At 34.8% G+C, this 43706-nt stretch carries 48 protein-coding genes, 1 tRNA gene and 1 rRNA gene (1 of these 50 only partly in view); 25 read left to right on the top strand and 25 right to left on the bottom strand.

Annotation, left to right across the window (positions count from 1 at the left end):
• Positions 1-520 carry the 3' portion of an MBL fold metallo-hydrolase gene (locus FI695_03365; GenBank protein ID MQG50999.1) on the top strand. Its footprint begins 338 nt before the window's first position, so the window shows 520 of its 858 coding nt (coding positions 339-858); its start codon lies beyond the left edge, outside the window; it ends in the stop codon at positions 518-520.
• Here FI695_03365 and FI695_03370 read toward each other — a convergent pair.
• Positions 517-1500 carry a hypothetical protein gene (locus FI695_03370; protein MQG51000.1) on the bottom strand — a complete coding sequence of 328 codons (984 nt, stop codon included), beginning with the start codon at positions 1498-1500 and terminating at the stop codon, positions 517-519. The genes FI695_03365 and FI695_03370 overlap by 4 nt on opposite strands.
• The gene (gene lysA / locus FI695_03375; GenBank protein MQG51001.1) at positions 1497-2753 is read right to left on the bottom strand and encodes a diaminopimelate decarboxylase; all 1257 of its coding nucleotides are present in this window, start codon (positions 2751-2753) and stop codon (positions 1497-1499) included. Before lysA ends, FI695_03370 begins: the two co-directional genes overlap by 4 nt.
• A 200-nt stretch (positions 2754-2953) precedes the next feature.
• Here lysA and proB point away from each other — a divergent pair, with 200 nt between their 5' ends.
• Both proB and FI695_03385 read left to right on the top strand, forming a co-directional pair.
• Positions 2954-4108, top strand: a complete 1155-nt coding sequence (proB, locus tag FI695_03380; GenBank protein ID MQG51002.1) for a glutamate 5-kinase — start codon at positions 2954-2956, stop codon at positions 4106-4108.
• 12 nt (positions 4109-4120) lie between these two features.
• The gene (locus FI695_03385; GenBank protein ID MQG51003.1) at positions 4121-5392 is read left to right on the top strand and encodes a glutamate-5-semialdehyde dehydrogenase; all 1272 of its coding nucleotides are present in this window, start codon (positions 4121-4123) and stop codon (positions 5390-5392) included.
• Between the two features lie 7 nt (positions 5393-5399).
• Here the strand turns inward: FI695_03385 and FI695_03390 are convergent, their stop codons facing one another.
• Genes FI695_03390 through FI695_03400 form a run of 3 tightly spaced genes read right to left on the bottom strand, consistent with a single transcriptional unit; the run spans position 5400 to position 8942 of the window.
• Complete coding sequence (locus FI695_03390) at positions 5400-7070, bottom strand: thiamine pyrophosphate-binding protein (protein ID MQG51004.1); 1671 nt, start codon at positions 7068-7070, stop codon at positions 5400-5402.
• 24 nt (positions 7071-7094) lie between these two features.
• Entirely contained in the window at positions 7095-8030 is a 936-nt protein-coding gene (locus FI695_03395; protein MQG51005.1) for a transketolase family protein, read from the bottom strand.
• Positions 8031-8039: 9 nt separating this feature from the next.
• The gene (locus tag FI695_03400; GenBank protein ID MQG51006.1) at positions 8040-8942 is read right to left on the bottom strand and encodes a transketolase; all 903 of its coding nucleotides are present in this window, start codon (positions 8940-8942) and stop codon (positions 8040-8042) included.
• Positions 8943-9076: 134 nt separating this feature from the next.
• Between FI695_03400 and FI695_03405 the strand changes: the two genes are divergently transcribed.
• The 12 genes from FI695_03405 (at position 9077) to FI695_03460 (ending at position 20393) form a co-directional block, all read left to right on the top strand.
• Positions 9077-10315, top strand: a complete 1239-nt coding sequence (locus FI695_03405; protein ID MQG51007.1) for an MFS transporter — start codon at positions 9077-9079, stop codon at positions 10313-10315.
• Positions 10316-10317: 2 nt separating this feature from the next.
• On the top strand, positions 10318-11181 hold the full coding sequence (locus tag FI695_03410; protein ID MQG51008.1) for a hypothetical protein: 864 nt from the start codon (positions 10318-10320) through the stop codon (positions 11179-11181).
• Positions 11182-11331: 150 nt separating this feature from the next.
• The gene (locus tag FI695_03415) at positions 11332-11553 is read left to right on the top strand and encodes a hypothetical protein (protein MQG51009.1); all 222 of its coding nucleotides are present in this window, start codon (positions 11332-11334) and stop codon (positions 11551-11553) included.
• Between the two features lie 39 nt (positions 11554-11592).
• On the top strand, positions 11593-12486 hold the full coding sequence (locus FI695_03420; GenBank protein MQG51010.1) for a sortase: 894 nt from the start codon (positions 11593-11595) through the stop codon (positions 12484-12486).
• A gap of 321 nt (positions 12487-12807) precedes the next feature.
• Positions 12808-13812 (top strand): tryptophan--tRNA ligase, encoded by a 1005-nt coding sequence (gene trpS, locus FI695_03425; protein ID MQG51011.1) that lies wholly within the window; start codon positions 12808-12810, stop codon positions 13810-13812.
• Positions 13793-15256 (top strand): anthranilate synthase component I, encoded by a 1464-nt coding sequence (gene trpE / locus FI695_03430; GenBank protein MQG51012.1) that lies wholly within the window; start codon positions 13793-13795, stop codon positions 15254-15256. The genes trpS and trpE overlap by 20 nt, the downstream gene beginning before the upstream one ends.
• Before the next feature lie 25 nt (positions 15257-15281).
• The gene (locus FI695_03435) at positions 15282-15851 is read left to right on the top strand and encodes an aminodeoxychorismate/anthranilate synthase component II (GenBank protein MQG51013.1); all 570 of its coding nucleotides are present in this window, start codon (positions 15282-15284) and stop codon (positions 15849-15851) included.
• Between the two features lie 21 nt (positions 15852-15872).
• Positions 15873-16889 (top strand): anthranilate phosphoribosyltransferase, encoded by a 1017-nt coding sequence (gene trpD / locus FI695_03440; GenBank protein MQG51014.1) that lies wholly within the window; start codon positions 15873-15875, stop codon positions 16887-16889.
• 6 nt (positions 16890-16895) lie between these two features.
• The gene (gene trpC / locus FI695_03445; protein ID MQG51015.1) at positions 16896-17702 is read left to right on the top strand and encodes an indole-3-glycerol phosphate synthase TrpC; all 807 of its coding nucleotides are present in this window, start codon (positions 16896-16898) and stop codon (positions 17700-17702) included.
• Complete coding sequence (locus tag FI695_03450; GenBank protein MQG51016.1) at positions 17692-18333, top strand: phosphoribosylanthranilate isomerase; 642 nt, start codon at positions 17692-17694, stop codon at positions 18331-18333. The genes trpC and FI695_03450 overlap by 11 nt, the downstream gene beginning before the upstream one ends.
• Positions 18326-19519 (top strand): tryptophan synthase subunit beta, encoded by a 1194-nt coding sequence (gene trpB, locus FI695_03455; GenBank protein MQG51017.1) that lies wholly within the window; start codon positions 18326-18328, stop codon positions 19517-19519. Before FI695_03450 ends, trpB begins: the two co-directional genes overlap by 8 nt.
• Positions 19520-19703: 184 nt before the next feature.
• Positions 19704-20393: an MBL fold metallo-hydrolase gene (locus FI695_03460; GenBank protein ID MQG51018.1), complete on the top strand. Its 690-nt coding sequence runs from the start codon at positions 19704-19706 to the stop codon at positions 20391-20393.
• Between the two features lie 38 nt (positions 20394-20431).
• Here FI695_03460 and FI695_03465 read toward each other — a convergent pair whose 3' ends face one another.
• The 7 genes from FI695_03465 to FI695_03495 all read right to left on the bottom strand — a co-directional run bounded on the left by FI695_03465 (position 20432) and on the right by FI695_03495 (position 24582).
• Positions 20432-20866, bottom strand: a complete 435-nt coding sequence (locus FI695_03465) for a dehydratase (GenBank protein MQG51019.1) — start codon at positions 20864-20866, stop codon at positions 20432-20434.
• Positions 20867-20886: 20 nt separating this feature from the next.
• Complete coding sequence (locus tag FI695_03470) at positions 20887-21342, bottom strand: MaoC family dehydratase (protein ID MQG51020.1); 456 nt, start codon at positions 21340-21342, stop codon at positions 20887-20889.
• Positions 21343-21387: 45 nt separating this feature from the next.
• The gene (locus FI695_03475) at positions 21388-21978 is read right to left on the bottom strand and encodes a GNAT family N-acetyltransferase (protein MQG51021.1); all 591 of its coding nucleotides are present in this window, start codon (positions 21976-21978) and stop codon (positions 21388-21390) included.
• A complete protein-coding gene (locus FI695_03480; protein ID MQG51022.1) occupies positions 21978-22406 on the bottom strand; it encodes an NUDIX hydrolase in 429 nt (142 codons plus the stop codon). Before FI695_03480 ends, FI695_03475 begins: the two co-directional genes overlap by 1 nt.
• Before the next feature lie 24 nt (positions 22407-22430).
• Positions 22431-23327 (bottom strand): hypothetical protein, encoded by an 897-nt coding sequence (locus FI695_03485; GenBank protein ID MQG51023.1) that lies wholly within the window; start codon positions 23325-23327, stop codon positions 22431-22433.
• 130 nt (positions 23328-23457) lie between these two features.
• The gene (gene nth, locus FI695_03490) at positions 23458-24105 is read right to left on the bottom strand and encodes an endonuclease III (protein MQG51024.1); all 648 of its coding nucleotides are present in this window, start codon (positions 24103-24105) and stop codon (positions 23458-23460) included.
• 18 nt (positions 24106-24123) lie between these two features.
• The gene (locus FI695_03495; GenBank protein ID MQG51025.1) at positions 24124-24582 is read right to left on the bottom strand and encodes an EVE domain-containing protein; all 459 of its coding nucleotides are present in this window, start codon (positions 24580-24582) and stop codon (positions 24124-24126) included.
• Positions 24583-24700: 118 nt separating this feature from the next.
• Between FI695_03495 and FI695_03500 the strand changes: the two genes are divergently transcribed.
• Complete coding sequence (locus FI695_03500; protein ID MQG51026.1) at positions 24701-25747, top strand: N-acetyl-gamma-glutamyl-phosphate reductase; 1047 nt, start codon at positions 24701-24703, stop codon at positions 25745-25747.
• Positions 25748-25788: 41 nt separating this feature from the next.
• Positions 25789-25862 (top strand) — tRNA-Glu (locus FI695_03505).
• 1 nt (position 25863) lies between these two features.
• Here FI695_03505 and FI695_03510 read toward each other — a convergent pair.
• Positions 25864-26436 (bottom strand): metallophosphoesterase family protein, encoded by a 573-nt coding sequence (locus FI695_03510; protein ID MQG51027.1) that lies wholly within the window; start codon positions 26434-26436, stop codon positions 25864-25866.
• A gap of 392 nt (positions 26437-26828) precedes the next feature.
• Between FI695_03510 and ilvB the strand changes: the two genes are divergently transcribed.
• The 7 genes from ilvB to tgt are packed head-to-tail and all read left to right on the top strand — an operon-like array spanning position 26829 to position 34899.
• Positions 26829-28523 (top strand): biosynthetic-type acetolactate synthase large subunit, encoded by a 1695-nt coding sequence (ilvB, locus tag FI695_03515; protein MQG51028.1) that lies wholly within the window; start codon positions 26829-26831, stop codon positions 28521-28523.
• Complete coding sequence (gene ilvN, locus FI695_03520; GenBank protein ID MQG51029.1) at positions 28514-29080, top strand: acetolactate synthase small subunit; 567 nt, start codon at positions 28514-28516, stop codon at positions 29078-29080. The genes ilvB and ilvN overlap by 10 nt, the downstream gene beginning before the upstream one ends.
• Before the next feature lie 22 nt (positions 29081-29102).
• Entirely contained in the window at positions 29103-30104 is a 1002-nt protein-coding gene (gene ilvC, locus FI695_03525) for a ketol-acid reductoisomerase (GenBank protein ID MQG51030.1), read from the top strand.
• Positions 30105-30137: 33 nt separating this feature from the next.
• Positions 30138-31658 (top strand): 2-isopropylmalate synthase, encoded by a 1521-nt coding sequence (locus FI695_03530; protein MQG51031.1) that lies wholly within the window; start codon positions 30138-30140, stop codon positions 31656-31658.
• A gap of 41 nt (positions 31659-31699) precedes the next feature.
• Positions 31700-33106 (top strand): 3-isopropylmalate dehydratase large subunit, encoded by a 1407-nt coding sequence (leuC, locus tag FI695_03535; protein MQG51032.1) that lies wholly within the window; start codon positions 31700-31702, stop codon positions 33104-33106.
• A gap of 20 nt (positions 33107-33126) precedes the next feature.
• A complete protein-coding gene (gene leuD, locus FI695_03540) occupies positions 33127-33720 on the top strand; it encodes a 3-isopropylmalate dehydratase small subunit (GenBank protein MQG51033.1) in 594 nt (197 codons plus the stop codon).
• Between the two features lie 9 nt (positions 33721-33729).
• Positions 33730-34899 (top strand): tRNA guanosine(34) transglycosylase Tgt, encoded by a 1170-nt coding sequence (gene tgt / locus FI695_03545; protein ID MQG51034.1) that lies wholly within the window; start codon positions 33730-33732, stop codon positions 34897-34899.
• Here tgt and FI695_03550 read toward each other — a convergent pair.
• From FI695_03550 to mnmA, 11 genes are all read right to left on the bottom strand, one after another.
• The gene (locus FI695_03550; GenBank protein MQG51035.1) at positions 34886-36283 is read right to left on the bottom strand and encodes an amidase; all 1398 of its coding nucleotides are present in this window, start codon (positions 36281-36283) and stop codon (positions 34886-34888) included. The genes tgt and FI695_03550 overlap by 14 nt on opposite strands.
• A complete protein-coding gene (locus tag FI695_03555; GenBank protein ID MQG51036.1) occupies positions 36276-36479 on the bottom strand; it encodes a hypothetical protein in 204 nt (67 codons plus the stop codon). Before FI695_03555 ends, FI695_03550 begins: the two co-directional genes overlap by 8 nt.
• A 13-nt stretch (positions 36480-36492) precedes the next feature.
• Positions 36493-36771, bottom strand: coding sequence for a MoaD/ThiS family protein (locus FI695_03560; GenBank protein ID MQG51037.1), 279 nt, complete (start codon positions 36769-36771; stop codon positions 36493-36495).
• A 26-nt stretch (positions 36772-36797) separates the two neighbouring features.
• Positions 36798-37055: a FeS-binding protein gene (locus FI695_03565; GenBank protein ID MQG51038.1), complete on the bottom strand. Its 258-nt coding sequence runs from the start codon at positions 37053-37055 to the stop codon at positions 36798-36800.
• 258 nt (positions 37056-37313) lie between these two features.
• Positions 37314-38813 (bottom strand): 16S ribosomal RNA (locus FI695_03570).
• A gap of 337 nt (positions 38814-39150) precedes the next feature.
• Positions 39151-39783 (bottom strand): haloacid dehalogenase, encoded by a 633-nt coding sequence (locus FI695_03575; GenBank protein ID MQG51039.1) that lies wholly within the window; start codon positions 39781-39783, stop codon positions 39151-39153.
• A 24-nt stretch (positions 39784-39807) separates the two neighbouring features.
• Positions 39808-40470 carry a thiamine phosphate synthase gene (gene thiE, locus FI695_03580; GenBank protein MQG51040.1) on the bottom strand — a complete coding sequence of 221 codons (663 nt, stop codon included), beginning with the start codon at positions 40468-40470 and terminating at the stop codon, positions 39808-39810.
• Entirely contained in the window at positions 40467-40796 is a 330-nt protein-coding gene (locus FI695_03585) for a hypothetical protein (GenBank protein ID MQG51041.1), read from the bottom strand. The genes thiE and FI695_03585 overlap by 4 nt, the downstream gene beginning before the upstream one ends.
• 20 nt (positions 40797-40816) lie before the next feature.
• On the bottom strand, positions 40817-41140 hold the full coding sequence (locus tag FI695_03590) for a zinc ribbon domain-containing protein (GenBank protein ID MQG51042.1): 324 nt from the start codon (positions 41138-41140) through the stop codon (positions 40817-40819).
• Between the two features lie 38 nt (positions 41141-41178).
• On the bottom strand, positions 41179-41790 hold the full coding sequence (locus tag FI695_03595; protein ID MQG51043.1) for a ribonuclease HII: 612 nt from the start codon (positions 41788-41790) through the stop codon (positions 41179-41181).
• A gap of 5 nt (positions 41791-41795) precedes the next feature.
• Positions 41796-42938, bottom strand: a complete 1143-nt coding sequence (gene mnmA, locus FI695_03600) for a tRNA 2-thiouridine(34) synthase MnmA (protein MQG51044.1) — start codon at positions 42936-42938, stop codon at positions 41796-41798.
• A gap of 106 nt (positions 42939-43044) precedes the next feature.
• On the opposite strand from mnmA, the gene rsfS reads away from it, so the two are divergent.
• On the top strand, positions 43045-43413 hold the full coding sequence (rsfS, locus tag FI695_03605) for a ribosome silencing factor (GenBank protein ID MQG51045.1): 369 nt from the start codon (positions 43045-43047) through the stop codon (positions 43411-43413).
• Here the strand turns inward: rsfS and FI695_03610 are convergent.
• Positions 43400-43706: nucleoside-diphosphate kinase (locus FI695_03610; GenBank protein MQG51046.1), on the bottom strand; the 307-nt coding region annotated here is incomplete at its 5' end. The genes rsfS and FI695_03610 overlap by 14 nt on opposite strands.

Genomic DNA, 43706 nt, shown 5'->3' on the forward strand with positions numbered 1-43706 from the left:
ACACGCTCATCGTGACCATATTGGATGGGCTACCGTGGGTTCTGGTGATGATATTACCCCTATGTTTCCTAATGCAACCTATTGGTTAAATGAAAAGGATTGGCAAGCAACTTATGACAAAACCATATCAAATAGATTCCCCAATGCTTCGACTAAATTATGGCCTTTGAAAGATTTTGAACAATTAAACTTCTATGATGAAAAAACAGAGATAATCCCAGAGATAAAGCTGATTCCATCTCCAGGCCATTCTCCAGGTCATTATTGTATTCTAATTCAGTCCGAAGGGAAGGGCCTGTTAATACCTGGAGATCTACTTCACAATATTGCTCAGTTTGAGCATTTTGACTGGATTTCAAGAGCTGATATAGAACCTAATGCTACTATAAAATCACGAAAAACTATTTTTGAATTGATAGTGACTAATCAACTTATTGTAGCTGGGAGTCATTTTGCCACCGGGTTTGGTACTTTAGATTATATAGACGGTCTATATAGATGGAGGGTGATTAAACTTTAAGGGAGTCGCATTAGTAAGTTGTCTAATGTGATTCTCGTATTGCCATTATTGCGTAGATTATTAGAAGCTTTATCAATTATTTTTATAGACTCTATAATTTTTTTAAGTTCAAATTCGTTTTCTAATTCAGTTAATTCTTTTTCATAATCGATATTAACTATTAATTCATCAGAATTGGTTTTTAATAACATAACATCTCTTAGATAGCTTAACCACGTTTCTAGTGTGGTATATATGCTATCCTTACTTTTATTAATATTATTACTCAATTGCTGTGATAATAGAAAGCGGTCAGCCATATCGCCATTGATTATTTGGTTAAATAAAGAGATATCATGATTTCTTGTTTGTAAGAAATTTGTATCTGTATATGCTGTTATAGCCCATCCGAGACGACCTTTTGAAAGTTTTGAAATTAATTTAGTTTCCCTTGTGGCTTCATCATTTGAAATATCAAAATATTTAACTAAGTACTGATATATTTTTTCACTTGATAAAGGGTAGAGTTCTAGTTTTTGACACCTTGAAGGAATTGTAGTTAGTAAATATTTTTCATCGGTTGCACAGATTATAAATGTTACATTATTTGGGGGCTCTTCTAATATTTTGAGTAGTGCATTACTAGCTTCTATTGTAAGGTCTTCTCCTTTAAGAAGTATGAAAGTTTTGGAAGTAGAAAGAAACGGGCTTAAAGAAACTTGTTCTTGTATCTCTCGTATTTCTCCAATTGTGTTCCCAACTAATATGACATCTGGGTGAGTACTGTCTTTAATCCTTATGCATTGGTCACATGTTTGGCATGGTTTTTTTTCTTCTAGGCAGTGTAAAAACTTGGTTATTTCCAAAGACAATGTGGTTTTGCCGATATGTTCAGGCCCTAGTAATAGGTAGGCATGATTAATACGAGTCTTACTCATACTATTTTGAATTAGATTATATATGTGTTCTTGTCCAACAAAGTTCCACATGTGATTTATCAAAAAACTTCTAAAGATAATATATCATCATACGTTTCACGTTTTCTTATGATTTCTGATTTTCCATCTTGAACGAGGATTACTGCAGGTTTTAAATTCATATTGTAATTACTGGACATAGGAATACAGTATGCACCGCTTGCTGGTATACAAATTAAATCATTTTTCTCAATGTGTGGTAGATTAATATCTTTTATTAATATGTCTCCTGACTCACAATATTTGCCTGCTATAGTTACTATTTCTGTGTTTTCTTGATCAATTTTATTCAAAACTACGGCTTCATATTCTGATTCATATAAAGCAGGTCTGATATTATCCCCCATTCCTCCATCAACACTGACATATTTTCGTATATTGGGTATATCTTTTATTGAACCAACTCGATATATAGCAACTCCAGAAGGACCTGCGATAGCCCTACCTGGTTCGATTATTAATTTTGGTAATTCAATATTATTTGATGCACATGCATTTTTTAGTGCATTGGTAATAATTTCTGCGTATTCTTTCACGCTAGGTGGATTTTCATTTTGCGTGTATGCAATGGCAAAACCGCCGCCGATACTAATTTCTGATAATTTAAAATTATACCTATTTGCCATATTCACAGCGAAATTCACAGAAATATCCATCGCGTCGTTGTATGGTTCTATTTCAAAAATTTGAGAACCTATGTGGCAATGTATTCCTAGAAGATCTAAACCATCTATTTCGAGACATTTTTTTATAGCTTTTTCCGCATCTCCAGTTTCAATAGCGAAGCCAAATTTACTATCCAATATACCTGTCGATATATAACTATGAGTATGTGGGTCAACACCAGGTGATATTCTAATCAAAGCCTTAATTGAGCAATTCTTACTCTTAATGATATTAGAAAGGTTTTCAATTTCGTCAAAGTTATCAATAATTATCCGACCGATATTGTTACTGATTACATATTCTAATTCCTCAGGTGATTTATTATTGCCATGCAGATGGATTTTCCCAGGATCCATACCGCCTTGTTTCGCTGCTATAAATTCACCTAAAGAAACTACATCCATACCCATGCCTTCTTCTGAAAGAATTGAAGTTAATTTTTGATTAATAAATGCTTTGGAAGCATATGCCACATGTGTTTCTGGATATCTTGATCTAAATTCATGAATGAATGTTTTGCATCGTTCTCGAATTGTATTGTCATCAAAGACATATAAAGGAGTTCCATAAGTATTTGCTAATTCAATTAAACTACATCCGCCTATAGTCATATCTTTACTAGGAACTACTTTAGTTGTATTTGGGAATATTTTTTCAATTTCTTTTGTAAACATAGTATTGTGATCCTTATTACTGTTCAGGTGTTATTTATACATATATATTGTAACTGATTGAATATATCATGTTAATATCTGTAGTAAAAAAACTCTTTGAATTGTCGCAGATTGTATAGGAATGTGTTTTTGTTATAATGCATTCAATTAATTTTATATATAGAAAAAAGAATTTCTTAATAATGAAACGTTTAGTTGTAAAAGTTGGTACCAATCTTATCACTGATAAGTCAGGTAAATTAAATATAAAAGTTATGGAATCCATTGTTTCACAAATTTGCCATTTGCATAAACTTGGATATCAGATACTATTGGTGAGTTCAGGAGCAGTTGCAGCTGGGAAAGAAGCATTGGAAAATCCAATTCAAAGAAAAGATGTGCCTTTCAGGCAAATTCTTGCTTCTATAGGTCAAAGTCGTTTAATGAATATTTATCAACAACTATTTGCAGAATATAATGTGATTGTTTCTCAGGCTTTATTAACACGCAAAGATATAGACGATAGAATTGGATATTTAAATATTAGAGATACTTTATTGGGGTTAATTGATCATAATGTAGTTCCAATAATTAACGAAAATGATGTTGTTAATACAGAAGAATTGGGAGAAATAATTTTTGGCGATAATGATACTCTTTCAGCTTTGGTTTCAAATTTGATCGATGCAGATTCATTAATATTGCTTTCTGATATTGATGGACTATATACCGCGGATCCGATAAACAACAAAGACGCAAAATTAATTAAACATGTAGATTTTAACGACTTCCAAATAGATGAATATGTAAAAGATGAAACAATACATGAGATGAGTAGAGGTGGAATGGTTGCGAAGATAGAAGCTGCTAAATTAGCAACTACTTGGGGGTCAACTGTATATATAGATTCTGGGTATAAAAAAACAGTATTAGTAGATATTATAAACAATAAACAAGAAGGTACAGTATTTGTATCATCAGGAGATAAAATAGAATCCAGAAGGCGTTGGTTATTAAGCGGACTAACACATAATGGGAAAGTGGAAATAGACTCAGGAGCAGTTGTGGCTTTAAAGACAAAAAATGGCAGCTTACTTCCTGCTGGAATAATAAAAATAGAAGGTCAGTTTGAAAAAGGAGATATAGTATATATTATAGATTCTTTGGGGAATATTATTGGATGCGGGGTCTCAAATTATTCTTCGGTAGATGTCAATCAAATAAAAGGTATGAATTCAAAAGATATAAAAAATCAATTTAATGAATTTACACATGATGAAATAATTCATCGAAATAATTTAGTAATACTATAAAAAGGGATAAACATGAGTATAAATTTTAACGAAATTTGTATATCTGCAAAAAAAGCTGCAAGAGAATTTTCATTACTTGATGCTAAGCAAAGAAATCAAATATTGCTTCGTATCGCTTCAAGAATATTAGAATCCAAAAATGAAATACTAGATGCAAATAAAATTGATTATGATAATGCTAAAGAAAGTGGTGCAGATCATCATATCTTAGATCGATTATATTTAAATGAAGAAAGAATAGATGCAATAGTTGATGGGGTTTATCAGGTAGTTGAATTAGAGGATCCACTGGATATTGAATATGATAATTCTGTTAGACCAAATGGTTTAAACGTTAGTAAAATATCAGTACCTCTTGGTGTAATTGGAGCTATTTATGAAAGTAGACCAAATGTCACACTTGATATAGTGGCTTTGTGTGTGAAATCAGGAAATGTCAGTATACTAAAGGGGGGGTCTGATACACTTAGTAGCAATAATGCGATTGTATCTTCTATTCATAGAGCTTTTGGCGATTTGAAACTTAATCCAGATATTGTGCAATTTATAAATAGTTCCGATCGTAAATACGTAGATTTGATGCTGAATGCCGTTGGTTATATTGATTTGATTATTCCCAGAGGTGGATCTCAGTTAGTTAATATGGTTCGAGAGAAATCAAGAGTACCTGCTATTACGGGCGGTATAGGAGTTTGTCATGTCTATGTTGATGAAAGTGCAGATATAGATAAAGCTGTTGAAATAATTTACAATTCCAAGGTTCAAAGACCAAGCGTTTGTAATGCACTCGATACAGTAATTTTTAACCAAAATATAAATAAGGATATAATCCTCAATACTGTAAAAAAATTAGTTGAGTCAAAGGTCGAAATCCGCGCAGATGATCAAAGTTATGAAATTCTTTCCTCATTAAACAAAGATTATCCTAATAGTATTTATGTGGCAACTGATGAAGATTGGGGGCAAGAATTTTTATCACTCAAATTGTCAGTAAGAATGACTGACTCGTTAGAAAATGCAATTGAATATATAAATAATTATGGCGGGCATTCAGAGGCAATTATTTCTGAAAACCAAGATAATACGGCACGATTTTTAAAAGCTATTGATTCTTCAGCAGTTTTTGTGAATGCTAGTACTCGATTTAATGATGGTGGGGAGCTTGGTTTAGGAGCGGAAGTAGCTATTAGCACATCTAAAATTCATGCTAGGGGACCAATGGGAATAAAAGACCTCACTAGTTACAAGTGGATTATTATTGGTGAAGGACAAACCCGGAATTAAATTTGTTCTATAAACCTGTTGGTGCGGCTGGCGGAAAGTATTCTTGTACTGGAATCTCAATCACACTTGGCATTCCTGATTTTATAGCCTCATTTACTGCATCACTTATTTGATCAGGTTTTTCTATATAAAAACCTTTTGCTCCAAATACTTCTGCTAGTTTATCAAATCTTGGGTTCGTGAGATTTACTCCTACGTAATGCTCTTCATGAAGGTTTTTTTGCTGTGATTTTTCAGCACCCATACAATTATTATTTAATACAATACTTACTAAAGGGATATTATGTCGTACAGCTGTGTTAATTTCACCACAAGTGTATAAAAATCCCCCATCACCATGGATTGAAATTGCAGTTTTGTTGGGACGTCCTAATTTTGTACCAAGACCTACACTGTATCCCATTCCCAATGCACCTTGCCCAACATAATTGAACATAGTTCTAGGGTGTTCAAATTTGAGCCTGTCATAAGATAAACCAGGAGCTACGCCTGCATCTATAGTAATCATTGCGTCTTCAGGGAAAATTTTATTGAATTCTGGAAAAACTTGTTGGGGCATAATTGGGGTTTCTGATATATTTTCCTCTTCCTTTAGTCTGTTTAACCTAGATTGTGCCAAGTTTGTGAAAGTTTGCTTCCATTCCGGAAGACTATTTCCTTGAGGAGATATGGATGAGATGTGTTTAATAAGTTGCTGACCAATTGCAGCTGCATCTCCTACTATACCTACTGCTACTGGATAATTTCTTCCAATCTCAATAGGGTCTATATCAATTTGGATTATTTTAGTTGATGGGTTAATGATACTATAATCCCAAGCAGTAGATGCTTGATTTATTCTTGTTCCTAGGGCCAGAATAACATCTGCTTTATTCATTGCTTCATGAGCCTCTCCAGAACCTCTAGCTCCAGGAGGACCCACATAATTTGGATGGCTATTGGGGACTGCGTCGTGATGTCCATATGATGGTACAATCGCCATATCAAGTAACTCTGCTAATGCTACAGCTTCCTTAGACGCTTCAGAATCTAATACTCCACCACCCGCAAGCAATAGTGGGGATTTAGCATTTAACAACAATTGTGAAGCTAACTGGATTGATTGTTCATCTCCTTGAGTACGACTAATTGACCTATATGAATCTGGTTTTAAAAAATCATCTGAAATCATTTCTTTATCTAAAAGGTCTCTAGGTATATCAAGTAAAACAGGACCTTGTTTACCAGAAAGAGCTGTTCTGAATGAATCTCGAATGAGCGACGGTACCCTAGCTGTAGTATTAGCCTGTACTGCAATTTTTGTGAGAGGTTTTAATATATTTACTAAATCGAATGCTTGAGAGCCGTCTCTTCCAATATATTCCATAGCTGTATCACCAGATATTATTACTACAGGGGCTCGACCTTTATAAGCTAGAGATATTCCTCCAGCCAAATTAATTGTTCCAGCGCCAGAAGTTGTCATACACACAGATGGTTTTCCTGTAACTTTAGAAAAACCATATGCCATCAGAGCGGCACCTTCTTCATGTCTAGTGTCAATAAATTTAATATCTTCTCTACCATAAGTTTCAGTTACCATACTATTTGTGGTAAGGCCAGTTACACCAAATAAGTATTCAACTTGTTCAGCTCTTAATAACTCTATCACTGCTCGACCGGCCTTCATGTTTTCCATACTTAATTCTCCACTCTTTTTTAACTAAGATTTTCTTTGCAAAACTTTCTGTACAGCGTTTTCAATACTTGCTGCAGTTAAGTTGTATTTTTGTAAAAGTTCGGAGGATTCTCCTGATTCTCCATAGCTTGTTAGAGCAACAGGCTCGATTGGTATTGGATAGTTAGAAGTAATTAGTTGTGACACGAGGCTATTTAATCCTCCACGTATATAATGTTCTTCTGCGGTAACAAAAGCTCCTGTTTTGTGAGCTTGATTTAAAATAGTATTAGTATCAAGCGGGGACAAATTTGACAGATTAATTACAGAGCAGTCTATACCAGATCTCAGTAAATTATCTTTTGCTTCTAATGCAGCAGAAACCATTATGCCACATGCAAGTATTGTTGCATCCTTACCATCATGTAAAATTTCTGCTTTTCCTAATTCAAATTTGTAATTATCATCGTGGATTATCGGTGATGATGCTCTAGATGTACGAATATAAAAGGGGCCAGGAGTTTCTATAGCAGTTTTTATTGCCTGTGCTGCTTCAGGGCCGTCAGAGGGTATAATTACATTGAACCCAGGTAGAGTACACATTAAACCTATATCCTCGATAGATTGTGCAGAACTTCCATCTTCTCCCACAGTTAGACCCGCATGGCTACATACAATTTTTACATTTGCGTGTGGCTGGGCAATTTGCATTCTAATTTGATCAAATGGTCTGCCAGTGCCAAAAACTGCAAAAGTGGTAGCAACAGCTATTTTCCCACAGGAAGCAAGTCCTGCTGCAACACTCATAATGTTTTGTTCAGCGGGACCAAAATCAAAAAAACGGTCAGGAAATTCATGGCCAAATAGATGAGCAAATGTTGAAACATTTAAATCCCCTCCGACAACAACAATATCGTTATTTTTGTGGCCTAGTTCGAGTAATGCTTTACCAAATGCTTCTCTTGTTGCAATTGACTCCATAATATCCCCTTAATAATTTTCAGATAATTTTGATAGTAATGAGTCTGAAATATTCATTTGTTTACCAGCTTCTAAAACTGATTTTTTTGAAAATTTGAGTTCGTGTAGAGCATCTATTAATTGTTCAACAGATGGGGCTTTACCATGGAACCCAGGATTATTTTCCATAAAACTTACACCTTTACCTTTGACTGTGTCGGCGATTATTACAGTTGGCTTATTAGTGTCAGAAATAGCTTTTTTAAAACTCGATTCTAGTGATTTAGTACTATGTCCATTACATCTAATTACACTCCAGCCAAATGAACTCCATTTATTTCCGAGAGGTTCTAATGAAGAAACTTCATCTGTAAATCTATCATTTTGTATTTTATTTCTATCTACAATTGCTGTGAGTTTAGATAGGTTGTAATGTGATGCAGACATTGCTGCTTCCCAAATTTGCCCTTCTTCACATTCGCCGTCGCCTAATAATACATATGTGTTGTATTTTAGATTGTCAATTTTTTCGGCTAATGCTATCCCTACACCGAATGACAACCCTTGTCCAAGAGATCCGGCAGACATTTCGACTCCTGGTGTACCAATATGCGTATGGCCTTGTAAATGACTTCCTAATTTTCTAAAACCGCCCAAATCACTTCTAGGGAAAAAACCTTTGTTTGAGAGAACTGCATACATGCCAGGGCTTGCATGTCCTTTACTTAATATAAACCGATCTCTATTTTTATCATTTGGGTTTCTTGGATCAATATTAAGTATTGAATTATACAAGGTAATCAGGATTTCTAATTCTGAAAGAGAACCTCCTGCATGGCCGCTATTAACGTTGGTTATCATCATTAATATGTCGCGCCGCAAATTTGAGGATACTTTTTTTAAATCAACATTTTGGTTATTGTTATTTGTCATGGAATGTTGCTCCTTACATCAGCCCAGATATTATAACAATCATTTTTTTAATGTTCTACTAATTATGTTGTAAATTTAATGATTTATAGTTTACTATTAGCGCCAAAGTTTATACTTATTGAGATGAATGTGATTTGAATTTTCATAAAAATATCTTTTATGGTTGGTACGTTGCATTTGCAGCTTTTCTACTCGGAAGTCTTTCATATGGTTTTGGAGTTGTAAGTTTTGGCGTGTTTTTAGGCGCGATGACAACAAGTTTGGGATGGAGCTCTGGATTACTTTCTGGTATATATGTTGCTGGTAGGTTATTAGGTTTATTAGTTAATCCAATTGTTGGTTTTACTCTAGATAAACATGGCCCCAAAAAAATCATATTTTTAGGAGTTATTTTAGTATTTTTAGGTTCAATATTTGTATTTTATACTACGAACTTCTGGTTTTTTTTCATTATTTATTCATTATTTATTAGCGTGGGTTTTATTTGCTTGGGGCATACTGTTTCTGACAGTACTGTTTCTAAATGGTTTATAACAAAACGTAACAGAGCTATGGCTATTTCTACTATGGGTTTATCGTTTGGTGGAATCGTAATACCTATACCTGTTTCACTTGTTATAGAACAATATGGTTGGCAGTCTGGATGGTTAGTAGTTGGTGTTAGTGTTTTAATCTTAGGTTCTTTTGCAGGATTCATTATGTATAAGGACCCTGAATCTATTGGTCTTTTACCTGACGGTAAAAATGCTAATTCTTTAAAAAACACACAAGATAACACAGGTATCTCTGAAGAAATAAACTTTTCATTAACTGATTCAGCTAAACATCGTGCCTTTTGGTATATTGCAATCGGTACTACTTTAGCTGGAACTGCTATTAATGGAGTAAATATCCATTTAATCTCTTATTTATATCATTTTGGTTTAACATTAAGTCAGTCTGCGATATTACTCAGTTCATTATATTTTATATCAACTATAGCTAAGCCAATGTGGGCTGTAATAAATGAAAAACTACCTACTAGATATTGTTTATCATTATGTTATTTAGGTGGAGGTATTGGTCTTTTATTATTATTAATAGCTAATACAATTGCAGGTATAATTGTATTTGTTTTTGTTTATGGTTTAACTAGAGGTGCGCAATCATTTATGTCTGCTCTAATTTGGCCAGATTATTTTGGAAGAGAACATATAGGTTCAATTAGAGGGACTGTTACAAGTATGGGAATAATAGCATCGGCTGGAGGGCCTTTGTTGGCAGGAGTGTTATTTGATGTTTTCGGGTCTTATAATATTCCGTTTCTAATATTTGTTATATTTTTTTTCATCTCAAGTTTTTTTATATTAATAGCTAAAAAGCCAACTATTTAGGGATGATAATGAATTCTTCAATTATTGTAGATAGCCATACACATATTCTTCCATCATATGTTGATACCAAAAGAGAAAGATTTTTAGATACAGACAAGACTTTTAAGGAGTTGTTCAGTAATGGCGAAAAAATTGCCAAGGTCGAAGAATTAATAAATAGTATGGATCAAAATAATATTGATACCTCTATAGTGCTCGGTTTTGGATGGAATGACATTGAACTTGCTCGTCGTTGTAATGAATATATAATCGAATCATATATTAAATACCCTAAGAGAATTATACCATTTTGTTCTGTAAATCCTAATTGGGGAGACTATGCTATAGATCAAATATCTGAATATTTACCATATGGTTTAGCAGGTATTGGAGAATTGCATCCATCCTCACAAGAATTTAATTTGGATGATCCTAAATTAGCTCCTTTTTGGGATACATTAATCAAATATAAATTGCCATTAACATTGCATGCATCTGAACCTGTTGGCCATAGTTACACAGGTAAAGGAGACGTTTCTCTGTTGAAATTAACGGATTTTATCACAAATAATCCACAGTTAAAAATTATATGCGCTCATTGGGGAGGAGGGTTGTTATTTTATAATTTGATGCCAGAAATCCATTCAATTTTAACGAATACTTATTTCGATACTGCTACTTCAAATTATTTGTATGATGATTCTATTTTTTCTATAGGGCCACAATTAATAACACCAGATAAGATTATTTTTGGATCAGATTATCCTATTATTACCCAAAAGAAAGTTTTAAAAAGTTTGGTTTCGAAAATTAAAGATAAGACCATACAAGAGAATATATTAGGAAGAAATATAAAAAATATACTGAAAAACATAAATAAGATATAAGATATATCTATAAAAACCAATCAAAATTTCGATTAATGTTGGTAATGTTCTACTATTTTTAGTAAAATCGTTGACTTTTTGTAGACTATCAACTACTATTTGTTTAATGTAGATATTTGTCTGCAGCTAGATGAGTGTGGAGGAAAAATTATGTTAAACACAGAAGCACAACCTTTCCCTAAGTGTCCTCAATGTGATGGAGTATTAGTACCATTATCTGACTTTGGTAGCCAAGGGGCTTCAATACTGTATAAAGCATGGGTTTGTACATCAGTTCCAAATTGCAATATGAATATTAAGATTAGGAATGGCGATGTTATAATTAATGAGCCAATAATGGATGGTTCTGGATACGCCCCACGAGCTAGATAAAATTATCATATCTATTAATTAATACTGTATAATTACAGTATGAATTCTTTATTTAATTTTGCCAGCAGATATAAATCTCGTAGTATATTGTTATATACTTTGTTATTTATGGGTTTATTTTTGGTTTTTATTACAATTGTTTTTTTGATTTATCGTTCTCAAGCAAGTATTCAATTGTCCAAATTAAATTACGATACTACAATTTCTGAAAATAATTTATCAAATACAACTCCTTCTGAAGTAACAACTAAAAACCCGGTAACTACTTTGCCTATCGATCCTAATGGATTACCAGAATCTAATTCTCTTATTCAGTATAACTCTCCCTCGCAATATAGTATGTTTCCTTCAAAAGCTTCTCCAACCAATTGGGATTTATACTTGGGAAAAGAAGCATTATCTCTTCCGAAAGATAATATTGATTTGGAATATTATGATAAATGGACTTCATTTTATCTAGACAAAAAATTTCTTGTTGACGGGATATCGAAATTGAACAAAATTTATATTCCATCTATATCTGTTGATTCACCTCTTGAAGGGTTGGAAATAAAGGATGTTGGTAATTCTAAGGAGTATGAAACTCCAGATAAAATTGTTGGTTATATTCCTTCAACAATACAATCGGACAAAAAGAATATATGGTTTTTTGGTCATTTGGAAAGCCCTTTACATAGAGAAGGGTCTGTATTTAATAAACTTCCTGAAATACCAGATCTATTAAGAGCTGGTGAAGATGTATTTGTATATTTTGATGACGAATTCTTTATGTATAAATATAAAGTAATTTCTTCTTTAGTTATCCACGAAGATGAGTTGAATTTATATGACTCAGATAGATATTCGTTGACTTTAGTAACATGTGTTCCTAAATGGGTATATGACCATAGATTAGTTCTAACTGCAGAATTATATTCATATGCTGTAAAATGATATTTATTTTCTTAACTTGACACTCTATATATCTAAACCTATACTTCAGATAAAATTGAATAACTAAATGCAATGAAGAGGATTAGTACATTTTTGGCTAGGTACAGAGAGCTGGAGTTGCTGAGAACCAGCACCAAAAGCGAGGATGGAATGGACCTTGGAGCAGTACTTCAGAACATTACAGTATGAAGTATCGGTTAAGCACCGTTATAAGCTTGATTAATCTGATTGATCAATGAGTGGCTATATAAGCAATTAGGGTGGCAACGCGGTTTCCCGTCCCTTGTAAAGGGGATGGGATTTTTTTATGAAAGAGAGAATATGAAAAAGAGAATTTTAACTGGTATAAGACCAACAGGAAAGTTACATTTAGGACATTATGTGGGAGCCTTGGAAAATTGGATTCGCCTTCAAGAAGAGTACGATTGTTTTTTTCTCATCGCTGATTATCAAGCATTAGGTGACCATATTGATGAAATGGAGAACATAAAAATAGCAGTTCGCGACGTAGTTTTAGACTGGTTAAGTGTAGGTCTAGATCCAATCAAATCTACATTTGTTGTACAAAGTTATGTTCCGGAGCACGCTGAACTTGCTATGCTTCTTTCAATGCTGACCCCATTAGGAATGCTGGAACGAAACCCCACATTAAAATCAGAAAGAGAAAGAATATCAAATACAAGCTTATCAGTTGGGTTTTATACTTACCCAGTAAGTCAAGTTGCTGATATTCTTCTTCCTAAAGCTGATTTGGTCCCAGTTGGAGAAGATCAGTTGCCACATATTGAAATGACGAGAGAGATTGCTAGAAGGTTTAATAATAGATATGGAAATGTTTTTCCTGAGCCTGATAGTTTAGTTGGGCGAGTATCTCGTTTGTTGGGCACAGACGGACAATCTAAAATGAGTAAAAGTATAGGAAATGTTATTTATTTATCTGACGATCCTGATACTGTAAGTAAAAAAATTATGTCTATGTATACTGATCCTACTAGATTAAGAGCCACTGATCCAGGTCATGTTGAAGGGAATCCTGTCTTTCAATATCATGATGCTTTTAATACTGATACAGCAGAAGTTAATGATCTTAAGGATCGTTATTTACAAGGTAAAGTGGGAGATGTTGAAGTTAAACAAAAACTCATATTGGCGATTAACAAATTTCTAGATCCAATAAGAGAAAGACGCTCCAAGTATGAAAATGATATAAATTTTGTTGATGAATGTATCAATGAGGGTTCAGCAAAAGGTAAAATAACTGCTGCAAAAACTATGTCGGAAGTTCGAGAAAAAATGGGTTTAAATTATGTATCATCCAACAATTGAAAGTGTAAAAAATATAGCAAATCAAGGTTATAATTTGATTCCGATATATCGTGAAATCAATGCTGATCTTGATACTCCGGTTTCTGTATATTTAAAAATTGCAAGAGATAAATATTCCTTTTTATTAGAAAGTGTTGAAGGTGGGGAACGACAAGCTCGTTTTAGTTTTATTGGTTGTGACCCATACAAAGTTATTGAAACAGGGAAGGGAACAGATAATGGCGAAGTTGACCCTTTAAATTTGATTGAATCTGAATTAGGGCAATATAATGCCTATCCATCAGAAGATTTACCTCGATTTTTAGGCGGGGCAGTTGGTTACTTGTCTTATGATACTATACGTTATTTTGAACCAAGAATTAATTTGCCAGATTTCGATCCCATTGGTATACCTGAGTCAATATTGCTGTTAACAGATACTGTTATTGTTTTTGACCATATAAGACATGTTATTAAAGTTGTTTCACATGTTAGAACTGAAGGGGATATTCAAGAAAATTATAATGAAGCTGTAAACAAAATTGAAGTAATTATAAAAGATTTGTCTAAGTCGCTATCAGTTTATAATGATAATCATGATAAAAATCTTCAATTTGTCTCAGAAACAAAAGTTAATTTTGAATTACCAGAATATTCTAAAATTATTGAAAAATGTAGAGATTATATTATAGCTGGCGATGTGATTCAGGTTGTAGTTTCTAAAAGGACTTCCAAAACAACACAAGCTCATCCTTTCAATATTTATCGATCATTGCGAAAATTAAATCCTTCACCATATATGTATTATCTTAATTTCGGTGAATTCAATATAATTGGAGCCTCCCCAGAGGCTTTAGTTAGAGTAGAAGATAGATATATCTATAGTTACCCATTAGCTGGAACAAGCCCTCGAGGTGATACGAAGGAACAAGACAATGAATTAGAAAAGAAGCTATTAGCAGATCAAAAAGAGAGAGCTGAACATATTATGTTAGTAGATTTAGCTCGTAACGATGTTGGAAGAGTAGCCCAAACAGGTTCTGTAGAGGTAGTAGACTTGATGAGAATAGTTAAATATTCTCATGTTATGCATATTGAATCAGAAGTTAGAGGAATATTAAGAGACGATTGTACGATTTATGATGCTCTTCGGTCTTGTCTCCCTGCGGGAACACTATCTGGAGCCCCCAAAGTTAGGGCAATGGAAATTATATATGAAATGGAAAATGCAAAACGTGGCCCATATGGTGGGGCAATTGGATATTTTAGTTTTAATGGGAATATGGATACTGCAATACCAATTCGAACAATAGTATATAAGGATAATACTGCATATATCCAAGCTGGTGGTGGAATAGTTTTTGATAGTGAACCTGAATCAGAATATCAAGAAACTATCAATAAAGCCTCTGCCCCCTTAAGAGCAATTGAACACGCTGATGAATTTGATCAATATACAAATTAATTATCCATTGTTGGAGATATAAATCATGATAGCTTTAATTGATAACTATGATAGCTTTACATACAACTTATACCAATACATATTGGAGATAAGGCCTGATGTTCAAGTTTTCAGAAATGATAAAGTTTCTTTAGAAGATATAATTGAATTAGATCCTTCTCATCTCATCATATCTCCTGGCCCATGTACCCCGTTAGAAGCAGGTGTTTCTGTGGATATTATACAAGAATTATCACAACATATTCCTACCCTTGGTGTATGTTTAGGACATCAATGTATCGGTCATGTATTTGGGGCCAAGGTGTCTTATGCCGGAGAAATAAAACATGGTAAAACTTCTGCAATTCACCATGATGGAAATGGTCTTTTTAATGGCATTCCTTCACCTTTTCAAGGAATAAGATACCATTCACTTGCTGTGGAAAAAGATACAATACCAGAAGAATTAGTCGTTACTGCTTGGACAGAGAATGATTTAGTTATGGGGTTACGCCACAAAAAATATCCTATTGAAGGAGTGCAGTTTCATCCAGAATCAATAATGACTGAATATGGTAAACAGATCATAAATAATTTTTTTGAAAAATATAAATGATTTAGTTAATGGAGAATAAATATGTTGAATAATAGTATAGAAAAACTCATCCTAGGCAAAGATTTAAGTATTGAAGAATCTAAAACTAGCATGGATTTTATAATGGATGGGCAGGCTACTTCATCTCAAATCGCTGCTTTTTTAGTTTCTCTTAGAATCAAAGGGGAAACTGTAGAAGAAATAACAGGGATGGCTACATCTATGCGTAATAATTCTTTAACAGTTCCAAATTCATCTTATTTAGTTGACACCTGTGGAACTGGAGGTGATGGATTTGGTACAATTAATGCTTCAACTATTTCGGCGATAATAGCTGCATCTGGAGGGGTTAAAGTAGCGAAACATGGTAATAGAGCCGCTTCTAGTAAAAGTGGTAGCGCAGATGTTTTAGAAGGTCTCGGTGTAGTTATTGATTTGTCTCCTGATTTAGTAGCACGATCAATAGAAAAAACAAACTTTGGATTTATGTTTGCTCAAACTTTTCATCCTGCAATGAGACATGTTGGTCCAACTAGAAGAGAACTCGGTATAAGAACAGTGTTTAATTTTTTGGGGCCATTAACTAATCCTGCAAAAGCAAATGCTCAAGTCCTTGGGGTTTCTGATCCATCGATTGGAGTTAAAATGGCAAATGTACTCAAATCCTTTAATATTGAACACGCTTTAATAGTCCATGGTTTAGAGGGTTTAGATGAAATTTCTGTGTGTGGGCCTACTCAAATTTGGGAAGTTACAAAAGAAGGAATAAAAGATTATCAAGTTACTCCCGAAGAATTTGGAATGAAACGATACGACATTAAAGACCTTTTAGGGGGGGAAATTAATGACAATGTAAACATGTTTCGAGAAATAATTCAAGGCAATGGATCAGCTGTGGACTTTGTAGTTTTAAATGCTGCTTCAGTTTTATATGTTGGTAATAAAGTCGAATCTATTTCTGAAGGTGTTAACTTAGCCAGAGAGTTAATCGTAGACGGATTGGTAGTTTCAAAATTGGAAGAGATAATAGAAACAACTCAAAGTTTAAAATCTTTATAGGGATAGATGATGGAAAAACCTTCTATATTAGAGAATATTATATTAGCCAAGGAAAAATATTTAGATAATCAGAAGCAAATTACTCCCATTGAATTGCTAATTCGAGATATTGAGCAAAATAATATCCCCAAAAACTTTTCAGGTTCACTTATGGGTGATAGTGTTATGCTTATTGCAGAAATGAAGAAAGCTTCACCTTCAAAAGGGATTATTTCTGAAAAATATGATCCTAAAGAAATAGCATTAAAATATTCAGAAGCTAATGTGGCAGCTATATCCATTTTAACAGATATAGATTTTTTTCAAGGGGATATTTCTCATCTTTCTGATGTTAGCTCTCTGCTAAAAACAACTAGTATTCCAATATTCCGCAAAGATTTTATCATCGACGAATATCAGATTTACGAATCTAGAAAGCATGGTGCTGACTCTTTGTTACTAATGGTGTCTGTTTTGGACCCATTCAAGTTGAAGGAATTAATTGAATTATGCAATCAATTATGGATACAGCCTCTAGTGGAAATTCATAATAAAGAAGAATTACAAATAGCTTTAGACTCAGGTGCAGATATTATAGGTATAAATCATAGAAATCTACATGATTTTTCAATGGATATGAATTTAGTTGAAAAATTAATGCCAAAAATCCCTAACGGGAAAATTGTAATTGCGGAGAGTGGTATTGATTCTTATGAGGATATTAAAAGAATGAAAAGTTTAGGTGTAAATGCTGTTTTAGTAGGGGAATCTATTATGCGTGCTAAAAATATAAGTATGAAGATTAATGAAATGATGGGAATAAATGAAAGTTAAAATTTGCGGTGTAAGAGATGTAAAATCTGCTTTAGTTTGCGAAAGTTTCTCTGCTGATTTTATTGGCCTGAATTTTGTTCCTAATGTACATAGAGAAATTGATATTGCATCAGCAATTGAAATTTCAAATTCTATGACCTTCATAAATAAAGTGGGAGTATTTGCTGACCAACCTATAGAGTACGTTATATCCATAATTAATCAATGTGGTTTAGATTATGCTCAATTAAGTGGTAATGAAAGCCTAGAATATTGTATGCAGGTGGGGCTACCAATTATCAAATCACTTAAAATAGATACAAATTCAAATATTAAAACTATTAAGAGAAAGATTTTTCCAATAATAGATAGTTTAATAAACAACAATGTGATACCGCTTATAGAATCATCTGTTCCTGGTTTTTATGGGGGGACTGGTACACAAATATCTTTAGATATTGCTAAAGAAATTGCAGAAAACTTTGATATAATTCTTGCTGGTGGATTAACACCATTAAATGTCAAAAGTATGGTAGATTATATTAACCCTTGGGGTGTGGATGTTGCTAGTGGTGTCGAATCTGAGAAAAAGCAAACTCCAGATAAAATTATACAATTTATTTCAAATGCAAAGAATGGTGATAATGAATAAGGATTCTAAAATATTATGGCCAAATGATAAAGGTAGGTTTGGAGAGTTTGGAGGTAGATATGTACCTGAAACACTTATTCCAGCTCTTGATGAATTACTTGAATCATATGAAAAAATTAAAACAGATAAGGGTTTTATCAAAGAGTTTTCTACATTATTAGAATATTTTGTTGGTCGACCAACTCCTTTGTATTTTGCTGAAAATCTAACCAAATATTTTAAAGGACCAAAAATATATCTAAAAAGAGAAGATCTATCTCATACTGGCGCCCATAAAATCAACAATGCAATAGGTCAGGCACTTCTAGCAAAAAAAATGGGAAAAACTCGTATAATCGCTGAGACTGGGGCTGGTCAACACGGAGTCGCAACAGCTACTGTTTGTGCGAAATTAGGTTTAGAATGCCATGTTTACATGGGATCTATAGATATTGAAAGGCAAAATCCAAATGTTCGTAGAATGGAATTATTAGGGGCAAATATTATTTCAGTCAGTAGTGGAACCAAAACCCTCAAAGACGCTATAAATGAAGCAATACGAGATTGGGTTAGTAATGTAGATACCACACACTATTTAATTGGAAGTGCTATAGGCCCACATCCATATCCTGTTATCGTTCGTGATTTCCAGTCAGTAATTGGAGCAGAAGTCAGAGAGCAAAGTCTAAAACAATTAGGAACATTACCAAGTGCAGTTATAGCGTGTGTAGGAGGTGGCAGTAATGCAATTGGTATATTTTACCCTTTTATCAATGATTTAGATGTTAAATTAATTGGTGTTGAAGCTGGAGGTAAAGGTGAAAATACTGACGCTACTGCCGCAACATTAGTTAAAGGAACACCAGGGGTACTCCATGGGACATATACTTATTTATTACAGGATAATTATGGACAAATTCAAGAAACTCATAGCGTTTCAGCAGGTTTAGATTATCCGGGAGTAGGACCAGAACATGCATATTTGAAAGATACAGAACGAGCTAAATACGTTTCGGCTGATGATCAAATGGCTATTGATGGATTCAAACTATTGTGTTCAACCGAAGGCATTATCCCTGCGTTAGAACCTGCACATGTTATAGGATATTTACCTCACATTATCAAGGATTTCTCATCCAAAGATATTATGGTTATAGGTCTAAGTGGTAGGGGGGATAAGGACCTCGATACTGTTTTATCTTTATAAACATTCCCTTATCTTATAGCTTTTTCTTATTGAATTATTTCAACTATGTTTAATTTATGAGTTTATTTTGCAAATCTTAGGAATGATTCTTATTCTCAATTATAATTGACATTTACAATGAAGATTGGTAATTAATGAGACAACTTTATATGAAAATCCTTAAAGTGGAGGAGAAGGAGTACATATGTCTAGTAATGCAACAATTGGTCAAGTAGAAGTTACTCGATACATTCAATCAACCGTTAAATTTAACTCAGGGAATACTACAATTTGGGTCGATCCATTTGGTTTAAACGATGATCTTATTGGAGGGGATAAAGCTGATATTATACTTTTAACTCATGAACATGGTGACCACTTTAATTTAGATGCCATTAATGCTGTTTCTAAAGAAGGTACTATCTTGGTTTGTAACAATAGTGGTATTGAGCAAAAAATTAGAGGGAATGTTAGTAGTGAATTGATAGTTATGAAAGAAGGTGATAAAAATCTTGTCTCTGGAATAAATGTTGAGGCTGTTGCAGGGTACAATGATTTCCATCCACGCAATAATGGCCATGATAGTTTTAATATTGGGTTTATATTTGAATTTGGTGGAGCTAGAATATTAAATGCTGGAGATACTGATTTAATTGAAGAATTTGCTGCAATGTCACCATTAGATTTAGCATTACTACCAATCGGAAACGCTGGTTATACTATGGATGAGGCTGACGCTGCTAAGGCGGTAAATGAAATGTTAAAGCCTGGAGCTGTTATTCCAGTACATTATGGATTTGCTACTGGAGGAGATCCAGAGAAATTCAAGTCATTAATTAATTCTGGAATTAATGTAGAAATATTAGATCCATTAAATCCAATGAAAGCAGGATAAATCAACTAAAAAGAGCCATAAATTTATGGCTCTTTTTTTTAATCTCTAATTGGAAGTTCTACTGTTGCTGTACCAGGTGTAGTCTTGTCACCCTTACTATTTTCTAACCATATATCACAGTCTAAAAGATGATGATTTCCATCTTTGTATTTTTTTGTCACAATACCTTTACAAATCAAGTCCTCATTTGGTACATCCATGGCTCTATACTGGCAACTTAGTTTTCTTAACATTCCTGTTTCACCAATCCAGTCAGTCATTAATTGTCCTAACCAAGCATTTTTTAATGCTCCGTGTATTATTATTCCTGGAAGGTTGTTATTTTTTGCAAATTCTACGTCATAATGAATTTGATAAAAATCTCCAGATGCTCCAGCGTATTTTACTAAAAGTTGGCTACTAGCATTTTTAGGGAGCGGTGTAACTTCAGAAGCTTCTTCAACATCATCCCAGTATAAAGTTTCTTTTGACATAATTATTCTCCTTAATTGTTTTAGTAACTAATACCGTTAGTTTTTTGCGTGGCTACAATTTGACCTAATTGATTTTCATATCTTGTCTCTCTTGTAATGATGATCATCTTTCCTAATCGGCCTTCGCGTTCTACTACATCTGCTAATTTAATAGTGACAGTAATTCTATCACCCGGTCGTATGGGTTCGAAAAATTCCCAGTCGCTACCAGCGTCTAAATTCCGTGTAAATGGACTTTCTGCTGTTTCTGGCAATGATCCAGGCCGAAGGGCACGGTAAAAAGTAGGAGGGGCAATAATGCCACCGTATTTTGAATTTCGTGCCTTTATTTCGTCGCTATATATTGGGTTTTCATCACCTATTGCTTCAGCAAATCTTGCTATGTGACCTTTTTCGATTTCATAAGTTATTGGATCAGATTCTACACCAATAGCGTTGCGTAATGATTCAGGGATTATAGTATTTTCATCTGGCATAATTCTTTCCTTAATTCTTTATGTAAAAGTAGTATCAGTCTATACCTACTCTTGGTCGAAATCAACGATTTCATTACCGTGTTTTTCAACTGATTGCATAATCGATGCTCTATTATTTGTCCAGTTATTTTTTTCTAATTCCATATACATGAAGTCGTATCCATATTTCCGTACGGTTTCTATTATAGTAAAACCACACTTTTGGAAAGACTTTTGGGCTCGTGTATTCCATACAAGAGTATGGAGGTATATTTTATACATACCACGATATGTAAACATATGATCTAATAATCCCACCATGCTATCAAACCCATATCCATGATTCCAGTAATCTCTATCTCCAATCATTATTCCTATTTCACATTCTCCCATTAGAGTATTGATGTCATAACACATCATATTTCCAATATGTTTCCCGTCAGTTGTATCAATGGCGAATCTTATAGAATAGGGATTTGAGTAATTTAATTCATACTTATAACCACGAAGGTATTCTTCAAAGGTTTGTTTTATTGGTCTGGATGCATCTAATCTCGATAACTCTTCATCACATCTCCAAGTATAGTCGTCAAGAGCATCTTCTATAGATTTAGGACGTAAAAGTATTTTTCCAGAATTAATTATGCCTGATTCCATTATGTTATACTTTCGCTTTCTATAATCCTGCTCACTATATCTGATTCACTTTCAAAGGTTAAAATAGATTTTGCATATTGTATTTCTATCCATTGTACTGTATCAAATTCATGATCGTGATTTTCCAAATTACCACCAATAATTTCCATAAGGAAAAATGTAACTTCTTTAGGCAAGTATTTTCCTTCTTGTGGCACCAAATATTCAATAGTTCCAATTGATTTTATTATTTTGCATTGTAACCCAGTTTCTTCTAACACTTCTCTTAAAGCAGTATTTTCTAAATTTTCACCATTTTCACTTTTACCTTTAGGTAGTGCGTAAAGATTTGTTTTAGTCCTATGGCATATGATAATTTCTCCGCCATTGTTTTTTCGATATATAACACCACCTGATGCTATAATCTTTTTATTTTGATTGATATCCATACTAGTATATTAAAAATAATGTATTTATGATTCAAGGTTTTCTAATGCTAATTCTAAAGACTCTTGAATTTCTGGCATGTCGTTTGGTAGGCTTAAAAGCATTTTTTTTGCAATAGGCCCTCCAATTATACCTAATGATTCGATAGCACAATTTTGCACTTGGATATCTTCATCATTTAATAATTCTTTTATGTTTGGTAATACTGCTTCATTACCTAATTTACCTAATGCTATAGCTGATTCATATCGGATTTCAGGTGAGTCATTATAGGTTTCAGTGATCACAGTATTTAGCCAGTCAACATTATCAGTTTCTCCCATAGCATATACTGCACTAGAGGTAAGCATTATATTCTGGGAGTTATAGGCTTTTTTGATATAATGATTTATTGATTGGGTGTTAAAACAAGCGGTGGATTCCAGAGTTCTTCTCCATAATTCTGAGTCCATACTGATATTAGCCAAAACAAAATTTATAGAATTTATGATCTTTTCGGAAATACGACCTGATATTTTTCCGTTTTTTATTAGGTAGCAAAAATTTCTGAGTAATTTAGATGCCTCGACCCTGACTGATTCTTCTTTGTCTTCTAATAAAATTTTGGATGCTGCATCACCGATACGATAGTCTTCACATTCCCATAAACCATTAAGAGATTCTTTTCTAATATTTGGGTTTTTGTCGCTTAAAGTAAAATAGAGTATTTCATAGAATTCCAACTCAAAATTTTCTTCTGCGATTTGATTAATTTTCTGAATGAGGTTTAATTTATGCAACTCATTCAAAGATTCCCACCATTTCTGGAATTTATCCATTTCTATTGGGTTAATTCCTGAAAGTTCTGATAAATCATTTTGATCAAATTCTTGTAAAGAGTCTTTGAGAGTATTTAGTTTTAATAGAGTTTCATCAAGTGACATTATTTTATATATATAATTTTTAGGTAATTCTACAAATACATTGAAGTTGATATATATACTAAACAGTACAAAACCCTTGTTGCAATATGATAATAGCTAATTGAATACATTTGATATGTAATTGTATATATTATTTTATGTTTACAAAGGACTTTCTATTTGGGTAACATGTTTTACATATTATGCAAGTATTACCTTTACAACCGCGAGCAGTGCAATACTCCCGCCCATAATAAATAATTTGTAGATGCAATTTGTTCCATGAATCTTTTGGAAATAATAATTTTAAATCTTTTTCAGTTTGTAATACGTTTTTACCATTTGTTAATCCCCATCTTTGAGCAAGTCTATGAATATGAGTATCAATAGGAAAAGCGGGGTGCCCAAAACCTTGGGACATAATAACGCTGGCTGTCTTATGTCCAACACCTGGCAATGATTCTAAGTCTTCAAAACTTTCAGGGACTTTACTATTGTATTTTTCGACTAAGATAAAAGAAAGATCCCATATAGCTTTGGACTTTTTAGGAGCTAATCCACATGGTCGTATGATGCGATATATCTCCTCAACACTTATATTTATCATAGCATCGGGGGTATTAGCTTTGGAAAAAAGTATAGGAGTAACTTGATTTACTCTTTCGTCTGTGCATTGGGCACTTAATAAAACTGCAATAAGTAGCTCATATTTATTCGAGTGTGATAATGGAATAGGGGTTTTAGGATATAATTTGTCGAGATAATTAGAAATGAAAACTACTCTGTCTTTTTTATTCATAATATATTTTTACTTTAATTAAGATTTGAAACTAATGATAATATCCCATTCTTCTTTTGTGACTGGTTGTACTGATAATCTTTGGTTTTTAAAAAGTACCATATTTTCTAATTCTGGAATTTGTTTTAGTTCTTCAACATGTATAGGAGTAGTGAATTTTTCTTTAACTTGAATATCAACCATGTACCAGCGAGGATTATCGGGTGAGCTTTTTACATCAAAGTGTATATCATTTTGATCCCATGCTGTATGGTCTGGGTAAGCCTCTTTTGCTACAGTAACAATTCCTACAATTATTCTTGGTTTTGAATTTGAATAATAGAACAACAGTTCATCACCTAATTGCATTTTTTGCATATTATTTCGTGCTTGATAATTTCTTACACCATCCCATTCAGCTGTTTGATTGGGTTCATTTTCCAAATCCTCAAATGAGTATTCATTTGGTTCTGATTTAATTAACCAGTAATTTTTCACAACTTACTCCCTTATCAATTATGCTTTGTGTTAAACTAGTTATATTATAACACTTCATTGTGTTTAGTTATTTGCTAAGGTATAATCCTTTTTTAATTTTAGTTTGAGTTTAAGTATAATGAAAATTGGAATATTAAATATAACAGGGTATGGTGGAGTTGAATTAGCGAGATTACTAGCTAATCATCCAGAAGCCGAAATAGTTTCTATTACAGGAAGATCGCTTGCAGGTGAGCATATTTCTGACGTTTTTCCGCAATTAGATTTTATGGATATGACTCTCCAAGATGAACTAAGTGGTAGTGTTGATGTTGTCTTTTCAGCCTTACCACAAGTTGCTAGCGCTCAAGCTTGCATGCCACTAATTAACCAAGGTGTTAGAGTAATAGATTTCAGTGCTGACTTTAGGCTAAAAGATTCAGATATATACAAACAATGGTATGGCGAAAATCATCCATCACCGGAGTCATTAACTAACTCGGTTTATGGTTTGTCTGAAATAAATAATAATCAAATAAAAGGAGCAAACCTAATAGCTAACCCGGGTTGCTATCCAACAAGTGCTTTATTGGGACTAGCTCCTTTAATATATGGGGACATGGTCGATACGAATATTATTATAGATAGTAAATCTGGTGTTTCAGGCGCAGGCAGAACTCTAAGTTTGGGTACTCATTTTTCAGAAGTAAACGAAAGTGTAAATGCTTATGGTTTAGATGGGCATCGTCATCTGCCAGAAATAGTGCAGGAAGTAAATGGGTTTTATCAAAGAAATAATTTCAACCAGTCTTCTAGGATAACTTTTGTCCCCCACTTAATTCCTATGACAAGAGGTATATTGAGTACTTTATATCTTAATCCAAATCCAAGTTTCTTGGATTCTATTGAGAATGATCCAGATTTGATTTCTGAAATATATAAAGAATTCTATAATAATTCCAAATTTGTCAAAGTAGCAAAAAAATCTCCTCAAACAAAGCAAACCCTTGGAAATAATGATTGTATAATTTATCCGACTTTTGATAAACATACCGGTAGAGTAGTTGTAATCAGTGTCATAGACAATCTTGTCAAAGGTGCCGCTGGCCAAGCTATTCAGAATATGAATATTATGTTTGATTTGCCTGAAGATACAGGCCTTCAAAATATAGCAATATTCCCTTAACATTTGCACAGCCTTTTTTAAGGCTGTAAGATATGATCCATGCCCCTATCGTCTAGAGGCCCAGGACACAGCCCTTTCAAGGCTGAGATCGCGGGTTCGAATCCCGCTGGGGGCATTTATACCCTTTTGTATTGATTTATATATTTGAGATAAACTATTTCAGCAGATACTACATTCTCTTTTATATCCAAAATGGCTAAAGTGCCTAGATCATGTTTTTTGTGTCGTATACCTGGATGCGCCGTACTGCCAGGGTTAACAAACAATTTACCTTGATACCATCCAATATACTCTTCGTGAGTATCACTAAAACAAACAACATCTACAGTTTCTCCAAATTTTTGTTCAAGTAAAGAATCTATTGAAGTAGTATTTCTAAATTCGAGGGTGTCTGAAAAAACTACGGATGGCCCTGGCCAATTTATATCATGTATCATTCCTATACGTATATCATCGACTTTTATTACTCTTGTTTGTTCAGCTAACCTTTCTCCGATTTCATGTGGATCCCCATATCCTCTCACAGCCTTTACTGGTGCAATAGTTTCTAAATGGTCCAAAATTCCTAATGTTTCCAAATCTCCACAATGAAGAATTAAATCAACTGTTGATAAGATTTGTAATACCTCAATCGGTTGTCCTTTTCCATCTCCTAATTCATGTGTACATCCAACTACACCAATACGCATAATTCACATCCAAAATAATAGTATAATGCCAAACTATAACAAATATAAACTTCTGCTACAATTACCTTCAAGAATAAACCTAACAAACTTGACAGTGAACCTAGTCAGTGTTATTATTTTTTTTTCACTGCTATGATTGGAAGTAGTAGGGAGATTAAGGCTAAATAGAGAGCTGACGGTAGCTGTAAGTCAGTAGCAAATCCTCCCGAACTCGTCCATGAGCGGCCAACTTGAAACGATAACATATTAGAGTTGGGGGTGAGCTCCTGAAGATTGCTCATAAAGAGTCTATTTCAATGAAGTAGGAAATAGGGTGGTAACGCGGGAATATTTGTCTCGTCCCTTATAAGGGGCGGGATTTTTTATTTTAAAGATAATTTTTTGGAGGTATTATGAAGCTTACAGGCGCTCAGATGGTATGCGAGAGCCTAATCCGAGAGGGTGTTGATACTATGTTTGGCATACCAGGCGGTGCAATATTGCCTTTGTATCAAACTTTTCATCAGTACCCGCAATTAAAACACATACTTGTTCGGCACGAGCAAGGTGCAGCGATGGCTGCAGATGGGTATTATAGAGTAACTGGGAAAGTAGGGGTTGCTATGGCGACCTCAGGCCCTGGAGCAACCAATTTGGTAACTGGATTAGCTACTGCTCAAATGGATTCTACTGCTGTAGTAGCAATAACAGGCCAAGTATCTAGAGGAGCTATAGGTAAAGATGCTTTTCAGGAATGTGATATTACAGGAGTAACGCTACCAGTAACTAAACACAATTATTTAGTTATGGATATAAATGATATACCTCGTGTCATAAAAGAAGCATTTTATTTAGCTAAATCTGGACGTCCAGGTCCTGTTTTAGTTGATATACCTAAAGATTTATTTACTGAAGAGGCAGAATTTATATATCCAGAAACTGTTGAAATTCCTGGTTATAACCCTACTCTTGAAGGAAATATGTCTCAAATAAAAAAAGCTGCGTCCTTGATTAATTCAGCAAAAAAACCAGTTATTTTATCTGGACATGGCGCAGTTTTATCACGAGCATTTGATGAAGTTAAAGATTTAGCAGAACGAGCTCAAATACCTGTTATTACAACTTTGCTAGGTATTAGTTCTTTTCCTGAAACTCACGTCCTTAGTTTAGGTATGCCTGGAATGCATGGTGTTGCCTATGCTAGTATGGCTTTAGATCAGGCTGATTTAATAGTTAGTTTAGGAGCCAGGTTTGATGATCGTGTTACAGGTAAACTTACTTCCTTTGCTCCTAATGCAAAGATCATACATATAGATATAGATCCTTCTGTAATAGGACAAAATGTTAGAACACAAGTTCCATTAGTCGGCGATGTGAAAAATGTTTTACAGACACTTATTCCACAGGTTAAGCAAAATAACCATGAAGAATGGGTACAACATATTGAAGAAATGAGAATTAACCATCCTTCTCTTCGATTAAAAGAAAAAGAAAACCTAACACAGCAATATATAATCAAGAAAATATCAGACATAACTCAAGGTGGCGCAGTAGTTGTAACAGGAGTTGGCCAACATCAAATGTGGACAGCTCAATATTATACTTTTTCACAACCAAATTCATGGGTAACCTCAGGCGGACTTGGAACTATGGGGTTTGAAGTCCCTGCAGCAATGGGGGCTCAGGTTGGAAAACCTGACTCCGTAGTATGGTCTATTTGTGGAGACGGTGGGTTTCAAATGACTTTAAGTGACCTTGCGACTATTGTTGAAAATAAATTACCAATTAAATTTGCGATCATGAATAACCATTTTCTAGGAATGGTTAGACAATGGCAACATTTATTTTACGAAGATACTTTTACAGCAACTGAATATTCCGGCAATCCTGATTTTGTTAAATTAGCAGAAGCGTATGGAATACATTCTTTTAGAGTGACAGAAAAATCTGAAGTTGATAACGCTATAACTGATGCAATGAAACATGATGGACCTGTATTAATAGACTTTATGGTTGATCATGAAGAAAATGTATACCCCATGATTCCACCCGGGGAGAGCGTTCAAGAAATCGTAGAAGAACCTACGGAGGAACCAACGTGGCGATAGGTGAGCATACTTTAGTTGCATTAGTTTTACATCAACCCGGTGTTCTCAATCGAATCTCAGGTATGTTTAGACGTAGGGGGTTTAATATTTCTAGTTTGTCAGTAGGACAAAGTGAATCTGAAGAGTTAGCTCGTATGACCTTTGTTGTTCAAGGAGATGATGCAATTGTTGAACAGGTTACAAAACAATTATATAAACTTGTTGATGTAGTTCGTGTTACGGATTTAGACGAAGATAATTCTATTGTGCGAGAAATGGCTCTCGTTAAGGTTTCTTCAACTAATCAGAACAGATCTGAAATCATACAGATAAGTGAAATATTTAGGTCGAAAATTGTTGACGTTGGTGCAGAAACGGTTGTAATTGAAATTACCGGAGACCAATCTAAGATAAATAGGTTTATTATTTTATTACAACCATTTGGAGTCAGAGAAGTTATGCGTACAGGGGCAGTTGCCATGTCGAGAGGCACTACTGTAACTGCTCAAATAGATAACAATGTTTCTGGTGCTTCAAGAGTTAATATTCGTCCAAAAGATTATGATCAAAATTTATAAAATAGAATTAGAGGTGTATTAGATGGCGGCAAAGGTATATTACGATAAAGATGCGGATAGTTCATATATTGCAGATAAAACTGTTGCAATAATTGGGTATGGTAGCCAAGGACATGCTCATGCTTTAAACATGAAAGACAATGGTGTAAAAGTTATTATTGGGTTGTATGAAGGAAGTTCAAGTTGGTCAAAAGCTGAAGATGATGGGTTTGAGGTTATGACTACCTCTGAAGCTACAGAAAATGCTGATATTATAATGATGCTCTTACCTGATACAAGCCAAGCAGAGGTTTTCAAAAATGAAGTAGAACCAAAGCTAACTTCAGGTAAAAGTATTGCTTTTGCTCATGGCTTTACTATTCATTATCAAACAATAGTTCCTAATTCAAACATTGACGTTTGGATGATAGCCCCTAAAGCTCCAGGGCATCGAGTTAGGGCAGTTTTTCAACAAGGAAATGGTGTGCCTTCTCTTATTGCTGTACATCAAGACTATACTGGTAATGCTAAAAATATAGCTCTTGCGTATGCACAGGCTATTGGTTCTATGAGAGCAGGGGTTTTAGAAACTACTTTCAAAGAAGAAACAGAGACTGACTTATTTGGGGAACAAGCTGTTTTATGCGGTGGAGTTACCTCATTAGTTCAATCTGCATATGAAACTATGGTTGAGGCTGGATATCAACCCGAATCAGCATATTTTGAAGTTATGCATGAATTGAAATTAATAGTAGATCTACTTTATGAAGGCGGTATGGAATATATGTGGTATTCAGTAAGTGATACAGCTGAATATGGTGGTCTTACAAGAGGCCCAAGAGTAGTTGATGAATCTGTTAAAGAAAATATGAAAAAAGTTATGGAAGAAATCCAAAATGGGACGTTTGCTAGAGAATGGATTACTGAAAATGACGAAGGTAGACCAACCTTTCATCGAACAAGAAAAGAAAATGCAAGCCATCCTATTGAATCGATAGGTAAAGATCTAAGGGGTATGATGCCATGGCTAAAGGATACCGTTTAATTTAATTAGGCAAGGTAGAACAGGGGAGATATTATGACAGATAAAGTGCTAATACTAGATACAACACTTCGTGACGGTGAACAAGCAGCTGGTGCAGCAATGACAATTGATGAAAAGTTTGAAGTTGCACAACAACTTGACCGACTGGGTGTAGATATTATCGAAGCTGGTTTCCCCATGAGTTCTCCTGGGGACTTTGCAGCAGTAAAGAAGATTGCAGATGAAATAAGACGACCTATTATAGCTGCTTTATCTCATGCAAATAATAAAGCTGTTGATAGGACATGGGAAGCAATTAAAGGTGCAGCTCATCCAAGAATTCATATATTTTTGTCAAGCTCTGACATTCATATTGCCCACCAACTAAAAAAGAATCGTGAGGAAGTTTTGGCAATGGCAGTAGATAATGTCGCTCGTGCTAAAGGGTATTGCGACGACGTGGAATTTTCTCCTATGGATGCTACTCGAACTGACCCAGAGTATTTATTTGGGATGCTTGAAGCATGCATAAATGCAGGCGCAACTACTTTAAATATTCCAGATACAGTTGGTTATGCAGATCCAAGAGAATTTGCAAGATTACTTGTAGACATACAAGAAAAAGTTCCCAATATAGACAAGGCAAGAATTAGTGTGCATTGCCATAATGATTTAGGTATGGCTGTGGCTAATAGTTTAGCTGCTGTAAAAGTAGGTGCTCGTCAAGTTGAAGGATGCATTAACGGTATTGGGGAAAGAGCAGGGAATGCTGCACTTGAAGAAGTTATTATGGCTCTCCATACTCGTAAAGATTATTATCAAGTCGAACTTAATATAGATCCAACACAGATATATAGGTCTAGTAGATTAGTTAGCGATATAACTGGATTCGCTATTCAGCCTAATAAAGCAGTAACGGGTGGAAATGCATTTCGACATGCATCAGGAATACACCAAGATGGATTACTCAAAGATCGAACTACTTATGAAATCATGGACCCTCAAATGGTAGGGTGGCCAAGTAGTGAATTAGTTTTAGGTAAACTCAGTGGTAGACATGGTTTAAAATCTAGATTAAATGAATTAGGCTACGAACCATCTGATGCAGAATTAAATAGATTATTTGAAGAGTTTAAGTTGCTAGCTGACAAAAAAAGAGAAGTAACTGATAGAGATTTAGAAGCATTAATGAAGGATCAAAGAAGAAGTTTTGATGAAACTTTTACCTTAGATCAAATTCAAGTTACATGCGGCGATCAAGGTATCCCGACAGCAACAATTACAGTTACTGGCCCTGACGGAGCTTCTAAAACTGATGCTGCAACAGGAACTGGCCCTGTAGATGCTGTTTATCAAGCTATAAATAGAGTTATAAATGTAGATAATGAACTAACTGAATTTAGTGTCAAATCTGTTACTGAAGGTATTGATGCTGTGGGTGAAGTAGTTATTAGAATTGTTAGTCAAGAGGCAGAATACGTCGGTAGAGGTGCAGATACTGATATAATTGTTGCTTCTGCTAAAGCTTATATGAACGCTCTTAATCGACTATTAAGTATTGGTGTTACTAACTAGAAAGAATTCTTTGTATTTTCGATAATTTAAGAGAGGGAATCATGGGGAAAACGCTATTTGATAAAATTTGGGATGAACATGTGGTTGTTCAAGATATAGATAAACCGTCATTGTTGTATATTGATTTACATTTAATTCATGAAGTGACATCACCACAAGCATTTGATGGTCTTCGAGAGAACAATCGAAAAGTTAGAAGACCAGAACTTACTATTGCTACAGTAGATCATAACGTACCTACCAAAGATAGACACTTACCGATAGCAGACCAAATTTCAAGAACACAAATTGAGTATTTAGATAGAAATGTTAAAGAATTTGGTATTACCTATTATGGAATGAATAGTGCCGGGCAAGGTATTGTTCATGTGATTGGGCCAGAACAAGGATATACTCAACCAGGCAAAACAATTGTTTGCGGTGACTCTCACACATCTACTCATGGAGCTTTTGGGGCACTAGCCTTTGGTATCGGAACTTCTGAAGTAGAACATGTACTAGCCACACAATGTTTACGTCAAAGCAAACCCAAAACAATGGAAGTTAGAGTAGATGGCACATTGCCTTTTGGGGTTACTGCTAAAGATATAATCTTGGGTGTAATAGGTCAAATAGGCGTCGATGGTGCTGTAGGGCATGTTATTGAGTATACAGGTGAGGCAATTCGTTCTTTATCGATGGAAGGCAGAATGACTGTTTGTAACATGTCAATTGAAGCTGGAGGTCGAGCAGGAATGATTGCCCCGGACGAAACTACTTATGAATATTTAAAAGGACGGCCTCACTGTCCTAAAGGAAGAAACTTTGATAAAGCTATTGAAAAATGGGATCAATACAAAAGTGATCCTGATGCTGAATATGATAAAGTAGTTATAATCAATGCTGAAGATTTAGCTCCTTTTGTAACTTGGGGTACTAACCCAGGGATGGTTGCAAAAGTTACAGACTCTGTACCTGATCCTGATTCTTTTGAATTAGAGAGTCAACAATTAGCAGGGCAAAAAGCTTTGCAATATATGCAACTAGATGCTGGTACGCCAATAACAGATATATCATTAGATAGGGTGTTTATTGGATCATGTACTAATTCCCGTATTGAAGACTTACGTGCAGCAGCAGAAGTTGTTAAAGGGTACACTGTAAGTGAAACAGTTAGTGCAATGGTGGTTCCTGGATCATTTAAAGTTAAAGAGAAAGCTGAAAAAGAAGGATTAGATCGAATATTTAAAGAATCTGGATTTGAATGGCGTGATGCGGGCTGCTCTATGTGTTTAGGAATGAATCCAGATATTTTATCTCCTGGAGAAAGATGCGCTTCTACTTCAAATAGAAATTTTGAAGGTAGGCAAGGACCAGGTGGTCTTACTCATTTAGTAAGCCCACAAATGGCAGCAGCAGCTGCAATTCAAGGCACTTTTGTTGATATTAGAGACTGGTCTTTTAAATAAAATAATAAAGGGATATATTCATGGAAAAATATAATAAAACAAATGGAAAAGTCCTTCCTTTAGATCGAGCTAATGTGGATACTGATCAAATTATACCTGCAAAGTACTTAAAACGAGTGGAAAAAACAGGATTCGGTCAATATTTATTCGATGCTTGGCGAAAATTACCAGATGGATCTTTAAACCCAGATTTCATTTTAAATGATGAGCGTTATACTGGGGCAACTATTTTGGTTGCTGGGCCTAATTTTGGAAGTGGATCTTCGCGAGAACATGCACCGTGGGCTTTAAATGATTATGGCTTTAGAACTATTTTAGCCCCGAGTTTTGCTGATATTTTTAGAAATAACTGCTTTCAGAATGGGATGTTGCCGATAGTTTTAGATCAAGAAATTATTGATAAGATTATCCAAAAATCTTCGAAAAATCCAGACTACTCATTAACAGTAGATCTTGAGAGTGGTGTTATTAGCGATTCTGAAGAATTAACAATTGAATTCACAATTGATTCTTTTAAAAAACACTGCCTGATCGAAGGATTAGATGATATTGGTTTGACTTTGTCTGAAGAATCAATGATCAAAAACTTTGAATCGAGACACGTGATAAGTTAGATTTAGATTATGTCTTTTTCATTTAATATTGATAGCAATTATGGAAATGCCAGAGCCGGTACGCTGACGGTCGATGGTAATACGATTACAACTCCTGTATTTATGCCTGTTGCTACGAAATCAGCAGTACGTACTTTATCTTCAAAAGATTTAATTGACCTCAATTTTGATATTATTTTAAGTAATACCTATCATTTATATTTAACACCTGGAACTGATGTACTTTCAAAATTTGCAGGCCTGCATAATTTTATGAAATGGCCTAAATCTATTCTCACTGATAGTGGTGGTTATCAAGTATTTAGCTTAAATAAAAATACTAAAATTAGTGAAGATGGAGTTGTTTTTAAATCTCATATCGATGGTTCTGCACATTTATTTACACCTGAATCAGTAATGGAAATTCAACAAATTATAGGATCAAATATTGTTATGCCATTAGATCATTGTATATACTCTGAAGATGATGAATTATCAGTAAGAAACTCAATGCAAAGAACCCATGACTGGTTAGTACGGTCTGTTAAATCACATAATAGTTCTAGTAGTGCGTTGTTTGGAATTGTACAAGGAGGGATATATTCTAATTTGCGCAAAGAGTCCTGCCTTTTTGAGGCAGAACTAGACTTGCCAGGCTATTCTATTGGAGGATTAGCTGTAGGTGAAAATAAATCAACAATGTATAGAATAGTTGAAGAATGCAATGAATATCTTCCTGTAGAAAAACCAAGATATTTAATGGGAGTCGGCTCTCCGGAAGATTTAGTAACCTGTGTAAGTTTGGGTGTAGACATGTTCGATTGCGTACTGCCTACTAGAATTGCCAGAAATGGAGCCATTTTTACTAAAAAGGGCCGAAAGAATATCAAAAAATCCGCGAATAAGTTATTAGATATACCGTTAGAAGATGATTGTATTTGCGAATGTTGCCAAAATTATTCAACTGGGTATATACATCAATTATTTAAAGTTTCTGAAATTCTTGGTTATCGGTTAGCAACGATTCATAATTTGTTTTTTTTAAAAAAACTTATGGGTGATATACGTGAATCTATTTTAAACAATACATTTAATTCTTTTAAAAATGAATTTCTTAGTAATTATCACCCAACAGATGAGATTGCACGAATGGCCCAAAAAAAACAATGGCTAGAGAGTAGAAATATTACTCAATATTAGGGTGTTTCTTGTAGAAAGGATTTTCTTGCTCATATGCCCATGCAGCCTGATAAATCGTAGATTCATCAAAATAAGGTCCAGCAATTTGGAATCCTAATGGAAGTCCGTTTGTTGCTAATCCTGTAGGGATTGCACAAGCAGGATGTCCAGTTATATTGAAAACGGTTCGGGCTTGTCTTGGATAAGTTCTAGCTAATGTTTCAGGTTCATCGATTCGACACGCTGCTTCCATACTAGAAGCAGTCATAATTAAATCGAAATTTTTAAATTGGCTATTGATTTCTTGAGCCAGTTTTATACGGGTTCGCTGTGCACTAACATAATCTTCCCCGTTTATGAAAAGGCCTGGCATCAGTCTTGTACGAGTTGCCTTACTGTAATCACCTGGGCGTTCTTTGTACCATTTGTTATGAATCGATAATGCTTCACAGTACATTATTATCGAGTTACAAGAAGAAAAATGATTTAACGGTGAAACATGAATTTCTTCTACTATAGCACCAAGTTTTTTAAATGTATCGGCTGCATTGTCAATAGCTTTACACATTTCATCGTCAGATTTTAAGTCAGTCGTATAGAAATGGCGGATCAATCCTATGCGTAACCCCTTGACTCCTTTTTGTAGAAATTCTGTAAAATCTGGAAGCTTTTGGTTTTTTTCAGTACTGGGGTCGTTATTATCATAGCCTGCGATAGCATTCAAAAGTATTGCATTATCTTCTACAGTTCTTGTCATCGGGCCAACGTGGTCAAGAGAGAAACTTAATGGCACTACACCTGCTTTACTCACTCTCCCATATGTCGCTTTCATTCCTACTATTCCACAAGAAGTAGCTGGATTTCTGACGGACCCCCCTGTATCGGTGCCTAATGCTGCAGGTATCATTCCACTTGCAACAGCTGAACCAGAGCCACTCGATGAACCTCCTGGGTGATGGTTGATATTCCAGGGGTTTCTGGCAGGCGGAAATGGAAGATCAAAGGCAGGCCCCCCAATAGCAAATTCATGCAAAGCTAATTTCCCCATTAAAATACCGCCAGAAGAATCTAATTTATCACTCACATATGCATTTTTCCGAGGCATATTATCAATTAGTATTTTTGAATGTGCTGTTGTTTCAAATCCGACAACGTCAATAATATCTTTTAGTCCATAAGGTATACCTGTCAAAGTTCCTAGAGATTTATTTTTAGATATTAGATCTTCTGCTCTTTTTGCATCTGAGATAGCTCTTTCAGGTGTGAATTTTATATATGCATTTAATTTAGGATCAAGTTGTTCAGTTCTTGATATTAATGCTTGTGTGTATTCTACAGGAGATAATTCCTTAGCTTGAATTGCTTTAGATGCCTGTTTGATTGTTAACCAGTGTAGATCATTCATTGTTGTATGTATTTATTTTATTTGGAGTAAAGACATTTGATGGTTCGTCATACATATGATGAGTGTTTGGAATAGTATCTATTAGGGTTTCAGCTATTTTTTTTGCAGAAATTATTTCATCTGAAAATTTGTCCACAAGTATTTTAAAACCTGATTCCTTAAATTTATTAAACAATATTTCTGATTCTGTGCTCATACTATATTCCTTTTTATCTCCCACCTGCAACGGCAGGGACGATACTTACCTCATCACCAGATTGGGTTGGTGTTTTCATTCCTTCTATAAATCGAATATCTTCCCCGTTAAGATAAATATTAACAAAATATCTTAATTCACCATCTTCATCGCATAATCTTTCTTTCATTCCGTTGTATTCTTCTTCAAGCAAATCAATTAACTCTCCAATATTTTCAGCAGTTACTTCTACTTGATCTAATTCGTTTGTTAATTTCCTTAATGGGCCAGGGATTCTAACTTTTATACCCATCGATTTCCCCTCCAATTACGTTTATTTTATCCTTCTACTAGTGATTCATTATTTGCATCATCATTTAAGTCATCTACAGTGACTCCAGATGTTTTTGTCCATTCTAGGCATTTGGCTATTTCATTATCAGGACCGTCAATATCAAGAATAACCCAACCCATTTCTGGTCGAACATCAGCCCTTCTTATATTTGTTATTACGTTAAATTTTTTAGTAATGCTATATATAATAGGTTCAGTAACTAAATTAGTAGGGAATGTAAATTTTACGCGTTTTACTGACATTTTTAATATCCTCCCTTAGAATTTTAGCGTATATAGATACAGTGATGCATCAAATAATAACTAATAATTGTTTAGGGATTATAACAAAAACCTTAACAATTTGATAGTGAAGGGAAGGGTTCAGACCATTTAAGGCCTGAAATATAATTCTTTTTTTAACCTGCGTTTATTTTTTAATCTAGTTCCAGGTTGTAAACCAAATACTGAAAATCAGTAAAATAAACGTCGACTTAAGGAATCCATTTAAGGAATCTCCCTAGAAAGGAGGTGATCCAGCCGCACCTTCCGGTACAGCTACCTTGTTACGACTTCGTCCCAGTCACCAACCCCACCCTCGGCAGCTGCCCCCCAAAGGGTTAGCTCACTGACTTCAAGTGTTGTCGACTTCCATGACGTGACGGGCGGTGTGTACAAGCCCCGGGAACGTATTCACCGCAGTATTCTGACCTGCGGTTACTAGCAGCTCCACGTTCATGCAGGCGGGTTGCAGCCTGCAATCCCCACTGAGACCGGCTTTTAGGGATTAGCTCCAGCTTGCGCTTTGGCGACCCGTTGTCCCGGCCATTGTAGCGTGTGTGTAGCCCAGGGTGTAAGAGCCATGCTGACTTGACGTCATCCCCACCTTCCTCCCCTTTTTGTGGGGCAGTCTGACTAGAGAAAACAACTAACCACAGGGGTTGCGCTCGTTGCGGGACTTAACCCAACACCTCACGGCACGAGCTGACGACAGCCATGCAGCACCTGTACTAGCTCCCCGAGGGGTCCATCACCTTTCGGATCAGTACTACTAGTATGTCAAACCCTGGTAAGGTTCTTCGCTTAGCATCGAATTAAACCACACGCTCCGCTGCTTGTGCGGGGCCCCGTCAATTCCTTTGAGTTTTAGTCTTGCGACCGTAGTTCCCAGGCGGGATACTTAACGCGTTAGCTTCAGCACAGAAGGGGTCGATACCCCCCATACTCAGTATCCATCGTTTATGGCATGGACTACCCGGGTATCTAATCCGGTTTGCTACCCATGCTTTCGCGCCTCAGTGTCAGGTGCAGCCCAGAAAGCCGCTTTCGCCACTGGTGTTCCTCATGATATCTACGCATTTCACCACTACACCATGAATTCCACTTTCCTCTACTGCCCTCTAGCTTAGAAGTATTCTTGCACCCCTCCCAGTTAAGCCGGGAGATTTCAACAAAAACTTTCTATGCCACCTGCACGCCCTTTACGCCCAATAAATCCGGACAACGCTTGCCTCCTACGTATTACCGCGGCTGCTGGCACGTAGTTAGCCGAGGCTTATTCCTGAGGTACCGTCCTTACTCTTCCCTCAGAAAAGAAGTTTACAACCCTAGAGCCTTCTTCCTTCACGCGGCGTCGCTGCGTCAGACTTTCGTCCATTGCGCAAGATTCCCTGCTGCTGCCTCCCGTAGGAGTGGGGGCCGTGTCGCAGTCCCCCTCTGACTGATCGTCCTCTCAGACCAGTTACCCGTCGTAGGCTTGGTAGGCCATTACCCCACCAACAACCTGATAAGCCGCAAGCCCGTCCTCGGGCGACCGAAGCCTTTACATTGAAATCATTTGACTTCAAAGACTATGCGGTATTAGCATTGGTTTCCCAATGTTATTCCCCACCCAAGGGTTGGTTACTTACGTGTTACTCAGCCGTCTGCCACTGATCCACCGACCGAAGTCGGGTTCACCGTTCGACTTGCATGCATTAAGCGCGCCGCCAGCGTTCGTCCTGAGCCAGGATCAAACTCTCAGCTCAAAAACCTTCCATTCACTATCAAATTGTTAAGGTAAATAGTCTAAAGTCTGTTTAAAGAGAACCTGGCGGATTCTATTATTAAAAAAACAAAAGACAACTATCTAAAGAATTGCTCTTTAGGTAAAAAGCTATAGTAGTTAATTTAGACATATATGTCAAGGCTAAACAACAGATTTAATCAAATCTAATGAATTTTGTTATAAATAATACCTTTGGGATCGGATTATTCTATAAAAACAGGATCCATTCATGATTAAGCTTTAAGTTCATTCATATACTTTTTTACTAAACTCATGCTAGAGGATACTAATTAATAGATATAAATACATAATTTATAGATGGAGATTTTCGAGCTTGTTTTCCAGTGCTTTTTGTCGTAACGACATTGTGAGATCTCCACGAGTTCTTTCAAGTACTCCTCGTAATTGATCTACGGTTCTGCGTAATCCCCCAGTAACTGCTTCTGGATAATCTATTCCTGCAAGCATGCTATATGTTTCATCCATGCATTCCATCCATGTTTCACATGAGTCTAAATTGTCAGAACGCAAAGCATCCAGAATTGTCCTTCGTAGTTCGCTAGCAGCTTCTGCTATACCATTTAAATATGGGGATATTTGTACACTCAACTCAATAGCAGTAGGAATTTCCTTATTCGTTAGAAAAGCCAAAGCAACATTAGCTTCAGTAAATTCTTTTTGGGCATCTAGGACGTATCCTGAAGACATTATTGGTGTGTTTTCAATACTTTCGTTATTGATCTTATCAATAAGTATTTTTGCTTCACTAACTAGTTTTAAGCTTTCATTAAACTCTTTTCGATGAGCATTTTTTATTGCGGCTGAACATAAGTGAATGATCTGCCGTGTAAGTGGATAAACTGTTTCTCGCTTACTATGGATACTTTCAAGATCTTTCTTGGAAGATTCTATATTGGTTTCGATTGATTTAATTATATTATTCATAGTTCTTTCTCTTAGTTTAATTTATTAATTACTGAATCCGTGTATTTTGTCGACAAGTATCTTAGTTGATTTTTCTGGGTCGTCTGACAAACTTACAGCACTAATTACACAAATACTGTCAGCTCCAGCTTCCAGTACTAGATCGATATTATTTATATTAATTCCTCCAATTGCAACAATTGGTGGTAAAGGGGATAGTTGTTTTATTTCAGTTAGATAACTTAGAGAAGAAGGCCTTGTGTTAGATTTTGAGTCTGTAGTAAACATTGCACCAATTGCAATGTAATCAGCGCCGTCTTTTATCGAAATTTTACTTTCTTCTATATTGTTGTTTGAGGTACCGATAAATTGATTAGGTTGTAGTATTTTCTTAGAGTATGAATATGGTAAGTCATTTTGACCTATATGGAGCCCATGAGAATCTGAAGCTACAGCCAAGTCTGCATGGTCATTTATTATTAATGCTGCATTATATTCTTCACAAAGTTTTCTTAATTCAATTGCGATTTTTAATTGTATCCCTTTGTCATTTTGTTTATCCCTCAATTGGATAGCTGTAGTTCCTCCTGATAGGGTTGCTTTTGCTAATTCGATAATTGAACTGGTTTTCATTATTTCAGGGTCCAAAATAACATAAAGTCCTTTAACTCTATTGACTAAACTTTTAGTAACGTTTGAATCTTTCATAGATCTAATCCTTCGGGTAAAGTTCCTTCTCTTGCAGCATCGATAGATTCTCTTATTGAACTAGGCATTTCCATGTTCCAGTCTGAGAAGTTTTTTTCTACATTTCTTCCAATATTCCTTGGGTCATCATAAAAGTTTCCAGAACTAGAAGAATTGGTTTCGTGGATTTGTTGAATAGTTTTTGCAACGGAGAATTTACTTAAAATTCTTGTTAAATTATTAGAAGTGCATTTTTCACATATTGCTGTGATTTTACTATTTATCGAACGAGTGAAAATACTCGTAATAGCTGTACAATCCATACATTTATATTCATATATAGGCATATTGTTCTCTTAATTTATAATTATTCAGAACTCTGTTTGTTTATTGTTTTACCATATTGTTCTAGTTCTTTACCGAAATTATCACCCATATCTTTGCGCATTCCTTTAACCCATTGATTAATGCTGTCTGGATTATTATCGTCTCGATCACTCAATGTTTCAAATGAGGGTAAATTCAAACCTGCGTCCCAGGCTGATTTGTGAGAAAATGATGACATTATTCTCTTAAGGTTTTTACTTTCACACGAGGTATTGCTACATACAAGATTTGGCATTTTGCCATCTCGTACCAAGATACTAAGAATATTATTACAGTCGGAACATCTATATTCGTAAATAGGCATAATTAATTACGTATTTATATTAGGAGTACATTATATCACTAATTAAAATCTTTAATAGGTGCAAAAGTTTTTCTGTGGATTTTGGTAACACCATTCTCTATTAGTTCACTTGCGTGTGACTTCGTATAATAACCTTTATGGCTTTTAAAAGTATAATTAGGGAAATATTTATCGTATTTTTCCATCATTTTATCTCTTGCAACCTTAGCAATTATGGACGCTGCGGCAATAGATAGCGATATATTATCTCCTTTAATTAATGAAGTCTGATCAATATCAATTTCTGGTATTTCTAAACTGTCGATTAGTAAGTATTCTGGTTTTGGAGCAAGGTGGTTTATTGCTCTTATCATAGAAAGTTTTGTTGCTGGAACTATACCTATTTGATCAATTTCTTTTGCTGATGAAATACCAATTCCGTAGGTTAAGGCAAATCTTTTTATTAATATACTCAGTGAATTGCGTTTTTTTGAGGTTAATTTTTTACTGTCATTAATCTCTTCATAAAATTCGAGGTGTTTGTTTAAATCTAATACTACCGCACCTGAAACTACTGGGCCTGCAATAGTTCCTCTACCTACTTCATCTAATCCTGCTATAAACGTATAATTTTGTTTAAATACATCTAATTCAAAATCTAAGGATGGCATTTAGATTAACTTTGTTGTTTTACTGTAGAAAGTTGATCAGAATTTGATTTGATTGGTTTAGTAATTATGCCACCACCAATAAGCTCTTGATTAGTGTATATTGCGCAAATTTGACCTGGAGAAATTGCTCCTTGTAAATCGTCAAAAATTATTTTCGCACCAGTTTCAGTAGGCGTAATTGTGGCATTAACTTGAGGTGCTTTATATCTAACCTTTACTGTTACTTTTGTTGGTTTAATTATAGGGGTTCGTACAAAATTAACATTTGTAATTTCTAGACCTTTATTCAACAGTTGATGTTTTGGACCTACTGTAATTACACCATTCTCAGAATCAATACTGTTGACGTAAAGTGGGGTTGTAGATGGAGAGGAAGAAGAAATTCCTAAGCCTTTTCTTTGACCAACAGTGAAATTATGTATTCCTTCGTGTGAACCGATTAAATTACCTTTATCATCATTTATTATACCGGGCTTTGTTGTAACTTTATCCGCAATAAAATCTCGGTAGTTTCCTGATGGTATAAAACAAATTTCCTGACTGTCGGGTTTGTTTGCAACCGGTAATTTGTAATCTGTAGCAATTTTCCTAATTTCTGGTTTTAAATATCCACCAATTGGTAATAGTAAGTTTTGTAATTGGTTTTGTTTTAATGTATGTAAAACATATGATTGATCTTTACTTTCATCAACACCCTTCAACAAGGCAAATTTGTTATCTATTGTACTTATCTGAGCATAATGACCTGTAGCAATATAATCAGCTTCATATGCTATAGCTTTTTGCATTAGGAAATTAAATTTCACTTTATCATTGCAAGCTACGCAAGGATGAGGGGTTTTCCCTTTTTCATATTCTTTAACAAAATAACCAATCACAAATTGCTGGAACTCTTTTTCAAAATTTAGAAGATAGTGAGGAACACCAAGTATGGAACATACTTCGCGGGCGTCTTCGACATCTTCTAATGTACAACAACCATGATTTTGTTTTGTAAGAGAATCATCACCAGTTGTAGGAAATAATCGCATGGTAATTCCTATAACTTCATACCCTTGTTCTTTAAGAATGACAGCAGCTACAGAGGAATCAACACCTCCACTCATTGCTACTACAACCCTTTGTTTTTTTTCAGTATTTGTCATCAATTCAGATTAACATAGTCAGAACACACTATCAATATTAGGCATATGTACTACTATAAATATAGGTGTATACTATATGTGTAAATAAAAATACTTAAAACTAAAAATAATGATCACACAACCGGATGAAAATATTTTAAAAATAGCCAAAAAAGCAGTAGATATAGCTTCAGACAAACAGGCTACGAATATATTACTTATTGATATTAATGCTGTAGGGACATTTGCTGATTTTTTTGTTTTTGTTACTGTCGATAATTCACGTTTAATGAATGCATTAATAGATGATTTAAAAGTATCGATTAAGCAAGAAGGTGCAGAGCTCTTTCGTATTGAAGGGCAAATAGATTCAGGGTGGGTTTTAATGGATTTTGGTAACACTATTGTGCATTTATTTTCTCCAGATACCAGAAAATATTACGATCTTGACTCACTTTGGCTAAAACCTCCAGCAAAACAAATCATTAAGATTCAATAACCCATGAAGATATATCTTTGTACTCTTCAAGCAGTTCTGATTTATCAAAAAATATTCCGAGTTCAGTTTGAGCAGATTCTACTGAATCAGACCCGTGAATAAGGTTTCTACCTATATCAATACCAAAATCACCTCGTATTGTCCCTGGATTGGCATCAACTGGGTTTGTTGATCCCATTGTATTTCTTACTACTGCAACGCAATCTTTACCTTGCAAAGCAATTGCAACAATTGGTCCTGAGGTTATAAATTCGACCAATGGTCCAAAAAATGGTTTATCAACGTGTGCAGAA

The sequence above is a fragment of the SAR202 cluster bacterium genome (genome assembly GCA_009392515.1).
In the GTDB taxonomy this organism is placed as follows: domain Bacteria; phylum Chloroflexota; class Dehalococcoidia; order Lucifugimonadales; family UBA6952; genus UBA6952.

Bases quoted from the DNA above. Each gene is read 5' to 3' on its own strand.
- lysA (MQG51001.1), bottom strand. From the start codon at position 2,753: ATGACTATAGGCGGATGTAGTTTAATTGAATTAGCAAATACTTATGGA.
- proB (MQG51002.1), top strand. From the start codon at position 2,954: ATGCATTCAATTAATTTTATATATAGAAAAAAGAATTTCTTAATAATG.
- FI695_03385 (MQG51003.1), top strand. From the start codon at position 4,121: ATGAGTATAAATTTTAACGAAATTTGTATATCTGCAAAAAAAGCTGCA.
- FI695_03390 (MQG51004.1), bottom strand. From the start codon at position 7,070: ATGGAAAACATGAAGGCCGGTCGAGCAGTGATAGAGTTATTAAGAGCT.
- FI695_03395 (MQG51005.1), bottom strand. From the start codon at position 8,030: ATGGAGTCAATTGCAACAAGAGAAGCATTTGGTAAAGCATTACTCGAA.
- FI695_03400 (MQG51006.1), bottom strand. From the start codon at position 8,942: ATGACAAATAACAATAACCAAAATGTTGATTTAAAAAAAGTATCCTCA.
- FI695_03410 (MQG51008.1), top strand. From the start codon at position 10,318: ATGATAATGAATTCTTCAATTATTGTAGATAGCCATACACATATTCTT.
- FI695_03415 (MQG51009.1), top strand. From the start codon at position 11,332: ATGTTAAACACAGAAGCACAACCTTTCCCTAAGTGTCCTCAATGTGAT.
- FI695_03420 (MQG51010.1), top strand. From the start codon at position 11,593: ATGAATTCTTTATTTAATTTTGCCAGCAGATATAAATCTCGTAGTATA.
- trpS (MQG51011.1), top strand. From the start codon at position 12,808: ATGAAAAAGAGAATTTTAACTGGTATAAGACCAACAGGAAAGTTACAT.
- trpE (MQG51012.1), top strand. From the start codon at position 13,793: ATGTATCATCCAACAATTGAAAGTGTAAAAAATATAGCAAATCAAGGT.
- FI695_03435 (MQG51013.1), top strand. From the start codon at position 15,282: ATGATAGCTTTAATTGATAACTATGATAGCTTTACATACAACTTATAC.
- trpD (MQG51014.1), top strand. From the start codon at position 15,873: ATGTTGAATAATAGTATAGAAAAACTCATCCTAGGCAAAGATTTAAGT.
- trpC (MQG51015.1), top strand. From the start codon at position 16,896: ATGATGGAAAAACCTTCTATATTAGAGAATATTATATTAGCCAAGGAA.
- FI695_03450 (MQG51016.1), top strand. From the start codon at position 17,692: ATGAAAGTTAAAATTTGCGGTGTAAGAGATGTAAAATCTGCTTTAGTT.
- trpB (MQG51017.1), top strand. From the start codon at position 18,326: ATGAATAAGGATTCTAAAATATTATGGCCAAATGATAAAGGTAGGTTT.
- FI695_03460 (MQG51018.1), top strand. From the start codon at position 19,704: ATGTCTAGTAATGCAACAATTGGTCAAGTAGAAGTTACTCGATACATT.
- FI695_03465 (MQG51019.1), bottom strand. From the start codon at position 20,866: ATGTCAAAAGAAACTTTATACTGGGATGATGTTGAAGAAGCTTCTGAA.
- FI695_03470 (MQG51020.1), bottom strand. From the start codon at position 21,342: ATGCCAGATGAAAATACTATAATCCCTGAATCATTACGCAACGCTATT.
- FI695_03475 (MQG51021.1), bottom strand. From the start codon at position 21,978: ATGGAATCAGGCATAATTAATTCTGGAAAAATACTTTTACGTCCTAAA.
- FI695_03480 (MQG51022.1), bottom strand. From the start codon at position 22,406: ATGGATATCAATCAAAATAAAAAGATTATAGCATCAGGTGGTGTTATA.
- FI695_03485 (MQG51023.1), bottom strand. From the start codon at position 23,327: ATGTCACTTGATGAAACTCTATTAAAACTAAATACTCTCAAAGACTCT.
- nth (MQG51024.1), bottom strand. From the start codon at position 24,105: ATGAATAAAAAAGACAGAGTAGTTTTCATTTCTAATTATCTCGACAAA.
- FI695_03500 (MQG51026.1), top strand. From the start codon at position 24,701: ATGAAAATTGGAATATTAAATATAACAGGGTATGGTGGAGTTGAATTA.
- FI695_03510 (MQG51027.1), bottom strand. From the start codon at position 26,436: ATGCGTATTGGTGTAGTTGGATGTACACATGAATTAGGAGATGGAAAA.
- ilvB (MQG51028.1), top strand. From the start codon at position 26,829: ATGAAGCTTACAGGCGCTCAGATGGTATGCGAGAGCCTAATCCGAGAG.
- ilvC (MQG51030.1), top strand. From the start codon at position 29,103: ATGGCGGCAAAGGTATATTACGATAAAGATGCGGATAGTTCATATATT.
- FI695_03530 (MQG51031.1), top strand. From the start codon at position 30,138: ATGACAGATAAAGTGCTAATACTAGATACAACACTTCGTGACGGTGAA.
- leuC (MQG51032.1), top strand. From the start codon at position 31,700: ATGGGGAAAACGCTATTTGATAAAATTTGGGATGAACATGTGGTTGTT.
- leuD (MQG51033.1), top strand. From the start codon at position 33,127: ATGGAAAAATATAATAAAACAAATGGAAAAGTCCTTCCTTTAGATCGA.
- tgt (MQG51034.1), top strand. From the start codon at position 33,730: ATGTCTTTTTCATTTAATATTGATAGCAATTATGGAAATGCCAGAGCC.
- FI695_03550 (MQG51035.1), bottom strand. From the start codon at position 36,283: ATGAATGATCTACACTGGTTAACAATCAAACAGGCATCTAAAGCAATT.
- FI695_03555 (MQG51036.1), bottom strand. From the start codon at position 36,479: ATGAGCACAGAATCAGAAATATTGTTTAATAAATTTAAGGAATCAGGT.
- FI695_03560 (MQG51037.1), bottom strand. From the start codon at position 36,771: ATGGGTATAAAAGTTAGAATCCCTGGCCCATTAAGGAAATTAACAAAC.
- FI695_03565 (MQG51038.1), bottom strand. From the start codon at position 37,055: ATGTCAGTAAAACGCGTAAAATTTACATTCCCTACTAATTTAGTTACT.
- FI695_03575 (MQG51039.1), bottom strand. From the start codon at position 39,783: ATGAATAATATAATTAAATCAATCGAAACCAATATAGAATCTTCCAAG.
- thiE (MQG51040.1), bottom strand. From the start codon at position 40,470: ATGAAAGATTCAAACGTTACTAAAAGTTTAGTCAATAGAGTTAAAGGA.
- FI695_03585 (MQG51041.1), bottom strand. From the start codon at position 40,796: ATGCCTATATATGAATATAAATGTATGGATTGTACAGCTATTACGAGT.
- FI695_03590 (MQG51042.1), bottom strand. From the start codon at position 41,140: ATGCCTATTTACGAATATAGATGTTCCGACTGTAATAATATTCTTAGT.
- FI695_03595 (MQG51043.1), bottom strand. From the start codon at position 41,790: ATGCCATCCTTAGATTTTGAATTAGATGTATTTAAACAAAATTATACG.
- rsfS (MQG51045.1), top strand. From the start codon at position 43,045: ATGATCACACAACCGGATGAAAATATTTTAAAAATAGCCAAAAAAGCA.